The sequence below is a fragment of the Dictyobacter arantiisoli genome, from assembly GCF_008326305.1.
GTDB lineage: Bacteria > Chloroflexota > Ktedonobacteria > Ktedonobacterales > Ktedonobacteraceae > Dictyobacter > Dictyobacter arantiisoli.
Genome location: NZ_BIXY01000031.1, coordinates 1 through 57671, shown reverse-complemented (window position 1 = coordinate 57671; position 57671 = coordinate 1). Strand labels below are relative to the sequence as shown.

Here is a 57671-nt window from a genome sequence, read left to right as displayed (position 1 = left end):
TACCAGAGGGTTTGTGCGAGCGATGCCACGCATACGCAAGAAACTAGCATCAAAAGGGATGCTATGTCCGACAATCGGAAAATCGCCCAGGAAATGCTGGAGTTTACGGGCCACTGCTGAAAAAGGAGGAGCGCCAATGACATGTTCAGGCTTGATCCCGGTCAAACGTTGCACGCGAAAAGGAATGGAACGGCCAGGGGATACGAATGTTTCAAACGTATCGATGATTTCAGACCCCTGAAACTTCACCGCGGCAATCTCAAGAATGGCATCTTGTTCAGGATGGAGGCCAGTGGTTTCTAGATCAAGGGCAACACGAATGGCAGATCTCTTCGCCATAGATTTATTTGTTCCTCACGTCTCTCTCGACTACTTTAAAAATTCAAAATCCCCACAACCACTCGGGAGACACAGGGGGTCAAGGCCAGTTTTCGAGCAAGGCACGAGCTTTCACAGCAGCCCGGCCACGATGACTGATTTGATTTTTTTGCTCGGGTGAAATTTCAGCGGTTGTCATGCCTAATTCAGGAACAAAGAAGATCGGGTCATAGCCAAACCCATTGTCGCCACGAGGAACATCCGCAATCAGACCTTCAATCGACCCTTCAACACTCTGATGATAGCCGGAAGGCTCAGCGATGGTAATTACGCACAGAAAACGGGCGGTCCGCTGTACGGGTGGAACATCACGCAATTGATCATAGAGAATGCGAAAGCGCTCAGGATAGGGAGTATCCACGCCAGCGAAACGAGCTGAATACACACCGGGAGCACCCCCGAGCGCATCGATTGCGATACCAGAGTCATCAGCGAGAGAGAGTACACCCGCAGCACGCGCGTATGCCAGGGCTTTAAGTTCTGCGTTTTCCTGAAAGGTCGTGCCGGTTTCCTCAACATCGAAATCCAGATGAAGATCAGTAAGCGAGCATAATTGATAGGGTAAATCCTTGAAGATTGCTCGATATTCTTCCAACTTATGCTGATTTGTTGTTGCAACCAATAGGACGCGCATACAAGACTCCAGACTAGGTGAGATCAAAACATTGCCATTAATACTATCATACAGCAGGAGAATTGTCGAGATGAAGATTCTCCTAAAATATTTGTAGAAAAATGCTTGACACGGTCCCGGTTTATAGGTATAATCCTCAGTGTTAAGAGAAGCGCACCCTGCCAGTCAGTGTACGAGACTCAAGATAATACCCGCCGATGTAGCTCAGGGGTAGAGCAACGCTTTCGTAAAGCGTCGGTCGTCGGTTCAATTCCGACCATCGGCTTTTTTGTTGCCCAAAACCTCTTTTTACCGCCTTTTTATACCTGTACCTGCCTGCCCGACCGGGCTTAAAGAGCAGCTTCTTCACGGAATTGTGTGACCAGTTCATCTACTTTTATGATGGGTCGATGCATAGGTGCCGGGGTCGATAGATTCAGAGTTAAGATCCTTTTATTAATACGGCGCAGGACATCATCATATTCTACGGCGGCCAGATCAAGGGCCGTCAGATAAGCTCTCTTCTGATGATCGATCAAGACAAAGCGTCTGTTCAACAGGCGTTGTCGCCAGGCCAGGATACGCTGAAGCTTCTCCTGGGCCTCAGCTAGCTCACGGTCGATCTGGCGCTGCAACTCAATTTCCGCCGGAACATAGCCACTACCCTTCAGCAAGTGATGCGCCATACTAAACTCATCCCACTCCTGATACTGCTCCAGATTCAAGGGCTTTCCCGCGCCCGCCAGATGATCAAATTCGCCGCGCTCCTGAGCCGCGCGAATCAATTCCTCAACATAATCACCCATGCGCCGACCACGAAAGGCCGCCGCCTGCCGCTTCTCCTCCGCCTGCAATGATGGCTTATCTGTTCGCTTACGCCAATCCACAAAATCCAAAGTGCCACTCCTTCCTAGCATTGAAAAACTCTCTCTGCACTGAAAAACACTCTTTATCCGTGAAAACAAAAAAAGGCAAATCCTTTTTCTCAGTCATCCCATCCTTCAGGGGCTATTCACCTGAATTCTCGAAGCGTATTACTCTCTATTATAAACCATGCGGATGGCGGCGCGGGCAGCCTCATAGACATCTGCAAGGGGCAGCGCATGAGCTTTAGCGATCCGCTGGCATTCTTCATATTCAGGGGCCACACTGACCACCTGCTCACCGAGGCGCTTGACCTTGACCAGCATGGCTCCCAGGGGAGTCTCAATTGAGATCTGCTCGCGTTGCGCCTTCAGACGCTGGATCTGTTGGATGCGTACACCGAGTGTGGTGGTTTCACGTAAGAGGAGCAGCGACAATTGCTCACCCAGTTTCAGAGGACAGATCACCGTTAGTAGAGTGGCGGGACGATTCTTCTTCATCTGGATCGGTGTATAGGTCACATCGAGTGCGCCAGCCGTCAGCAGGCGCTCCATCAGGCCGCCCAGCAGCTCACCTGTCATAGTATCGAGATGGGATTCGATGACGGTGACCCAATCGATATCCGCTCCAGTAGCAGGAATAACCGTCTGGCTCTCGCCAAAGCAGATTCGTAGCGGCGCGCATCCCTCGGGTAGGGATGCATCTATACCATAGACGACGCGCTCCATGACAAAGGCAGGCACATCAAAGCGGGCAAAGGTAGCCAGTAAAGCAGCTGCCAGCGGCGTAATCAGCTCACCCGTCAACGAACTATTCATCCACAGTGCTCTGGTGCGGCGCAAGATCTCCAACGTGATCGGAGCAGGGATGGATTGAATACCATCCGCTGTCTGCACACTGCCGCTGGTCAAGGGCAGGGCAGAAGCAGAGAACTGCGCGATATGCGCGACATTGAGAACAGCCGCAATCCCTACCAGGGCCGCCATATCGCGCACAGTAAGAGAAAGAGTGGAAGGTTGACTACCAGAAACCTCCGTCACCAGGGAAGGTGTGCCGGGGGAAAGAGACTTCTGGGCCTCAGACAAACAGGTCAGGCAGGACAATACGGCAACCTTAACCGATTCTTTTAGCCCGGCTGACTCAATTACCTTACGCCACACATCCACCGCGTGCGCCGCTGAAATCGTAGGACCATTGAAGGCCAGGCGCTTACTCAATATCCCTCGGAAAGTTACCTCCTCGATGTGTATATCAACAGGAAGAAGCTTGACCGCTGCCAGGGCTTGATCCACTGGCAACAACACAGAATCAAGATGCAACAGGGCCGCTAATAGCCCTGGAACCGTGACGCCAGCAGAACAATCCACATATGCAATCATAAAAAACACCACCTACTTTATCAGGTCCCACCTATACGAATACGAAAGAACCCGACAACCCATGTAGCAGCCATCCTTCACGGGTGGAGTGAAACCGATCCTGCTCCTTCCGTGCGACAACGTAATCCCGGTATTCAGAGCCTACATCCTGCTCTGGCACGTCTTTGGGGCGAGATTGCAATGCCCCTCCGCCCGTGAAGGACAATACCACTTCAATTTCCCGTTCACCGTACGATTCCCAAGCCCCCCAAGCCCTGTATCCTACTGGTTCTCGGGAATATATGTATATGATATGGTATAGCACTGTCAATCAGCAATACTACAAAGTACACACCTTCAAGGCTATAAGAAATAGCCGTGAGGCGTTATGATTTTCCCGAGATGCATTCGTCGTTAAAGTCCGGGTCGCTACTGACGATTTGGAAAAGCAGATGCATGGCGGCCTGCAAACGGTTATGCACGGTGCGTGTGGCAACACCTAATACTTCCGCGATTTCTTGCTCGGTCTTGTCTCCCCAAAAGGTGAGCGCAACGACAGTACGCAGACGCTCCGGCAAGCATTGGACCTTTTCGGCGAGAAAACAGGTATCGATAAAGCGCGTCAGATCATGGGCACTCTCATCCTCAATCTCAAAGGGATTGTACAGGCTTTCTTGCTCATTTACCATGCGATCCAGACTGGTCAGTAAGTGTCGCGGGATGCGCTGGCCCCGGGCAACACGCGCCACAGTCATGTGCCCTTCACGCATCAGAAAAGAATGGCGCACATGGAGACGTTCATATTTGAGACTACTGACAAAATGTTCTTCCCAGGAAGGACGCTGCGCATTGTAGATTGCTTTTAAAATCGCTTCATTGAGATCTGCACATAAATCGCGACGCAAATTGCTGCACTCTTCCCGGCCCAGCACAGTATAATTTGGGAATACACCTGCCGCCCAACGTTCATTACGGGGCTGCAAACGCGTGAGAATTAGAGTGGACAGCCGCTGGCAAATGTATTCGCTCTGTGCTGCCTGCGCGTCCTGCTCCGCTCGCATGGAACGAAGGATACGTACTAAAACTTCATTGGGGAAGTTTACATGTTCAACGGTCTGCCAGAACTCAATGGAACCATACTCAGGAAGATTGTTAAATAGCTGTGTATACATATGACGCTGCTGTATTATATCTTTCATAACACCGCTCCCTCATCCTAAAATCACATACCATGGCTATAATAAAGAAAAACATAGCATGGAAGCATCTTCCCTTGAATACTGAAACAACGCCTCCAATACTCTATATTTATATATGATTATAATTTGCAAGTTCAGGCACGTCAATGGGCATAAACGGTAATTTTAAAAGGTGAAAGAGAAGAGCCATGGGCTGGAAAAGGACATTTTTCCAGCTCATGGCTCTGTTTTTTATGATGCACTCAGCTTATAGGTCTGGGCGTTTTACTTTCCGGTATGATGATATGCCAGTGAGTTGCGATAGACTTCGACGTAGCGCAAGGCCGAGGAATGCCAGGAGTGATCAGCCTCCATGCCTCGTAACTGCAATGAACGCCAGATGTCTTTGAAAGGATAAAGCGCCAGGGCACGTACGATGGCTGCGAAGAATTCCCAGGGATCGTAGTTGTTGAAGACAAAACCATTGCCTTCACTACTGTGCGGATTATATTCCTGTACTGTGTCCGCCAATCCTCCGACGTGACGTACGATGGGGACACAACCATAGTGCATAGCATACATTTGATTGGTGCCGCATGGCTCAAAGCGCGACGGCATTAATAACATATCAGCGCCCGCATAGATGCGCTGCGCCAGTTCGGTATTAAAGGTCAGGAAGATAGCGACCTGCTCGGGATAACGCGCGGCCAGATTCTGGAACATTTCATGATAATGTTGGTCGCCGACGCCCAGCAGGACAAACTGTACCCCCTGCGCCAGCAAAGGGTGAATGATTTGCGCTAACAGATCGAAACCTTTTTGATCCGCCAGACGGGAAATCATCGCCAGCATTGGTACCTCAGACCTCACTGGCAGATGCGCCTGCTCCTGTAAGGCCGCCTTATTCTCCGCACGCTTGTCCAGACTCTCAGCCCCATAGGGCGTCTGAATAAAGCTATTTTCGGTCGGATTATTGGTAACATAATCCACACCATTGAGAATACCAAACAAACGATCCCGGCGCGAACGCAACATATGATCCAGCTTCTCGCCAAACGTCGGCGTCAGGATCTCTTGCGCGTAGCGCTCGCTTACCGTCGTCACCGCATCCGCAAACAGGATACCGCGACCCATAATATCCACCACATTCGCCAATTCCGCGATCTGAGGATAGACGAAGCCATTCGCCGCCACGCCTGCCACCTCAAGCAGTCGATACCCAAAGATCCCTTGATAAGCCAGATTATGGATAGTATAAACCGACGCCGTATTGGAATAGAACGCATCATCGCGATAGATAGTATGCAACCAATTGGGCACAATACCGGTGTGCCAATCATTACAATGCACAATATCAGGTGACCAATCCAATGCCCGCATAGCTTCTAAGGCAGCTCGGCAGAACAAGATAAACCGTTCACCATCATCTGTATAGCCATAAATATTTTCGCGATCAAAGAACCGTGGAGCATCAATCATATAGACGGGAATATGATTACCGATTTCTGCCTGTCGTACGCAAGCCGAAACCTGAAAATTGCCCATCGGAACCGAAATCGTATCAAGGGTCGTTGTCAACTGAAAATGGTTCGTATCAACCTGCCGATAACGAGGCATCACCAGGCGAACGTCATGGCCCAGAGCCTGTAAGGCCTTAGGAAGCGCGCCAACGATCTCAGCCAGGCCACCGACTTTCACGAACGGCTCAATTTCAGCCGCAAGGATCAGCACCTTGAGAGGTTGTTCAGACTGCATACAAGTTCCCTCCCACTCACGAAATGTACCCCATTATAGCATGTGTAACTGGTAAGACGGAAGACAACCCGATTACATAAACTCATAAAACACAAATTTATGATACTTTCTAGCATCTATCCCTGATAGAATTTAGCTCTAGTGCGTGCTGGATTACATCCAATTTTTCTGATGGTGCTCTATTATAGATGTACCTTTTGAGGTTAGTATGGTAATATATAGAAAGTAGTAACAATACAGAAAACATTGAATCCCAGAGTTTATTTTGACCTTGTTTTGCTCATGGCACCTTGCTTTCAGTTGAATAACGCTGCGAGTGAGGCGGGTATTCTTCATGCCGCCACCTTTGATTCCAGGATGAAGGTAGAGGCCGGATACAGCAGGAGTTCATCTCTATGGGACTATTTCAGTGGCTATGGAAGGGCCACACACATCCACCTACAGAACAATCCGAGCAGCTTGTGACGCAGGGAAACCGCGCTTATATTAAGGCTGCACCGTATCTCCTTCCAAAAGATGATCAAGAGATTGATCGCCTGGATTTACAACATTATATTTTTCGCTATATGCTCCACGAAAACTATGTTGCCCCCCTGCAATCCCCTAATCGTATTCTAGATGTCGGCTGCGGCACTGGCCGTTGGGCACTAGAGATGGCCGAGACGTTCCCTGACTCTGATATTGTCGGTCTGGACATTATTAAACCATCCCAGGATATGGCTCAGCGGCCCCGCAATGTATTATTTCTGCAACGCGATATCCTGAAAGGGCTACCATTTACGGATCAAATTTTCGACTATATCCATATGCGCTTCTTACTTGGAGCGTTGCCGATGGCAGATTTTCAGCGGGTCGTCAATGAACTGCGTCGCGTAATGAAGCCAGGCGCCTGGATCGAACTGGCTGAACCGGGACCTGTGGCCAATGCTGGTGTGGGACTGGAGACGCTGTGGACATGGCTGATGGAGTTAGGCAGTCGAAAAGGTATCGATATGAAGGCCGGTAAGCGGCTGGATAGATTCCTCAGGGAGGCCGGTCTGAGCAATGTCACACGCAAAGAGATCAACTTCCCGGTCGGCGTCTACGCGGGACAGGCGGGCGAATTAACCGCACGCAACCTCCTATCCCTCCTCGAAGCGGTGCGCGAGCCCATTATTGCCCTGAAGATCGCCTCCGCCCAGGATTACGATATGATGTACGCGAAAGCAAAGACAGAACTCGCCAATCCCCAGGACAGTCGCAACTGCTTTGCGCCTATGTATATCGCCATCGCCCAACAATCCTAATAATACCGATATACACAATAACGCAGGCACAACACGGAGCGAGGTGCCAGAACTCTATCGCACTGGTGGTCGCAACGAAGAATATCGCTTTAGCCGCGAGGAGGCTGCACAGCATCTTGGTCTGACCAGTGAACTCCCCGAAGAAGAGTAGTCAAACACGACTTATTCATCTTCATCGTCAGGATCCCCAGGGATTAGAGCCTGAGCGGAAGAGTATGCCGCCGTTGTCGAGATTGGTTAAGGTTGCGTTTTTATATTCAAAATCCTGTATCACTTCCGTCAGGGATTGAGCCAGGACCTCGCGGCCTGCGTTGTTCTGCAAGACCTGCGGACCATAGTATTGTAGCCAGCAATCCATAAATTGATAACCTAATTGGGCAAAATCCTGGCTCCTGAGCGCAGGCAGAAAGGTTGTATCACGTGTCTCTTCTTCTGCAACAGAGAAAAAGGCCATCTACAACCGCCTCCATCGGGCCGTCCCCTGGATGCAGACCCTCTTCCAGCAGGTGAGTAGGCGCTTGCGGGTCCGGTTGGAACCCTGGCAAGATCGCAACCTGGCTCCTTTTGCCACCCAGGGCGGCACGCACCTACATTTCTCCATCATGCTTCTCGTTGTTTAAGCGGTATTGACCTGGCTGTAGATGCTTTGGCCGGGGCCATAGTAAGAATCGTAGATGTGCTGGTAGATGATGTCGCATTCTTGATAGTAGATGCTATCGCTGTAACTGGTGGGCAGGGTTTCAAGGACCCTTCGGACGGTCTGTTGCACGGAGGCACGCGTCTGTTGCTTTTTGCGCCAGTCGAGGACGATCTTTTCTTTTTTGAGCGTGTGCAGCAGTTGGCGCGTGATTTTTTTAATCTGCTCTTTTTCTTCATCGTTGAGCTCAATATCGGGGCGAATGAGCAGGTCAAAGACGGCAAGTTCTTCTTCGCTGAGCTGTTCGGCAAGATGGCGCTGGTCTTCAGGATTGATTTCGTCACTGACAAAGCTGAGCAGTTGCTGGAAGAGGATGTCGACGTTGGAGCTGCCAGTATTGTATTCGTCGATGAGGCGCTGGAATTTCTCTTGATAGTTGGTGCGGCTCTTGTTGAGCTTGACCATGCTGCTGAGCTTGCGTGTGATTGAACTGCGCAGTTTCTCGACTTCGATGTGTTTATGGGCCTGCTCGAACTGGGCACGCAGGGCGTCGAAGTCGATCTGGCTGAGGTCTAGATAGCGGCTCTCTTCGCTGCGGGCTTCGTGGATGATGTATTCGCGGGTGGCGATAGAATTGCCGACCAGTTCTTCGATCTCGGTCATGACGGCGCTGATATCACTGCTGCCGCTGTCAAGCTTGATACGGGCGAGCAGGACTCCCAGGATTTCGATGAGGGTGGCGTATTGGTTGGCGGCGGTGTGCGGTAAGGTAGCTTTGTAGAGTTTGATGGCCTGCCGACTCTGGGCGATGAATTTGCGCTGAATCTCGTCGTTGCTGACCAGGATGTCCTGGGCGTCTTTGAGGAGCTTGAGGCGCTGGTAGCCTTGCGTGCCGACGATGGCCTGTGGATCATGTGGCAGAAGGCCAGAAGCTCGGCGAGGGCTTGCGTGAGCTCTTCGACCAGCTCGTCGATATCCTGGACAGGGGTGTCGCCTTCCTGTATGCCGCCGCCGCTGCCAGAGCCGTAGATGGCGAGGGCTTTTTGCAGATTGCGGAAGACACCGACATAATCGACGATCAGGCCGCTGACTTTGTCATGGAAGACGCGGTTGGCACGCGCAATGGTCTGCATCAGGGTGTGGTTGCGCATCGGCTTGTCAAGATAGATGGTGGAGAGGCTGGGAACGTCGAAGCCGGTCATCCACATGGCACAGACGAAGACGATACGCAGGGGATTCTCGGCATCCTTGAATTTCTGCTCAAGGCCGCCTTTGACCATGCGCTGGCGGTGCGGCAGGATGTTGAGTCCCTTCTTTCTGAAGTCTTCGATCTCGTTCTGGCCCTGGGAGACGACGACGGCCATATCGGTCTCGTCCATAGAGGCGATCTGCTCGGCGAGCGCCTGACGCTGGATCTCATCCGTGCAACGGGAGAATTGTTGCTGGAGATCATCCCGATAACGCCACCAGTGCGTCTGGACCTTGTCATACATGCGCACAGCGGTCATCTTGTCGATGGAGACGACCATGGCTTTGCCCGCCTGCGCCCGGCCCATAAAGTGCTGCACGATATCCTCGGCGATCTTTTCCAGGCGGTCGTCGTTGGTGAAGAGATGATATTCACGGGCGAATTCCCGCTCCAAACGCTTCTCCTGCTGCTCATCCAATCCGGCGTCTTCGATGACCTGCTCGATGTCTTCATTGAAGGTGGCGTTGACCAGTTCGAGTTCGGGAATGCGGTTCTCGTAGTAGAGGGGGACGGTCACGCCGTCTTCTATCGACTGACGGAAGTTGTAGATGCTCACATAGTCACCAAAGACACTGCGCGTCTCCTCCTCACCATCCATCATCAGGGGCGTGCCTGTGAAGCCCAGGAAGGCCGCTTTGGGGAGGGCGGTGCGCATATTGCGGGCCAGCGTGTCATACTGGCTGCGGTGCGCCTCATCGGTGATGACGATGATATCCTCGCGCTGCGAGAGTTCGGGATACTCCTGGCCCTTCTCGGCATAGAACTTCTGGATCAGGGTAAAGATGGTGCGGTGATCGGCGCGCAGCAATTGCTTGAGATGCTCACCACTCTCGGCACGCACCTGCTCCTCAGCCTCGGTGATCACGCCCACGCTGGCAAAGGTCTTATAGATCTGATTATCCAGATCCTCGCGGTCCGTTATGATCACAAAGGTCCAGTTACCGTTAATCCTGCGCCGCACCTTCTCGGAGAAGAAGACCATCGAGAGGCTCTTACCGCTGCCCTGCGTGTGCCAGAAGACACCGAGCCGTCCCTGATTCTGCTTGATATCCTTGACCGCCTCCAGGGCGTTGTTGACCCCCAGATATTGATGGTTCTTGGCAATGATCTTCTTGACACGCCCACTGGCATCGCTGAAGAGGGTAAAGTTCTCCAGGATATCGAGCAGACGGGCGGGATCGCAGGTGCCCCGGATCATCGTTTCTAGCGAAATCACCCCCTCCTCATCCTCGCTACTGATCTTCTTCCACTCAAAGAAATGTTCCCAGCTCGCGCTCACGCTGCCGATGCGGCTCTCGGTGCCATTGGAAAGGATGATGATGGCGTTATACCAGAAGAGTTGCGGGATCGTATCTTTATAGTCGCGCAGATTGCCATGATAGGCATCCTCAACGCGCCGATGCGAGGTCTTGAACTCACAGAAGACCAGGGGCAGCCCATTCACAAAGCCCACCAGATCGCTGCGCCGATGATAGAGCTGTCCCGAAATGCGCAACTGCGAAACCAGCAAAAAGTCATTACTCGAAGGGATGCGCCAATCGAACACCTGCACTAACTCCCGTACCTCCTCATCCTCATCATTGATCGTCGTCACCGGCACGCCCTGCTTGAACAACTGATAGATCTCCCGATTGGCCTGCACCGGGGTCAGATCGAAGCGTGCCCGCGTCAACTCCTCGATAGCCTGCTCCAGCGCGGCGGCAGAGAGACCCGGATTCAATCGCTGCAAGGCCGAACGCAAGCGCGGGATCAGCACCACCTCACTCGTCGTCTCGCGTCCCAGCGTCCCCGGCGATCCTTTTCGGCTCAACTTCTCCCCAAAAGCATTGATCGTCTGATAGCCCAACTCACCAAACAACGCTATCGACGGTCGCTCTACCAGCCGATCCTCCGAATTCTCATTCATACCGCATGAGTCCTTTCACACACCATCGAAGAAAATCAATAGAATGATGCTACATAGAAACCGCTGCCTCCAACGGCTCTTCCGCCACCTCAAGCCCCTCCTCAACCGAAGAAGGTACAGAGAGATGCTCAACATCCAACTCTCCTGCTATCAACTTCGGCAACAACAGGTCACGCGTCCGGCGAAGGTTAATATTCCTGAATATTAAATTTTCTATTTGTTGACATAATGGCTGAACGATAGAATTAAAATGCTGGCTTACTTTTTGCTCAGGAATAACTACAGGCAAACCTCTAAAGGTTGCTTTATTGATTTCTCTAAAAGTGGAACCTGAAGCCAGACTAATAATTTTCTCTTTGTTTTCAGCTAACCAGAAATACAATTGATAAGCAGACATATACTCATTTGGAAGACAGGTAATAAAACCCTGGTTAGTACAAGCAGGTTGAGTATTAATGGCAATAACTCCAATCGTCGCCCGACTTGTCATCATTACTGAGCCAGCAGGAAACAATCTGGCCGAGCTTTTTTGCAGTCCTTGGGCATTAATTTTCTTAGCAGAGTCACTAATGAACATACTAGATGCTGCTGTAAGATCAGTAGGTGAGAACCAGATAATATCACCATCAAGCCAATATTCAGGGTTTTTAGTAGAAGGGGTTCCACCGCCTAAAACTTCTACTACATCTCCAATTAACTGTAACTGCCACCCTTCAGGTATCAGGCCGAGTTCGGATTCTACCAGCTTATTCTTTTTGTGCCCAGGAAAGCGGTAATGCACAAACCATTCCTGGTACAAGGATTGCGCCATCTCCTCTAATATAGCTATACGGCGCGTGTTGTTCTCAATCAAATCATCGTACGCCGAAAGGATCGAGGCTATCTTGTGCTGGATTCGCAGAGGTGGAAGAGATAAAGGATAAGAAGTCAATATTTGTGCATTAGCCTGAGGTTGAGCAGAGCCACCAAGATTAGCTTGAATAAAACGTTTGTAATCTCCAGACTCTACAATTAAACCTATGTACTGGCTATCGTGTTCTTTCTTAATGCGCAATCTTACCAAGTAAGAAGCAAAAATAGCACTGGGATGACTTTTAATATGTTTTGCATAACCAGAGGTAGCTCCAGTACGAGCAATAACTATATCACCAGTTTCTAAAAGATATTTTTTTGCCTCCTGTTCACTTATAGAACAAAAAGGAACGTCATTCCAATTTATCAATTCAGGAACTATATCAGTTATTCGGAGAAATTTTGGGCCAATTGGCTTCATTGTTGAGCTTGCAGTAAAGCCATAATTAATTTTTTCACAAACATCCCGTAGTATAATTTTCTCCCAACTTTTAACCATACTAGTTATCACCTTCCAACAACTTTGCAATATTTTCACTAATGGATATTTCGAGACCATGAGCTTCGACATTGAGGATCTCTAACTCTTCATTAAGAGAGCCGAGTTTTTCTTTGAAGTCATAGTCTTCGATGGCGCGGTCGGCGACGCCGACGTAGCGACCAGGATTGAGGCTCCAGCCCTGGGCTTCGATTTCGGCGAGGGTGGCGACTTTGCAGAGGCCGGGGATGTCTCTGTAACTACCATCAGGAAAGAGTTCCTGCATCTGAGATTGGCTGCCGTGGCTGCTGGCGATCTCTTCTCTGCGATAGAGGCGCACGATGTTGCCGAGGCGTTCGATCTGCTCAGGGGTGAATTCGCGGTGGGCACGGTCGATCTGCTGGTAGATGGCGCGGGCGTCGATGAAGAGGACTTTGTCGCGGCGCTCGCTGTCGCGCTTGCGCTTGTCAAAGAACCAGAGGGTGCAGGGCAGAGTCACGGTATAGAAGAAGTTCGATCCAATCGCGATCATGACATCGACGGCCTGGCTTTGCAGCAGTTGGGCGCGGATCTCTTGCTCGGAACCCCGGGCATCGCTGGCGGAGTTTGCCATCACAAAGCCCGCACGGCCACGCTCATTGAGGGCCGTATAGAACTCTTGAATCCACAGATAGTTGGCATTGTCGACGCGTGGAATCCCAAAGGTATAGCGCTTATCATCCTTGACCTTCTCTTTATCCACGCCATTGACATTGAAGGGAGGATTCGCCATCACAAAGTCAAAGCGGCCCGTGCAATTGTGGGCATTCTCATAATAGGTATTCGTCTGCTTGATATCGCCTGAGAGTCCATGGACCGCCAGATTCATCCGGCACAGGCGCACCGTCTCGGAGGTCTTCTCCTGCCCATAGATCGAAATATCGGTGCTGGGATTCAAGCGATGCTCGGCCACAAAGTGGGCGCTCTGCACAAACATGCCGCCGGACCCGCAGGCAGGATCGAGAATCAGGCCATAAAAGGGTTCGATCACCTCTACAATCAGTTTTACCAGTGAAGTAGGAGTAAAGAACTCCCCGCCGCGTTGACCTTCCGTCATCGCAAACTTACTCAAGAAATACTCATACACCTTCCCAAAGAAATCCCCCTCCACATCCATCGGGATGCCCGAAAAGGTCTTCAGCAAGGCAATCAAGAGATCCTTTTCCAGGCGCGTATAGGTTTTAGGCAGCACGCCAGCAAGCTCATCATTTTCAGCCTCAATCGCCTTCATCGCCTCATTGAGAGCCTTGCCGATATCCTCGCTCTCAGGCAGCGCCAGCAGGGTCGAGAAACGCGCTTTATCAGGCAGAGGCAGCACGCCTATCGCCTGATAGTCCAGATTTTCAATCGCACGTCGACGTGGTGACGCAGCTTGTTCCTGCACAAGCTGCTGTTGTGCCAGAGTGAACTTATGATCAGCGAAACGCAGAAAGATTAATCCCAAAACAGGTATTGAATATTCAGAGGAGCGTAGCTTGGAGTTCGCACGCAAACTATCAGCGGAAGACCAGAGCTTCTTTTCTAACTCAGTATGATTTGCAGGCATAAAACAACGAGAATCATGATGGAGAAGTGTAGGTGCGTGCCGAGGTCGCAACCGAGGTGCGTGCCGAGGTCGCAACCGAGGTGCGCTTGCCCGTTCCTCGTACGATTCCCCCCCAAGCCCTGTATCCCTTTCCCTGGCATCGAGAGATAATGGAAGATGCGCCGATTCCTCATCATTCTCCATATTTTGGTCGAGATGGCCGTGCAGCATTTGACGGGATGTGCTTTACTGATGGATGAAATAGCTATTTTTTTCGCAAGGAGTATATCTATGTCATCCATCCATCATGAGGAGTCCGCTATCGATGAGACAGCAGACAGCGGTGCCGCGCAGGTGCCGTTTGCCGCGATCTGGCAGGCGAGGCAGTATCTTGAGCCGTTGATCGATCATACGCCGCTGGTGCATTCACGGGCGTTGAGTGAGCAGACGGGGGCGCAAATCTATTTGAAGTTTGAGCAGATGCAGCGCGGTGGCTCGTTCAAGGTCCGGGGCGCGACCTATAAAATGTCCCGCCTGACTGAGGAGCAGCGCCGCGCAGGAGTGATTACGGCCTCGGCAGGCAATCATGCGCAGGGCGTCGCGATAGCCGCTGCCTCCTATGGTATTCCCTGTACGATTGTGGTGCCCGAGAATGCCCCGCTGACCAAGGTAACTGCCACACAGAGCTATGGTGCCCGCGTGATCTTTTCCGGAGCTTCCTACGACGATGCGGTTAACCATTGCAGTCAGTTGCAAAAGGAACTTGGCGCGACCTATATTCCGGCCTTCGATGATCTGGATGTGGTGATCGGTCAGGGTACATTGGGATTAGAGATGCTTACCGAGCTACCCGAAGCCGAGGTGATTGTAGTTCCAATCGGCGGTGGCGGCTTAATCGCGGGTATTGCCAGCGTCGCTCGTGCGCTAAAACCTTCGATCAAGGTTATCGGGGTAGAGGCCAAAGGTGCGGCCAGCATGCATGCTTCGCTCAAAGCAGGCAAGATTCAAAAACTGCCTGCTATGGCGACTATCGCCGATGGAATCGCGATCAAGCAACCAGGCAAAGTGACCTTTCCACTGATCCAAAAACTTGTTGATGATGTGGTGGTTGTGGATGATGAAGAAATTATCAATGCCGTTCTCCTGCTGATGGAGCGCCATAAAATCCTGGTTGAAGGTTCGGGTGCGGCAGGTGTGGCGGCCCTCCTCAATGGTTCGATACAGATCCAGGGTAAAAAAGTCCTCGCCCCGCTGACCGGCGGCAATCTGGATATCCATCTGCTCGGTCGCATTACCGAGCATGCCTTGATTGGAGCCAACCGCTATTTGAGTATCCGCGTCAGCCTGATGGATCGTCCCGGCGAATTGGCCCAGATACTCAATCTGGTCGCTGGCATGCGTGTCAATATCCTGGACGTGCGCTACCAACAGATCACCAAGCAGCGCCAATTTATGCAGCACGAAGCGATCATCACGCTCGAAACACGCCACCGTGCCCAATGCGATGACATCATGAGCAACCTCCGCGCCGCAGGCTTCGTCGTCGAAGAAGTCCAGGCCCTCCAAAAATGAAAAAGATCCGATAGGAACGAAAAAGCCAGGCAAGTGTATGTAGCTACATACACTTGAAATCAATATCGCCCCATCATGATGCTCGTTCTCTGGATCTATGAGCGAGATGGTCGGTACGAAGAAGAGCGTAGGTGCGGCACGAACGCATGTGAGTCCCGCTTCCTGTTGATCGTACTTATTAGGAGGTTTCCCAAATCCCGATGGAGAAGTGTAGATGCGTGCCGAGGTCGCAACCGATGTGCGCCTTCCTCGTCTCGTACCGTAATTCTTCCCTAGTGCTCGTTGATGTAACCAAATGCGAATCCTGGGGTACGGATGAACCTATGGGCGGGCATATCGTACGATGAACGGGAAAGCGGACCTCCGTTGCGACGTCGGGCCGCACCTACGTTTCCGTTTATTTGATTTGAAACCGGTGTATTTTTTGCTATCAAGCATGAAGGAGGCTCCGCATCATCCCGGGATGGTGCGGAGCCTCCTTCTTTTGGTTTGGGTGCTTGCTTAGACACGATAGCGATTGCGCGCCAGGAAGAAGAATTGAATAATTCCTAGCACGGCAAACAAGGCAAACATCACGAATGAGTCCGTCGCACCTGCTGTGTTGACAGGATTGGGGATGTTTGGTGGTGTCTCTTCTGTCGCAAAGTTGGCGATCGAGAAGAAGGCAAAAGCCGAAAGATAGACAAACAGGCAGGTCCCCACAACCAGCCATTGTCCCAGACAGCCCAGATTGTTTTCACCCACGACCGCGAACTCCCGACGGGCGGTGATCGTCCAGATGGTCGTGACAATCAGGATACCGGCACACATCATCATAGCAGTCGGCAGCATGGCAGGGGTATCGTGCATCAGCAGCGCGGTTAAAGCCAGCACAGCACCGATAGCAACCGAACCAACCACAACCAGGTTACGCTGCGATTTCCAGGCCCAGACAGCGGCCAGCATGGCACCAAAGAAACTTGAGGTGATAATGGCGTCCACGATATAGCCAGCGTCCTGGGAGAAAGAGCAGCTTCCAGGCACAACTGTCTGCCGTGTGCAGTTGACCAGGAATGATCCCAGCACAGGCAATGGATGTAAGAAGGCCAGTAAAGGATAAGCCACGATCGCAAATACGATCAGTAGTGCACCCGTCTGGGCTAATCCGAGCGCACCCACGGCATAGAGAGCCGACATGGTGCGCTTGCGTGCCGGACGCATCAGATAGTGCAGACGCAGCGCGAAAGCACCCAGCGCCAGGAAGGTGGCGATACCAATCAACACGTTCTGAACCACGCCAGAGATAGCGTTGTAGTGATATCCATACAGGAACACGATCAGCAGTAAGCTTGAGATGATCAGCATAATGCGAATCGCAGGCGTAGTGCCCAGATCGCGGCGGTCGGGATTGCGCTGCTCGCCGATTGCCAGCACACTATAAAAGATGGCTGCGAGACCGACGAAGAGAATAATCAGGCCCAGCGCGACCAGATCCAGCGCACCGGCCTGGAACCAGAGGACCTTGCCACCCAGCAAGGGAGCAAAATCGCTTTTCGCGGTCGGGTAAAACTGATTCCCGCTCGTGGCAGCCCAGTATGTGACGCCCAGACCCACCAGCGCGAGAATTACACCCAGCACCGTCAAGATGATGGGCGGAAAGACTGGCTTGGGATCAAAGAGCATGACAATGAACATGATCACGATAAAGCTAGCCAGACAGGTCAGTCCGAGAGTGAACGCGCCACTCTCAAACGTTTGCAGGCTGGATGAGGTCATCGCGTTATAGATGTAGCCGGGAATTTGCCCAACCAGCAGCGCCGCAAGCAGGAAAAACCCAATGGCAAAGACCATCGCGCGCGCCCACGACATCCGCTCTGGCAATTCTCGTTGTTGTGATACTTGTTGCATAAATCGCAATCCTTACTTCTCAACGATGATTTGCGCCACCATATCGGGGTGGATCGAGCAATAATACAACACTCCATGCGTGTCAGTATTGAAATTGTATGCCGCATCCGTCACGGTATACGAGAAGGTGCCATCGGTCGGGATCTGTACCTTCGAGTCAAAAATCTGGCTGGCTGGCTTGGGCGAAGAGATATCTGTTCCCTGTACCGCGACAATCGTATGTGCCAGTTTTGATTTGTTGGTCCAGGTAATCCTGGTGCCAACCTTCACTTTGATATTGATCGGTGTAAAACAACCGCTCTGGCTCTGGCAGGTGACCCCGTTGGTGCCTGGATCAACAATCGAGAGCGCGACCTCGTTCTGAGCAGTAAGGTCCTGCGGCGCGCCAAACTGACCCTCTTTGCCAAAGGTTACCGCGTTCGCATAGAGCGTGGCATCATTGGCTTGCAGGTAGGCAGGCAGATCGTTAAGACCATTGTGCTCATGCAACGCAGGATCGGTAGAGCGAATGAAAGCGATCAAATAATCAATATCATTGCTTGATAAAGCACCGCCATACTGATCCGAGTGCGGGATCGCACCCTGGTTGATTGGTTGGATCAGAGCTTTGGGATTATAGATTCCGGCGCTTACATACTGGCGCAGAAAGTCATCGGTCTGCCCCCAGTAGAATTTCATGGGATAGCCATTGTATGTCGCATCGACAACCTTATTATTGACGATCGCAAAACAGCTATTTGTGCATTGCTCGCCATATGTTTGCATACCACGTTGAATGGCGAGAGTACTCTGCTGCGCCGTCGCGCTGGCCTGGTTTCCACCCTCAACAATCCAGAACACGGGAATCATGAGCGCCACCAGCGCCAGCATGATGATTGAACCAAAGCCCGTCTTCTCTACCGCATTGGTTTTCGAGTAGAATATCCATAGCAAGCCACCCACGACTATCAGCAGCAGGATGATACCCACAGCAGCTTGTCCTAAATTCACCATAATACACACCTTTTGATATGCATCCTCGCGTTCACGCACCAGTGCGCGATCCCGAGGTGTTCTCACCTTAAATTCAATTGTTGGCAATTGTGGCAGAAACAAACTGCCTCCGTGGAACAGCTACAAAGCGACCGCCAGAGACAGTTGTTTCAGTTGTCCAGGTTTCCCATGCATATCTGACATTGTCAGAACATCGCCTCACGCGTTAAACCGTACAATCAACTGTTGGAGCGTGGATCAGGCGCGTCGTTTCATCTGGATGGGCGACCGTCGAGTTAATTGCACCTGTGTTGACCTTCACATCATCTCCCTCGATAGAAATCTGGAAGCGGTCAAGGCTCCGGGGAGCAGGACCATCCAAAAATTCGCCCGAGACGTTATAGTGTGAGCCATGGCAGGGGCACTTAAAGCTGGAACAATTATCGCGGAATGGGACGGTACAACCCAGATGCACGCACTTCTGATACAGCGCGATCCAGTACGAGCCATCCGATGCCTTGACCACATTCTCCGAGGACAACTGCGCATCCAGATCTTGCCCCTTGAGCAAGAACTCGGTGCTGGGGTCCAGGTGAATGACATAGGTACGGGCAACTGGCCGATGATAAACACCTGCCGCTTCCAACTTGAAATCCGCTGGCTTGGCTGCTTTGAATTCAGCGACTTTTCCCACCGTCAGGACCGAGCCGAAGCCGCCTGAAAGCTGGGGATACATATAAAACAAAGCGCCCGCAACTGCGGAGACAGTTGAAACACCCCAGACAGCTAGCATCGACCGGCGAAGAAAGCGTCGGCGTGAGATACGCTGCTGAGCTATTTCTGCAGCTTCCGCACCACCTCCATGCAGTACTTCATACTGCTGGGGTGAAATGGGAGGTGTATCAATACTCATAGTTTGAAATCCTCTTTCTTCAGCCTACAAATCAAAGTAAATGTGCTGCCAGGGCCAGACCCAGAGCCAGCCTGGTCCTCGGAAAAAGCTACCGGCCAGTGTAATCACAGCCCAGAACACCACAAACATGGTGAACGTCACAATAGCAACTTTCCGATCAGCATACGCACGGCTCGGGTTCCGATCGATATACGGCAATGCGGCCAACGCGACCAGCGTAAAGCCAGGAACCAGCACACCGGCACTGGTTGGTGGGAAGTAGTGCAGCAGTTCCTGCAACCCCAGGAAGTACCATGGCGCTTTGGCAGGGTTTGGCGTCGAACTTGGACTGGCCGGTGCCTGCAAAGGCGCATCAATTACCAATGAAAGCAAGGTAATCATCACGGTCAAAGCGGTTGCGGCAAAAAACTCGCGCACAAGCAGATGGGGCCACACGAAGACGGAATCTTCGAGTGGCTTCTCTACACGCGTAATTGCCTCTTGCTTCACAACCGCCAGGGTACGATAGCGCCGCTGCGTCGCCGCAGTTTGGGGCTGCTGTACCTGTGGTTCTTTCTGTTCAATTGACATAGAGGTATCCTCTCATGGCACCGTAGCACACACTACGGGGCTCCTCGTCACTAGCGTGAGCCAGCAGCTATTGAGCGCTCACTCTCAGATCGAGTCTCATATTCACGGCGCGAGGGAGGAGGAGGACCAGCCTCACCACCATCTTTACGAATGCGCCAGAAATGCACAGCCATCAGAATCGCGCCCGCCAATGGAAGCAAGATGACATGCCCCACGTAGAACCGTATCAGCGTCGCCTGACTGACCGCACCTCCTCCTACCAGTACCTTGTAGACAGGATTACCAACCAGCGGTGCATAGGGAGCCAGGTTTGTGCCAACGGTGATAGCCCACAATGCAATCTGGTCCCAGGGCAGCAGGTAGCCGGTAAAGCTTAAGAACAGGGTGACAAAGAATAGCAGGACGCCAACCACCCAGTTAAATTCTCGTGGTGGCTTGTACGCACCATGATAGAAGACGCGAATCATATGCAGCGTCACCGACACCACCATTAAGTGGGCCGACCAGCGGTGCATGTTACGGACCAGATGACCAAATGAAACTGCACTACTCAACTGATTGATATTTTGATAAGCAACATTTGTATCAGGAACATAATAGAACATAAGGAAAACGCCGGTAATGGTTAGCAGCAAGAACAGGAAAAATGAAATGCCGCCCATACACCAGGTGTAGGTGATCTTCATCGCTTTGCGGCTTACCTTCACAGGATGAAGATGCAGAAATACGTTACTCATCATGACCAGCGACTGGTTCAAGGGAGTATCTGGATAGCCGTGACGGAAGATAGAACGCCAAAGCTGGCTCTCGACGATCTTCTGCGTTGCCACGTCGAGTAAGCTTTTATTAGTAGAGCTCACTGTGCCTCCTCAAAGGGATCAAGCCTGTAAAGAGAAGAAAGACCTGATCGGATTGGAAAGATATCATTGCAAAAGTTCTTCTTGTAATGTGACGCTGATTATAGCATACGTCTACCAACACTGGTACCTCTCTCGCTGGCCTGTGTGCCTGCCTTCCTGATATTGCTCAATCTTTTTTTCTCATGCTCCGCAATCCAGAAGATAAAAGAAGTCGGAACTTTTGCTCTCTTTACGACAGATTATAATGGATTGTCCAGAGGAAGTGGAAGAGAAGCGGATTATTCTTCCAAACGTCTCTCTCCTTCAATTAGACAGTTAAACCTAAGATACCCCGCCATACCGAGGCAGTCATCAGGTGCATACCTGATTTTTCTGTAGCGCCTACCTGATTTCCAGATCCATCCGGGCTTTGAGCATTTTGCTTGATCAGGAAGGATCTGAAAATCTTTGTCGAGAAATATAGGTCTATCTATATTCAAGCAAAAAATCACGACCTCGTGCAAACTGTAGCATTCTTTTCTCCCCCTACCCCCCAAACCATGCCGTTGTTTGGCATTTATTATGATTGTTTGTGCTGATGAGCGGAGAGGTTAGATGCGTTTGACGTTCATGGGAATAACCGATACAATTACCATAGGAACGATCTGTCATTTTAAAAATGAAGTGTGGGTAAAGAGAAGTTGGCGATGTCTGATTCCGAGATGAAAGAAACGAAGGCTCAGAAGAGTTATAAGCTGCTGGAGCCGTTTTCCAATATACCGGTCTTCTATCGCGTGTTGGTAGCGAATAGCGTGATTATCTTCGCGGGCGCGACTGGCGGGACCTGGCTGGCGACCAGATTGAATACGTTTTCGTATGTGCCTCTGCTAATTTTTGTGACGCTGGGCTGGCTGGTGAGTGTGGCACTCAATTTTGTGCTGCTCCAGATCGCATTTCATCCCCTGATCGAGTTGGAAAAGGTGATGAAGCGCATCCAATCTGGTGAGCGTACACTGCGAGCACCGACTACCGGGGCAGATCCCCTGGCAGATCAACTGGCTACAACGCTGAATACGATGTTGGAAGCCATCGATGAGGCCAATCGCCAGCGCGCCGCGCAAATCATTAATGCCCAGGAGGAGGAGCGTAAGCGCGTGGCACGCGAGTTACATGATGAGACATCCCAGGTCCTGACATCCCTCTTGATCAGTCTCGCCATTTTAGAAGAGTCGGTTACCTCGCCGGAGGCGCGGGAACGCATTGGTGAGACACGACAACTTGCCCATCAGACGTTGCGGGCTATTCGGAGCCTGAGCATCGATCTGCGCCCCAGCGCCCTGGATGATCTGGGCCTGATGCCCGCCTTGCGCTGGTATATTAAAGAATATCAACAAAAATATGCGATTGAGGTAGATTTTCAAGGCAGCAATTTCAAAGAACGCTTCACCTCTGAAATAGAAACCGCTTTATATCGTATCGTCCAGGAATCCTTGACCAATGTTGCCCGTCATACCACCGCCAATAAAGTAAGTGTTACGATGACAGAACAGGATAACGCGATCACAACCATCATTTCAGATAATGGCAAAGGCTTTGATGTCGATGCGATGCTGAAGAAACCCGGTATTGGTCAGGAACGCGGCTGGGGATTGGTTGGCATGCTTGAACGCGCCAAACTGCTGGATGGTAATCTGCGCATCGATTCAAAACCAGGGCAGGGTACCACCATTTACATCCATATCCCTGTCCGTCTGGCGTCCTGTGACAAAGCGGTCACATCATCTATCGCCGACTAAGCAAAGATTGCTATTGCACAGTTGCATATAACACGAAACATAGGATTTAAAGAAAAACATGAAAATACGCATTTTACTGGCGGACGATCACACCATTTTGCGTGCCGGTCTCCGCATGATGCTCAATGCCCAGCCCGATATGGAAGTAATCGGCGAGGCTCAGGATGGGCGTCAGGCGATTGAAGAGGCCCAGAAGCTACAGCCAGATGTTATTCTGATGGATATCACGATGCCTGATATCAATGGCATTGAGGCCACCAGACAGATCAAACGTATCCTGACCGATGTGAAAATCCTGGTTTTGACGATGCATGAGAATGATGAGTATGTCTTTCAGGCCCTGCGCGCCGGAGCTTCGGGCTATATGCTTAAAGAGGCGGCGGATACCGAACTGATTACCGCAATCCATGTGATCAAGATCGGTCAGTTCTATCTCTCGCCGACCGCACAATCGGTCGTCATTGGGGATTATCTGCAACGTGTCCGCACTGGAGAAGAGCGCGACAGCTATAGTAGCCTGACTGAGCGGGAACGCGAGATCCTCAAACTGGTTGCCGAAGGACATACCAACAATCAGATTGCCGAACGCCTCGTTATCAGTCCCAAAACCGTTGATACCCATCGCACCCATGTAATGGATAAGCTCAACCTGCATAGCCGCGCCGAACTGGTCAAATATGCTATGCGCCGTGGGCTGCTTGAAGATTAAGCAGCCCGTTCCGGGAATATCAGTGCATCAGCTTAAAGCTTAAATGAGATCATCATCGCCGTCCAGCTCAATGCCATCACTGTTCTCTTCGGCGAAATATTCATCGCTATAGAAACCGACATCCTTACCGACATACACACTCACCAAAAAATCATCGCGTGGCATATCGGCCGAGAGGACCAGATCTTCATCAATCTGCTCGATCAGTTTAGTCAAATCGGACTCTTCCAATTCACGCTCCAGGATCAGCGTGCCATGAACCGCGGTATTGGTAAAGTGGATATCAACCGTCCCCAGGCGATTATTGCTCTGCAAGTTATTTCCTTGCATAATATAATATCCTTCCGAGGAGGGAGTGCGGAAATGACGCTCGAAGTGAATATCATCCATCTTAAAAATTGCGTGCGTAGAGTAGCGCTACTGCTACGCGCTCCTTTCTCCAGCTATCAATCTTATCTATTCCACAGGCAAGCAGAACGGCCTATACCTATAGACAAACCGAACCATACACTGCCTGAAACAGCGCCAGGGTATCTTCTGTAACTGCCTACAAAGTGCCCATATTATATCATACAAGCTCGCCTTGCGCCCCATCTTCTCGGGTAAAGAAGACCTCATCCTTTACGGTGAGGTTCCGTGAATCGACGAGTTGCGTGTAGGGGATGATCGTATGAGAAGAAAGCCCGACCGCAAGGGATCGGGCCTTCATTGCCTGGGAGTGTTTTAGTTGAATTTAAGAGAGGAGCGGGCTGGTGCGAAGATCAGGCTTTCCTCATCGGCATAGGAGACTTTCGGGGCCATCTGGCTCCATGTGTAGAGATGATTGTTATGGATCGTGACGGCAATGGTCTCGACATAGTTCGCACCCAGCACCTGTACATTGCCCTGGATCTGCTGCCACGTACTGCCAGCAAACATCTGAGCCGCACCCACCTTTGCATTCGTCATCTGTACCTTCGTGGCTTGCTGCTGAAGATATTTCGCCAGATCGGTGGAGGTCGCATCAGACATAGTCAGCTTGATCTGTCCAGTATTGCTACTGTCGGCCAACGAAAGCGAGGTCGCCTCATGGTTGGAATGCCAGGAAGACGGATACGTCAGTTTCACACCCAACGTATTATTACTGACCGCCTGTAAGGGATCAGTAACCGACGAGACGGCAAACGGCTGAGCCAGCATCATCCAGGCACCGATAGCCAGCACACAAATGACCAGCACACCCACAATCGCAAACAGAAGCGGCGGTTTCTTGCTGCGCGGACGCGAAGTAGATACTGGCGTGGGCACTCCCTGCGCATGCGAATCCTGTCCAGAAGCGAGTGCTGCAGCATTCCCCGACCAACTTACTGGATTTGGCTGACTTGCCGGTTGGGCAACGTTTCCCGGCCAGCTCGCAGGATTCGGCTGGCGCATCGGTTGAGGCGTTTGGGCAACATTTCCCGGCCAGCTCGCAGGATTTGGGGTGGGAGATTTCTTTTCTACATCTGCAATCTGGAATTGGGCTGTTGGCAACTCATCAATATTGCTGACAGACTGTTCTACTGGCGATTGAGCTTTCTGCTGGCGTGGCTCATCCTTCACCTGCTGCCCTGATCCTATAGATGATAACGCGGAGGTTGGGAGACTATCTATCTCCTGCTCAGGCCAGTCGCTGGTGCGCACACCATTGCTGGAGAAAGCCTGCGTCGGCAATTCATCAATATCCTGTCTATCCTCATCCCATACCCTGGCATGCAGGTCACGGGCTGGCTGAGGGGTAGAGGGGAGATGCGGCGGAGTCATGGACGCCGGGCGATCTGTCGGCCAGGTTGCTTGAGCAGACTGCTCACGTTGTGTACGAACCTCAGCCTGCGGAAGCGGCGTCTGCGGTATAACATCATAGCCTTGAATGCCTAACCAGGGCGTCGCGTTCTGTCCTTCCAGACCCAGCCAGGGGGTAACATTACTGCTATCAGACTGGGCGGGACGGACGGCTGGCTGCTGAGCAACCTGCTCACGCATCCCGGCATTCTGGTGCCCCTGTGCATCATTATTCTTCGTAGTAGCACTATTGGTATTCGTCGGAGTATTGGCATTCTGCGTCGCCATGCGATTAGGGGGATTTAAAGGATAATCAGGAACGAGCGTTCCGCAATTCGTGCAAAACCGCGAATCCCCTCGCGGTAAATCTTTCCCACAATGAGAACAAACTGTCGCCACGGAGCATCTCCTACTATATAGCTCTTAATAGCTCTTACTGGATTTTACGGTAGTCGAAAAAATACTATCAGTCAAGCAATATGGTTATACATAGCACATATATACAATTGCCTCACCTTATTTGATACAAGACTTTCTAAATCTCTTTATTGCCGCCTTCGGCAAAGAGAGAAGAGAGAAAATGTGAGGACACCCCACTCTCCGGCAGGAGGGCTCTCGTCTCACTCCACCCCCTGCGACATTTATTGCATAAGAAAGAACACTATAAAAAAAGACGTAGAGAACATATTTCCTGCGCATGATTATCGATCTACATAATTGTAATCGCATTATACAGGATTTCTGTCTCTACGTATTTTTGGCTACTCTTTTTGCTACCAGAGAGTACTACCACATGGCACGATGTCGACTTACTTCAGGGTCAGAATGGCCTCGCGCTCAGCGGCTGTGGCAAATACCTGCTGATTCTTTACCAGCTCAACCAGCTTCTTGCGGCCCTTAGGACTCCCAATCATCAGCACGCCGACCAGTTTATTTTCCTGGAAGAAGAGACGGCGATAATTTTCATTGCCTTTCTCACCTGGCTCGCGCAATGCAATTGTCTCCATATCAGGATTGTTGGATTCCGCGCTCCCAACCACGGCGATATTGACATCAAAGAGCGGGCTAGTATAGGTTGGGACATCTACATAAGCCTGATGACCACCGGCCATGTTTATGCCAGCAATCTGCCCATGACCCTTGGCATTGTCCCAGGTGCCCATGGTATGATGAGTCTTCACGGTAGCATCATAGAAGTTCGCCACGTCACCGGCGGCATAGACGCCGGGCACATTGGTCTCCAGATATTCGTTGACGACCACGCCGCCATTGACCTCAATCGGCGAGCCTTCCAGGATCTGTGTATTGAGGGTAATACCCAGGCCCACTCCGATGATATCGGCCTGAATCTCACGGCCCTTTTTCGTCTTCACATAGCTTGGCACGCCATTCGACGGAATCACCGCATCAATCTCATCTCCATGGATAACCTCAACGCCAAACTTCTTCGCGATATTATCCACGACCTCGCCGCCATCGGTATCCAGCGAATTACGCAGCCAGTAGGGGCCACGCATCATCCACACGGTATCCAGTTTGCGGAGCGCGAAACCATCACAAAGCTCATAGGAGATAAAGCTACCGCCATAGGCCAGCGCTGTGCGAGACTCCAGCATGCGCTCAACGATGGTTCGCGTATCATCCAGGGTTACAAAGTTATAAATATGTTTGGTATCGCGTGCCCCCGGCACATCAAGGGGATTCGCCCAGCCGCCACTGGCGATCAGTAAGGCATCATAAGGGAACTCGCGTCCATCCTCAGTGTGAACTACACGGCCCTCGGTATCAACGCTACTCACCACTGTCTCAGTGATCAACTGGATCTCGCGCTGCTCATGCCAGGCAAAATCGCGAATCATCACCTTCTGCTCAACGATCACGCCCTGCAAAAAGCGTGGCAACGAAACACGGTTATACAGTGGATACCGCTCGTTGGTCAGCAAATGAATGCTACAATTAGGATCATTCTTACGCAACGTCTCGGCCGCGGTCGTCCCGGCAACACCATTGCCAATAATTACATATCTTTTCTCGTGAGTTGCCAAAAGAGTCACTCCTTATAATAAATATCACATATAAGATGGGCAAGAAGCCCCGCGCCTTCAGGCCGGGGAGGAATGCCCACTTCCTTTTGTATGACTATAGCCATCGCTGTGATGCACATGCGTAAAAAATCGGACGTTGAGTCCTGCTATGCGTCCTTGTTTGACCTTGAATAGGCTATGGAATTTTGCTTTATCTGTAGGAAAATCTTAGCACAGTCGCCACATAAAAACCATAGACGAGAATGCCATAGCGCACCTGAACTTGTATCCAAAAATCGCCACCCTCCTACCACACAGCTACACAATATACTTTAATACCGGCAATCGTGAAAAAAAAAACGCAGGTGCGGCACGAACGCAGGTGCGGCACTCTATCTCAATGCTATTGTCCTCGGAAGGTGGAGTAGAGGAGCCAGACGTTGAGTGCGATGATGATTAATGCGATAATTACATGTATGCTGGTCAGACGGCGCGTGTTAACAAAATCGCCGAGCAGATCGCGCCGGTTGGATAGGATCAGGAGGGCGACAATTGTGAAGGGCAATTGTAAGCTCAAGACGACCTGACTGACTACCAGTACCTGCACGGTCGGGATATTCAGGGCCGCGACCAACAAGGCGGGAATAAGCGTGATAACCCGCCAGATCCACATGGGCACGCGGCGTTGCAAGAAGCCTTCCAGTACTACCTGTCCCGCCAGGGTGCCGGTCATAGTAGAGGAGAGACCGGAAGCCAGCAGGCCAATACCAAAGGCGAATCCTGCCAGGGAGCCGAGAATGGGGATCAGTGTGATGTAGGCGGTCTGTAAATCCAGATTATTGGCTCTGACATGTCCATAAAAGACAGCGCCCGCGACGACGAGCATGGCGGCATTTACAAAGAAGGCCACGTTCAGGGCCGCAATTGTATCGATCTTCGCCAGGCGCAATACCTTGCGCCGCTCCTGCATAGGAGCATCGGGACTGCTCAGGCGGTGCGGGGAGAGATAGGAATGCAGGAAGATGTTATGAGGCATAACTGTTGCCCCGATGATACCAACTGCCACCAGGATACTGCCCGATGAGATCTGAGGGATGACGGTATGAAAGGCAATGCTTCCCCAACTGGCATGGATAAGCGCGGTCTCATAGACATAGGCCAGTCCGATAATCGAGACAAAGCCCATAATCACATATTCGATCTTCCGCAGTCCCCAATGGCTCAAACCCAACAAAACCATCACAATAATACCGGTAAGCAACGCAGCTGGAAAAAGAGGGATACCGAAAAGAATATTAAAGCCAAGCGCGCCACCAAGAATCTCAGCCAGATCGGTCGCCATAATTGCAATCACCGCCGTCGCCCCCAGAAAGCTGGCGACCGGACGTGAAAACTGCTCATGAATCAACTGCGCCAGGTTTTTGCCCGTTGCGATCCCCAGTTTCGCGGCTGCGATCTGAAGGAAGATAGCGACAATGTTACTTACTAAAATGACCCATAATAATTGATAACCAAAGCCCGCTCCGGCCGCTAGATTGGTTCCCCAGTTGCCGGGGTCCATATAGCCAACGCTCACCAGGAAACCGGGACCCAGGGCCTTGAGGACATCTCGTCCTCCAATGCCCCAGTGATTATCGCCACTCCATGCCTGCGTCCAACCTGAGAGAAAACGAATATGAAGTGGAGAGTCATACGCAACCTTACTCCGTGATTTTGATAACAATGCCATGCACGCGTCCCCCCGCTACGAGAAATGTATACGATACTCAATCTACTTACTTTTGTACTTCCAACGCGGTCGCCCGCGCCAGAAGCATGATGCTATGCGTCTTTCCTCTACGCCTGTATGCTTGCGCTATTAGTATCAGTACGTACAGCCTCCGTTGACGGAGACGTCACAATAATGTGATCAGCCAGCTCAATTCCCAGCATATGTTCACTCTGTGTAGGAACCTCGCCAACCCGAATTCCGAGTGGGCCGCCAAAGGGCGCACGCGAAATCAACTCAATCGAGCATCCCAGATAGAGACCAAGCTGCCCTAAATAACAGAGCTTCTCAGGATCTTGATCGCTGACGCGCAAGATCCGCCCGACCTGTCCAATCGCCAACTGTGACAACTGCACACCTGGCTGAACCACCATCACTCCATCTTTACTGGGAATAGGATCGCCATGAGGATCAACCGTAGGGTATCCCAACAATCGATCAACCCTCTCTTCAAATTCTTCGGAAATGACGTGCTCTAATCTATCCGCTTCTGCATGCACCTTATCCCAGCTATATCCCAATTCGCGTGCCAGATAGAGCTCCAGTAAACGATGATGGCGGATCACCTCCATCGCCCGCTGCGTACCCTCGGGGGTCAAACGCACCCCATGATACGGAACATGCTCAACCCAACCTACATTTGCCAGCTCTTTGAACAGCATCGTCGCAGTTGCATCACTGACCCTCAAATGCTCGCTCACAACAGAAGTCGAAACTTTTTGTCCCCGCTCCTGTAGCGAATAGATAAGCTTGAGGCAATCACTCATACGTGGTGCAAGTTCCTGAATAGGTTTTTGCACTTTTTTCACTCCTTAAAAATTATTTCAGCCCTCTAAAAAATAGAGTACCACAGAACCAAAACAAATTCAAGGGGAACTGCAAAAATACAGGGAATTCCCGTTCTCTTTATAGCCGAAGGCGGCAAAAAGAGATTGAGGAATATTTAGGGGAGTTTGAAGAAATGAGCATGTGCGACTCGACACATCTTTGTGCTCCGAGGAGAATCCAGCCGCACAACAAGCAAGCGGACCCATTAGCAAGCTAAACGAATGCCTGGAGACATCTCTACTCACATTATCAGTATAAAGAGGCGGTAGATGCTCCGTCAATGGAATTTTTGGTTACATTGCACAATATTTTTGCATTTTTTATATCATTACTATGAATAGCATTTAATCTATAGACAAATATATTTATAAATATTAACAATACTTTATTAGTATTTACATCTCAAGCTAAATTTGATCACTATTGCAAATATTGCTAAAAAAGTGGTAATGTGGGCATTTTTCTCATTGTGGCGATTATGCGACAAAGAGAAGGCCTGATCACAAGGGATCAGGCCTTCTCTACAGGGTGAGTTCGCAATTTGTTTTCCATATTAATCGCCATGTCCGGTACTCAATGGTGTGTGCTGGGTCGAAGGAACCCAATGGCGATTATTCATCCAATAGCCCTCAATCTGCTCCAGGGTTTTGCCTTTGGTTTCCGGTACCAGCGTAATGCAGAAGACAAGCGTGAGCACACCGATGATACCATAGAGCCAGAAGGTGCCCGCCGATCCCAGGCCATTAATCAAGGTTAAAAAGGTTACGCTGACAAGGAAGTTCGCAACCCAGTTGGAGAAGGAACAGGTGCTTGCGCCAGCGGCACGGACCTTGGTAGGAAAAATTTCCGCACTCATCAGCCAGAAAACGGGTCCCATGCTGATAGCGAAAGCGATGATATAGATCATCAAGGCAATCAGGGTCACAAGACTGGCATGAGTAGGGCCAATAGCAAACACTGCGCCCAGCAATCCCAGTCCAATAATCATGCCAATACAGCCAGCGATCAGGAGAATCCGACGTCCTGCTTTGTCAACCAGGAACAACGCCACAATGGTTGCCAGCACATTGACGATACCCACCACGCTGGTCGCCAGGATCGCGCTACTGGCTGACGACACACCAACGGATTGGAAGATCGTCGGGGCATAGTAAATGACGGTGTTGACGCCCACAAACTGCTGCAAAACGGCTAATCCAACACCGACGAGTAGTGCCCAGCGTAATCCAGGTCCGAAGAGATCCGCGAGGCGACCCTTTTGTTGATCGATGGAGAGAGAGGAATGAATTTCGTTCAGCTCAAAATCCGGGTCCGCCCCCTGGATACGCTCAAGCACCCCACGAGCATCATCCCAACGTCCCTTACTGGCATACCAGCGTGGCGTCTCCAGGCTCATCAAGATGCCCACAGTCAGTAAAACACCTGGAATGGCAGCCGATGCAAACATGGGAGGCCAACCCATACCGAGATGTGCGAAGTAAAGATCTACCCCATAGGAGAGCGCAATACCAATGGTTACCGCCAACTGATAGAAAGTTACCAGTTTACCACGAATCTGGAATGGAGACATCTCAGAGATGTAGGTCGGCACCACGCTGGAAGCGGAACCAATTCCAATACCGACAATCAGGCGAAACAAGAGAAAGAGTACAAAGTTAGGCGCGATAGCTGTCAGAATCGCGCCTATTGTAAACAAAATGCCCAATCCTAACAAGGTTTTCTTACGCCCAATAGCGTCATTTATCTTCCCTGTGATCACAGCACCAATGATCGCGCCAACCAGTACACAACTTACGGCCAATTCCTGCTGCTGCGAATTGAGCGAAAAGGTCTGAACCAGGAAAAGCTGTGCGCCAGAAATCACGCCAGTATCATAGCCAAATAGCAGGCCACCCAGAGCGGCAACACAGGTAATAAAGTAAACAGACAACTGCTTCTGTGGCCGGGGATTTGCTTGTTCCATAATATACCTCCACCATCATGGTAAAAGAACCGGCCAATCCAACAGCCTTGTTTTGGTGATACATGCTTTATATCCCAAAGGTGCCCCCTTCACCATTGAAGGGATACCGGAAGAGGAACAACATAGTCAGTATACAAAGTCTATTTATGCATTGTAATCAACCCAAAGGTGGAAATAGTTGGTGGAATTTCACCCTTGCTCCCTCTCCACGCTACACCTGTAACAAGTATACCTGATGCTCAATTTTTGCGATTCTCGCTTAGCTCGACTTTGTACATTTTTAGGCTTTTAAGCCTGCGAAAAAGGGTGCGTGCGACGCATTTTCGAGCTCACATTTTCAAAGTTGTACAAAGTCGAGCTTACAAAGTGTTTGATTCCTTCTACCAGCAGGATCTTGCTGCTGACCTGCTGGCAGGCGCCAGGATGGCGAAGACCATCGGGATTTTGTGGCTCACCCACAGGTGAGCGCTGACGCGCTCACGCCTTTTTTAGTGTGTGATGCAGAATATGTGCTATGCACATATTCTGCATCACACACTAAAACCCTTTTGAGCAGCGTAGGTGCGAAAACTCATGCACAGAGACCTTGGAGACCACGGGAGGCTGACACTTCCTTATGAATCTTCGCGCCAATGCCGTTCAAGAGTTTTTTAGGCGAAATAGAAGTCTGGCGCATTTATCGAGTACGAGGATCGGGAATTTGTCCGAAGATGGAGATGTATTCGTATTGGGTATGAAGACGCTCCCATTCTTCTGTCAAACCATTGAAGGTGTAATCAAATTGGCTGGGAGCAATACCGAGCTGCTCGATGAAGGTCCCCCTGAGATTTTTCCAGCCCGCCGTGATATTCGTCAATAATAAGGAGCCAGCACGTCCACCCCATTCGCCAATCGGGACATGCAGAAGCCTTTTTCTCAGATTTTTGACGCCGATGCGCTGCATGATTTCAGGCAATTGGCTGATCAAGGATGCATCAATACCACGTTGTCGGCTTATCTGGTCCCACCAGGTGAGATATTGCTGGGTGCAAGGACCAATATTGACAAATGTGGTGCCCCCTTCGAGAAGCTCGATCCAGCCGCCAGGCCGTGTGACACGTACATATTCCAGAAGCAGGCTCGACCAGGCGGCCGCTGGAATACCTGCCACGAGCAGACGCGAATGCAGATAGTCGAAACAATCATTGGCAAAGGGAAGACCATCCAACGCGTTATGCTGCACAAACAAGATATTGGGTGGATCAGTGATCGCGGTCTCGACAAGATCCAATCCCGTGACGGTTGCCTGTGGAAAAGACTGCGCCATTTCAATGACCCAGCGACCAGTGCCCGATCCAACATCCAGAATAGCCTGTAGTGATGTCTTGTCAAGAGGAGCTTGATAATTAGTGTGAAGAACTCCTTTGAGAAAAAAATGCTGAAATTCTAATCGATTGTGTTCAGGTAAATCATGAGCCAGTAAGTAAGGGGCATCAATAACAGATGGAAAGGGATCATCAGTCACCATATCCGATTCTCTATTGACCGGATTGTTAGCATACGGTATTGTCTGATTATCATGCGCGATTTTAGCTTGCAGGCGCTTAAATAAGTGCATAAAATTTCCTTCCCAATAGGGTGAATATTCCTCAGAACAACGTAGTGTTGTTGTATCATTATATGCTAGCCTGATACCATTTGAAAATGAAAAACACCTGCTCTTCTCTTTTGACAGAAGAGCCTCAATTTGAAAGCGAGGGAAAGAAAAAGGAGAGTCTTCTGAAGAGGTGACAAATCGTATATAATTCTATGCAACACTATCAGTATAGTTTCTCGGTGTAAAGGATGCGTTTGGTGAAGGAAGAATTATTAGGCAAACAACTTGCCAGCTATTTACTCATTCAAGTATTAGGGCAAGGGGCATTTGGGAGTGTCTATCTTGGCAAACACTTCCTGCTGGCACAAAAACCTCCCGTTGCGATCAAGATATTAAATACGGCTTTAAATTCACAGGAGGAAATTGATCGCTTCTTTCAGGAAGCTGTCATCCTGGATGCCCTGTCGCATCCTCATATTTTGTCAATTAGCGACGCCAATCTCTACGAAGGGTATCCATTCTTTGTGGCGGAATACGCGCCGGGAGGATCGTTGCGCGATCACCTGGATCGCTTGAATGGGGCCCCGATGCCTTTAGAGGATGGTGTCCGGGTCCTGCAACAGGTTGGGGATGGTCTGCAACATGCCCACGATCTGGATATCGTACACAGGGATCTTAAACCAGCCAATATTCTCTTTGATGCCAATGGCGACGCCCTGCTGGCAGATTTTGGCATCGCGCTACAGATCCAGAAAACACGGCGCGTCGATGAGATTGGGACACCTGCGTATATGTCGCCCGAACAATTTAAAGGAAAAATTAGTAAAAAGAGTGATCAGTATGCACTGGGCTGTATCGCTTATGAAATCTTTACCGGTCAACAACTCTTCATCGCGGACGATCCCTATACCATCGGGTATAAACATATTTATGAGCAGCCCATCGCACCACGCGATCTCAATCCCGCTATTTCACTCGAACTGGCAACGGTAATCCTCAAAGCGCTGGCAAAAGAGCGCGATGATCGCTATGAAAATGTCTCGGACTTTATCCAGGCACTTCAGGATGCCGCAACGCAGGTGCGTCCAGCGCAGGGACGCGCTTCTAGCGCCGTCACCTCGCGTACCGGCAAACATCCTGCTACAAAAACCAACCAGGGAAGTGCGCCCGAAAATGATATGTCGCTGCACAATAAACGCGGCACCACGCCAGCGAATCCTCATGTCAACCTGCCGCCTTTCCTGCAGAAGCAGAAGCAGAAGCCACAGACGCAGTCAGTGCCATCGCGGACAGTGCGTCCGGCGCAAGCGCAGCATACATCTTCCACCAGACAGTCTGTCAGTCAGATCCGTCCACTCTGGGCCACCACTTCGGGGAGCGCGGGCATTTTTTACTCCGCCTCCAGCGTCACGAAGGGCATTATCTATGCCGGAACCTATAGTGATGGTACGCGCACGACCGCCAGTCCCCGCCATCTGCGCGCCCTGGATGCCGCAACCGGCGAGCATCTCTGGTCCTACAAGAATAATGCTGGCATCCATTCCGCGCCTGTGATTACGCAGGGGATCGTCTATTTCTGCTCCGGCAACGTCGAGACAGCGGGTAAGATCTGCGCCCTGGATGCCGATACCGGTGAAATCTACTGGAGTGTAGAAACCGATGAACTGTTGCAGGATGCCCCCATCGTCACCGATGATATCGTTTACGCCCATTCTCAGCATACCGTCTACGCCGTCAATGCCGCCACGGGACAGGAATACTGGAATGTGACGCTCAAAGCCGCGCTACAAGGCCACCCGATGATAGCCGATAACGCCGTCTATATCACCAGTGCACGTGGGCATTGCTATGTCGTTGATTCTGAGCATGGTCAAAAGCTCGCCACTTTCTCAAGCGTGGGACATCTACACGCAGCCTTTCCGCATGCGGAAAGCATTGTCTGCCTCTTCTCACTCGAAGATCAGTTATACGCTATTGACATGCAGACTGGTGAAACCTACTGGACCATTCGAATTGAGCAGCCTATCGTTCACGACATCGAGATTACAGCAGGAATTGCCTATATCAGTCTGCAGGGAACCTTCCCCAATAGCGCGGCCCACACCAGAATTCTCGCAATCGACGTCATCAGCGGTGACCAGATCTGGGTTGCCAACCTCAGGAGTGAGATTGATGCCACTCCACTGGCCGTGGATGGCATTGTCTATCTCGTCACCCAGAGCCAGGAACTCTATCTCCTGGATGCCCTGAACGGTAAACTCATCCTGGCCGAGAGAATGGGATTAGGAAAATTGAGCCGTCCCAGCGTTGCCAATAATACCCTCTTCATCACCGACAGCGAAATCAACGCCTACCAACTGGTCTAAGGATTTTAATACAGGAAGAGAGCAGTCACGCGCTCGCCTGCCCTCTCTTCCTGCCCCTTAGCTACGACCTCCTCTGCCGCACGACTGCAACAGTCACCCCATCCCATTCCGTATAGACAATACAGACCAGAAAATCAGCTATAACAATAGAAAGATGGGAATAGAAATGAAAACAGAATCGCGCACCAGCAGGCGCAAGGATGGTTTAGAATATGGCTATCCCTCCACCGATATCCTCGCCCTCTCAGCCAAAACCCTGGCGGTATCACGACGCCTGACAGAGGCCTATGGGGTATCGGCCTGGTCCGAGAAAGATCCTCTGAGCATGCTGGTAGATATCATCCTCTCGCATCGTACAAAAGACGAACAGACCGCCGCCGCCTATGCACAACTGTTAGAACGCTTTGGGAACTGGGAAACAGTGCGCGATGCGCCGACAAATGAGGTGCAGGATGCCATCGCTAACGTCAACTGGCCTGAAGTCAAAGCGCCACGTCTGCAAAATATTATGCGCCAGATCACCGCCGAGCGCGGCGAGCTCAATCTTGACTTTCTACGCACCATGCCGGTCGAAGAGGCCGCCGCGTGGCTCAATCGCTTTGAAGGGGTAGGACCCAAAACTGCCGCCTGCGTACTCCTCTTCTCCTGCCAATTCCCACTCTTACCAGTCGATGTGCATGTCCACCGCGTCTCGATCAGACTGGGCTTGATCGGCAAGAAAGTGACGCCCGAAGCCGCCCATCCTCTCTTACAGGCGCTCCTACCCCAGGATGCACGTAGTATCTATAATTTCCACAAGGCTTTACTGAGACATGGACAACGCGTCTGCGTCTATGAGCATCCACTCTGCAATAGATGTGCGATCACCGATCTCTGCGACTACTACAAAACGGTCGTGAAGCCCGAAGCATAGAAAAAACCGGCAGGCACCCTTCTGTTACGCTGAACGCAAGGACGCCTGCCGGGTAGAATTGGATATGCTTACTGGTTAGAGCGGACGACTAATAATCGGTTTCAGTGCGGGATAGAGGGCTTTGTAGACCTCGTATGTTTGCTCGTAAACGGGTGCCAGGGCGGTGTTGGGCTCTGTGCGCGAGACGATCTTGACGGTCTGAGCGCAGGCTTCCTGAACAGATGCATAGACGCCACCTGCGACTCCTGCCAACAGCGCCGCGCCAAAGGCAGGCCCCTCGCTGGCATTAGTAGTTACCAATTCAACTCCCAATACGTCAGCAATGATTTGCCGCCAGATAGGACTCTTGGCACCGCCACCAGTGGCACGTAACTGATTTAATTCCAGTCCTTGCTCACGAATGATCGAGTAGCAGTCCTTCAGGCTGAACGCGACCCCTTCCAGGACAGAGCGAATCAGATGGCGACGATCATGGCTAGCGGTAAGACCGATCCAACCGCCGCGTGCATAGGCATCCAGATGGGGTGTACGCTCACCCTGTAAATAGGGGAGGAAGACCAGACCATCACTACCAGCAGATACGCCTGCGGCTTCGCGCGCCAGGAGTTCATAGGAATCAATACCTGTCCAGCGCTCAAGGGCATGCTCAGGCAGGCCGATATTATCACGCAGCCAGTGGAAGGAGAGTCCAGCACCTTGCGTTACGCCCATCAGATACCAGGCGTTGGGAACCGCATGATTAAAGGTATGCACACGTGGCACCGGACCCGAAGCATCTACCTGCGGGGATTGGGCATGAGCCAGCACGATACCACTGGTACCAATTGAGACCAGGGCCAGACCGGGCTCAACCACACCATTGCCGACAGCACCACAGGCATTATCCGCGCCACCGCCAGCTACAGGTGTCCCCTGACGCAGACCAGTCAGATCAGCGACCTCGGCAGTAATCGTGCCGCTCGCCGTAGCAGCAGGCACCACTGGCGGCAACAACGAAGGGTTCAGTTCCAGGGCCGTTAAAACCTCTTGCGACCACTGACCATGCTTTACATCCAACAAGCAGGTACCAGCCGCATCAGAAATCTCCATTGCCAGCACGCCGGTCAAACGATAGCGGATATAATCTTTTGGCAACAGCATCGTCTGTGCACGTGCAAATATCTCAGGCTCATTATCACGAATCCAGAGCAACTTCGGCGCGGAAAAGCCCGTCAGGGCTGGATTGCTCACATAATCGATCAGCTTACTCGCGCCAACCTTCTCCGTGATCCATTTGCACTGCGCATCGCTACGCTGATCCGCCCAAATAATGCAGGGACGCAACACCTGCTGATTGCTATCCAATAGCACGACACCATGCATCTGGCCCGACAAACCCAGGCCACGCACATCTTCAGCGGAAACGCCAAGGCGTGCTCCCTCTATAAGACAGCTACGAATCGCTGAAATAGTTGCCTGCCACCACTCAGCAGGCTGCTGCTCCGCCCATCCAGGATGTGGATGATATAATTCGTAATCTACAAATGCATCAGCGATGACGTGCCCATCCTCAGCAGCAAAAAGGGCGGCCTTGACTCCTGTTGTCCCCAGGTCGATACCAAGCAGAGATTGCATTGAACGCTCCTTTACTATACTCAGCCATCTTTGGCTCATAATACGATCCACAGATCCATCGATCCATCGGTTTCTCTTGATTGTACGCCAAAATCGACCATTTGCACAGATCAGAGCACCCACTCCTCACGGACAACGCCGTTCGAACAAGGAGAATATGGGGAAAACCCTATTCTCCTTCAAAGTGTTTGATTCCTACTCCCCTCGGGATCTTACTGCTCACCTGCTAGCAGGTGCAAGCGCCTGTGCCCTTCTTAGTGTGCCTCAACTGTTTTTAGTATGTGGTGCAGGAAAGGTGCTGTACACCTTTCCTGCACCACATACTAAACATTGGTTTGAGCACCGCAGGTGCGAAAACTCATGCACAGAGATCGTGGAGAGCATGGGAATCAAACACATTCCTTGTTCGAATGATACTATATAACCGATACTATATAACCGAACGAATCGTGCCGCCATCGACGCGGATCGTTGCGCCGCTCACATAATCAGCGCTCGGGCTGGCCAGATATGCTACGGCTGCGGCGATCTCCTCTGGCCGACCAAGACGACCGACATCGTTTGGAGCGATGGCCTGGGTAGCGTTGCGTTCCATTTCCTCCCACGTCTCGCCCCAGCCATGAGCCTGTGCCATGTGGATTAACGTTGCCCGAGCTGCCTCGCTCGCAAGGATCGCGCCGGGAGACACGACGTTGGATGTCACGCCGGTGCCCTTCAGTTCACGCGCGAGGGAGACCGCAAGGTTGTGGCGAGCAGCCAACGACGCGTTGTAGTGCGGCCCACTAGCCTGAGGCTGCTGCGACAGGCCACCACCAATCTGGATCACCCGACCCCAGCGTCGCTCGCGCATCTGCGGTACCAGGCGCTGGATCATCCGCACGCCAGAAATCACGTTGCTGTTGTATGTCTGGGCCCAGATTTCAGCCGTTGCCTCCGCCCATGAATGAAATGGAATGACTCCGGCATTGTTGACCAGAATATCAATCGGTCCGCCAGCGAGCGCCGCGGCGGCAACCGCGTCAGCGCCAGTGTCGGTGGCGAGATCACCAAGAGCAACCTCGGCTTTCCCTCCTTCAGCGCGGATCGTTTCGGCTACAGCGTTGGCCCGGCTTTCGTCGCGACCATGCACGACGACAGCAACACCCTCCGCAGCGAGCAGCTTCACAATCGCCTCACCTATCCCGGAACTCGATCCAGTCACCAGTGCCCTCTTCCCTGCCAGTCTTAAATCCATATGAATACCTCATGTTTCACTCATTTGATCGCAGGCACTTCACCTGCATCTCTGTGATGGTATACTGAAAGAAATCACAGGACAAGATGAGCATTAATCATAGGATTAAGACTCCTATGGTTCGCGAGTAAACATTCCAGATGTAAGGATAACAGAGGATGGTAAGTCAGCAACAAGAACATCGCTTGCAGGAACTCGGAGATTTTTTGCGTACCCGGAGGGCAAGGCTAACCCCTGAGGAGGTGGACCTGCCACGAGGAAGCAGGCGCAAAACACCTGGGCTCAGGCGGGCAGAAGTGGCCCAACTGGTTGGTGTCAGCGTCGATTGGTATACCTGGCTGGAGCAGGGACGCCCTATTACTCCTTCGACACAGGTCCTGGAACGTCTGGTACAGGCCTTACGTCTGGATGCGAATGAACGCAACCATCTCTTCCTCTTAGCACATCAGCAACCACCGCCAGCACTTGTGCTAGAACCTGAGGTCGTAAGTCCAGCGTTACAGCATTTCCTTGACCAGTTTGGCTCTCGTCCAGCCTTTGTGTCAGGAAGACGATGGGATACACTGGCCTGGAACGATGCCGGATGCGCTATCTTTGGCGATTTCCACTTGAGAACCGGCCGCGAACGCAATACCATCTGGACCATCTTCACCAATCCCTTGTCTCGGCAATTCATCGTCGATTGGGAAGAAGATGCGCGACTGCTCTTAGCACAATTCCGTAGCAGCTGTGGCCGTCATCCTGAAGACCCCCAATTGACCGAGTTGATCCATGACCTCATGCTCTCCAGCCCCGAATTTCGCGCCTGGTGGCCTGATCATGAAGTCCTCAGTGGACAAGAAGGGCGGAAAACGCTCAACCATCCACAGGTGGGATATCTCATGTTTGAACGTCTCACCTTTCAGGTCTTTGACACACCAGATCTCAAAGTCACTGTGTATACACCATTGGAGGAAGCAGACACACCTCGCAAACTGGAGCAGCTCCTGAAGCAGTGGTATCAACACAAAGATCAGGAGTCTCATATACATGATGGAAAGATTTGACACTCCCTGGCATAAATGCACAGGGATTCTTCCTTCATCCATGAGACTTGCCCATCAGTCTCACAACTGAAAGGTAGCGGTCCACATGTCCAGAAGCGTTGCGCAAACCGAGGTTTGCAGGTTTCCGAGTGCCCCTCGGTACCAACCACTTGTTCTTGTGGTGCATGAAGCCCAACCAACCGTGAGGTGGGTATCGTGCCTCATCGTCTTCAGACGAATCTTTTTGCAATGGCTTCATTTCATACAGGAGAGTATACAAAATGTTTTAATGGTTGTCAATCAGGAAGAGCCATTCATCCCTGCTATGAATGGACAGGGCTTTCTGGCTCGTTTCCTGTAAGTGCGTGCCGTGGGCGGTTTAATAGAGCTGCTCTTCATCTCGGAGTGCCTGTGTACTGGCATGTACACCCAACAATTCATCCTGGTCCTGGACACCGATGGATTGGCGTGCTCGGACACGTTGTACGATTTTGTAGCCCCAGAATTGACCAGTCAGGGCGGCGAGCACACCTCCCAACAGGCTACCTGCGAGATACAACAGCGCCAGCCAGATCTTCTGGTTGGCGAAGAGGTTGACATCCCCTAGTGCCAGACTACTAAAAGTTGTATAGGCTCCTAAAAAGCCAACATTGAGAAATAAACGGCGCTCAGGTGTCACATAGACCGTGGCATCCGCCAGCGTTGAGAGGAACGCCAGCACAAATGCGCCAGTAATATTGATCAAGAGAATATCATACGGCCAGCCAGTCCCCAGTATCCCCTGAATGGTATGACTGAGCAGATAGCGCACCAGCGTACCCAGAAAGCCGCCACAGAAGACGATTAGCAGGCGCTTCAGTTGTAAATGTTCTTTATGCACTACACTCACCATCCTAACGCGATACCTGCGCTCGCCGCCAGCAGTCCCAATACCACATTCTCGCCTAGATAGAGCACGCTAGCACGCAGACTTCCGGCACGCGCTAACTGTACTCCTTCCCACGACATACTGCTAAAGGTGGTATAGCCACCCAGAAAGCCGGTCGCCAGGATCAATTGTCCGGTCGTACTCAGGAGATGGCGCGCCGTTAACGCAAAAAGCACACCAATGACAAAAGAGCCACTGACATTGATGATTAACGTTCCAAAGGGAAATGTAGAACCAACACGGCTGGCAACAAGATGACCCAGCACGTAGCGTGCCACCGCACCAAAAGCACCCGCGCTACCTATCAGCACTAACTGTAACAAATACGACATCTGCATAAAATCTTTTTCACCTGCGCATGAACACTAAAGCATAATATACTGTAACATCTATACAAAAGGACAGCCTGCAACAGTGCACGCAAAAAGCCCCGACAACGCGCAAGTTCTCATACGTTGTCAGGGGCTATCAGCTTCTCTGCGGTTCGATAAAAGATACTTCTTTCATCTGGCGAGCTCCATCGCCACTGAGTACTTTTTCTATTTCCAGTATAGCATATTTTATGCCTCAGAGCTTAAACGCCAGCGAATCTGGTCGGCGTTACGGGTCAGGCGTTTGAATATATTATGGCGTAAACGATAGACTTCCTGCACATCATGAAACTCATCGGGACAAAATTGGACAATCTCACGTGCCTTCAGGCCACAGTGAAAATAGAGATACGCCAGGCGTTTTTCGCGCTCACCGCTCAAGAGAGAACACACAATCTGCCAGAGTTCATCACCATCCTCATGCTCTTCAGCGGCCAATTCTCTAACAAATACGCTATCGTTGGCATCTGGCAGGGGAATCTCGTTCAGATGTGTATAGACACGCAAGGTATCCATAATCGCCCCATTCAGACTCGCACGTAAATAATTTAAAGCTGACGCCAGAGAAAAAAAATGTAATTCAGCATTATTTATGCTGGCCTGCCAGAAGCGTGTAAAGGCCTGTGCCACATAATTTTCTTCACTGTCCAGGGAACAGGCACGCTCACGCCTGCTATGGCGACGCATCCAGGTAAAAACCAGGCCAGAAAAACACTGCTGCAACGCATCCCAGGCCAGAGGATCGTGCAACTTCATAGCTCGTCGGAAAATCTCCAGGGCATAACACTCATCATCCGCCTCACCACGACAATAACGCTGCATTTCCACCTGACAATTTTTTACTAGTTCGGTCAAACTCATACGTTGAACACGTGGCGGAGAAACAGCTACAGGTAGGGGCGGTGCGAGATCAGTCGTCACTGCTGCATATTGTACTGACACACATACACCTCATTTATCACGAGATCACTTACTTAACAAACAATCAATTAACTTTCCTTCTATCATGAACAGAACATTGATATATTTCTGTTTGTTTATTGTACAGTTTCACCGTTACGAGACCGTTACGAAACGTGCCAAAAAGCACTAAATCCAGCCTGAAAAGGCCCCATTCGATCTATTCAGGATCGAATGGGGCCTTTTCAGGTGAATGCCTCTACCATTAAATGATGCGCTCATTATAAGCGTGGAGGGAGGAAAAATCAGGATGCACCTCTGAAATCTGGGCGGGAGATTGCATCTCCTGCACTTCTACTTCCAGAAAAGTTGCTTCTAAAATATCCAAAAATTGACTCTTTGTATGCCTATCTTTTTGGGTGGATTACCTCTATGATGTGTTATGGGTTGACATTGGCGGTACCGCGATGCTCACCACGGTCGACGCCGATGCGCTGCAGAGTGAGACGGTCGGGATGCGTTTGCTGACTAATCGGGAAGGCGATTACCAGTACACCATTGCCATAGCTGACATTGGCATGCACTGCATCAACGATTGAGGGAAGGGTAATATCACGATAGTAACCACCAACACTCCACTCATCGACCAGCAATTCTTTCATCTCTTTGAGGATGCCGCGCAGTTCGCCTTGCAGGATGAGATGATTGTCCGTTGTGACTTCAGCCGTTATATCATCTGGCTGCAAGCCGGGCATGGGGGCAGCGACCATCAGGTGATCGGCGGTACGGTATACTTTTACCGGAATATGTTGGATTTTTGTTTTCTCTTGCATGATGTGTACCTTTCCATTGTAGTAATGACACTACCGACTCTATGTGCGCTTATTGGGCGGGATTTTTCTTATCGAATGTGTCGCGTACACTACCATTCTGTTCCTGCGAAGACCAGGCGGTTCCTTCGTCACGCCCCGGCGTCTCGGTTGGCTTACCAGGTTGGTTCTTGGCGCTACGCACGCCGCTATGGGCGGGATCATAGCCTTCAAGCTCGTCACGCTGAGGTGTCGCATAGTTCTCGCCCTCCGTCACCGCATAACCATCAACCAATGGGCGACCATGCCGGGTACCGGGAACGACTTGCTGCTCGCCTGAGGATTGCCGCTGCTGAATCCGTTCAGGGGTCGTGCCCTCGGCGTTAGCGCGATCATTCAAAGCTTTCTGCTCAGCGGTCTGCGTATCCACTTGCTTCTGATGAGCTTCCATTCTTCATCCTCCATTCTATATAAACAAACTCATCCTCGGTGTTGCATTGCTTACAATCGCAGGATCAAAGGAATATACTAGCAAAACAGTCCTGTCATACAAGTAAATGCTACTCCTCTCACGTATGAGATAGGGGAAGAAGTTTCAAAGAACGCATCAACTTCCCTTCACATCTCACTGCGCAGGTCCTATCTTTTCCACTTTTATAGGATGGCGAAGGAATAGATAAGTAGAATACAAAAAGACGTTAGGGGGCTTCAGGATTGAATATACATGTCACAGTCGATCAGGTCGCAAAAATGGCTCCTGATGTCAGTGTTGCGAATGCTGGTAGAAAGCTTTCCCTGCCCAAAAACTGGAAAACTGTCGGACAAAACGCTCAGGCATTGTGGGGCGAATGTCAGGGCAGCGCACTCTATCAGGTTCGCATTGAACTCTCTACACTGACCACACAATGCAGTTGTCCCAGCCGCAAAATACCCTGCAAACATAGCCTGGGCCTGCTCTATTTATGCGCGAATACGCCTACCGCCATCGCGACAGGCGAACCACCGGACTGGGTAATCAGCTGGCTGAACAAACGCTCCGCGATCCAGCAACAGAAAGCGACGCTGGCGACGCAGGGTCCAACAAAAAAGCCAGCCGCCAGTAGTACTCAGAAGAGTACTGCAAAGCGACAGGAGAAAATCCTGCAAGGTATTGCGCAACTCGATCTCTGGCTTGAGGATCTGATACGCAACGGTCTGGGCAGCCTGGACACGCATTCAACCACCATCTGGCACCAACAGGCTGCAAAAATGGTGGATGCGCAGGCACTCGGGCTGGCACAAGCACTCCGTACGATGTCAGCTATACCGCATGCATCGCCAGATTGGACCGAAAAGCTGCTCGGGAAGCTGGGAAAACTGGCGCTCCTCAGCGAGTCCTATCACCATCTCGAACGCTTTGCGCCACCACTGCAAGAGGATATCAAGTTGCTGGTTGGCTGGACACTGAAAGAGGCAGAGGTACATGAGCGTGGTGAACATGTCAGCGACGATTGGTTCATGCTGGGACAACAGACAAGTGAAGTCGAGCGCAATCGTGTCCAATCAACCTGGCTCTATGGAAAGGAAACCGGTCGCAGCGCCCAGATACTACAATTTGCCTATGCCAGCGCTCCTTTTGCAGAGAACTTTCCACTGGGAATGCAGCAACGGGCGGAGATCGTCTACTGGCCGGGAAACGATCCACAGCGAGCATTATTCGTGCGGCGGCCAGACATGCCTCAGGCCATCCAGGGATCATTCGGGGCTGAAACGCTCGATGCTTTTTTCGCCCAGGTCGCGACCCAATTAGCCAAACAGCCCTGGCGTGAAACCTTTCTCTGCCTGCTCCAATCCGCCATTCCCATCTACGATAGTAACCAGAATCGCTGGTATCTAAGTGATCAGGTGGGCCAGGCCGTTCCTCTCGTCGAGACAGCGAATGAACACTGGAAATTGCTGGCACTTTCAGGAGGACATCCTCTGGATTTTGCCGGTGAATGGAATGGTGAGGCATTATTGCCATTGGGTGTGCTGGTCGATCACACCACCTATCATCTACTCTAAGGAGCTAGTCTATCATGGATACCTTTGTTACGACGGCGATTGTGGGGACGGGACAGGCCAATGAGGCACTGCCAGAGACACATACAGCCATCGATACCCTGGCCGCGCAGCTACCAGTTGAGCAGAAAGAGCGCTCGTTCCTGTTAACCGCCGGAGCACTAGCTATCTATAAGCAGGCAAGTAGTCTGGTTAGCAGCGCGCAGACACTCCCTGAAGTTGCCGCGCCAGAAACTATGCCAGCCTGCTTATCCCGGAACGCCCAATTGTTGATCGGACTATTCCAACCGCCCTATACAATACTGTTACCTGAAGCCCTGGAGCGCTTACGCAGCAGTGGGCACAGAATACCAGATGAGGTCTTGCCACAATGTCTCGCCTATGGCACCACCAATTCAGAGCATCGCTCACAGCTGGCGCCACTGCTGGGTGAACGGGGACGCTGGCTCAGTCAGTTCAAACCAACCTGGAAATGGGCATCTCGCTATCTGGTGGATGAGCATGCCACCATACTCCCGGCAGAAGCAGAAACGCTCTGGCAAGAAGGAACGCTTGAGCAACGGCAAGAAATCCTGAGCCGTCTACGCACACAAGATCCCGCTCAGGCACGCACCTGGCTCGAGCAGGTCTGGAAGCAAGAGAAGGCTGATGTACGTGCCACACTGCTCACCTGCCTTGAAAGTGGCATCTCGGACGCCGATCAAGACTTTATCGAGCAGGCATTAAATGATCGCGGCGAGAGTGTACGTCTGGCCGCAGCCAGACTCCTGCTGCACATCCCAACCTCACCTTCTGTACAACGCCTGCTCGCACGTGCCGATAGTATGCTCGACTTCAAAAAATCCTCATTGCAGAATAAACTGCTCATCACGCTTCCCAAGCAGATTGATCTGGACTGGAAGAATGATATCGCTATCGCCAAACTGAAGCAGGATAAACTGAGTAGCGAATACTGGTTCCATAAAGCTATCGGGCGCATCTCACCACAACATTGGGAAAGCCGTTTCGACGTCGCGCCAGCTACATTTATTGACGCGCTTAACCCCAATGAGATGGGAAAAGCACTCATCGTAGATCTGATCAAAGCCGCGTATCGTCATCACACCAGCAACTGGTATCAACCACTACTCGGTTGGTATATCCAGCATGTCCTGTCCACGAGCCTGCAACCGATAGGAAAAGCTGCGCGTGAACTCTTCGCAGCATTAGCACCAGCAGATGCGGAGGAAATACTCACGCCATTATTAGAGGATCGTGAAAAAAGCCAGCATCCACTGCTACTATTGCCAGCACCATGGAGCGCGAGTTTCAGCGATAAGTATCTCACGATGTTCAAAACATATATCACAACCAATCCAAATGATCATTACAGCTTTTGGGACAGCACACTGTTGTTTCAGCTTGCTATCTGTTTAGATCCTTCAAAGCTGGATTTCGCCCTGGAAATAGCGAGCACTGAACTACCAGAGGATGACACGCACTGGTCTCGCCAGAGACGCCAAAATCAACTGCACAGCCTGGCCACGCTTATTCATATACGCAAGCGCATCTTAACAGAAATATAAATCGCTAGCACAAGGAGATTTAACGACCATGACGACAGCCAAAAACATTGAGCATACTGACACGACAAGCTTAGAGCAGGCCGTCCTGCGCCGCCACGCCGAACAACAATATGCGGAAGAGTTGGCAGAACTGGCAAAACATGATACCCGTCAGCGACCACCAAACTGGCAACTCTCTCCCTGGGCGGTACGCACCTATCTGATGGGTGGCACCCTCAAGAATGGCTTTGTTATCACGCCAAAATACGTCGGGAATGCGCGCCTGATCGAAATTGCCGTCGCCACGCTCGCTACTGATCGCGCCCTGCTCCTCTATGGTGTTCCAGGCACAGCTAAATCCTGGGTCAGTGAGCATCTAGCCGCCGCCATCATGGGCGACTCAACATTGCTTATTCAGGGAACAGCGGGCACTGACGAAAACGCCATCCGCTATGGTTGGAACTATGCTCGTTTGCTGGTTGAGGGGCCATCAGAAGCAGCCCTGGTCGTCAGTCCAATGATGAATGCAATGCAGGAAGGCAAAATTGCCCGCATCGAGGAATTGACACGTATTCCCAGCGAGGTTCAGGACACCCTGATCACGATTCTCTCTGAAAAGACGCTGCCAATACCGGAGCTGAATACCGAGGCCCAGGCACACAAAGGCTTTAATGTGATCGCGACCGCCAACAATCGTGATAAAGGGGTCAACGAACTGTCCAGCGCCCTGATGCGCCGCTTTAATACTGTCATCTTACCACTGCCCGACAGCATTGATGAAGAGATCCAGATTGTCGATCAGCGCGTCACCAGCCTGGGTCGTGCTCTGGAACTGCCAGCCGAAAAACCGGCACTCGAAGAGATTCGCCGTGTCGTGACCATCTTCCGCGAATTGCGCTCCGGCCTCACTATCGACGGCAAAACCAGGCTCAAATCTCCCAGCGGCACCCTCTCTACGGCTGAGGCCATCTCGGTCATCAATAGTGGATTGGCAATGGCGGGCTATTATGGGGATGGCATCCTCAATGCCAGCGATCTGGCGGCCAGCCTGACAGGAGCGATTCTTAAAGATCCTGTGCAGGATCGCGTCGTCTGGTTGGAATACCTGCAAACCGTGGTCAAAGATCGTGAAGGTTGGAAAGATTTGTACCGTTCGTTCAATGAGGTGCTTTAGTGACAATACATGTCTTTGGCATTCGCCACCATGGACCGGGGTGTGCGCGCAGCTTGCGCGCCGCCCTGCTCAAACTCGAGCCGGATATCCTGCTGATCGAAGGGCCACCCGATGCGCAAGACATGTTGCCCTTTATCCAAAATCCAGCTATGAAGCCGCCGGTTGCTTTACTGATCTATGCGCCCGATCAGCCTGCAAAGGCCGTCTATTATCCTTTTACCGACTATTCGCCCGAGTGGCAGGCGCTCAAGTATGCCCATAGCGCCAACGTGCCAGCACGCTTTATAGATCTACCACAGGCGATCCAACTGGCGCAGGTTACGCACGAGGAACAGGATAAAGAGGAACCGCTGGCAGGATCAGAGGGAGAAACAGAGAGCAATCCAACAAACAGTGATGTGCTGACTCTCCCTCAGTCGGGACAAAGTGAGGAGGAGCAACAAATCCAGCTGCACGATGATCCACTGTCTCTGCTGGCTCAGGCCGCTGGCTATACGGATCATGAACTGTGGTGGGAGCGCCAGATTGAACAACGTCAGGATATGGTGGGCTTCTTTGAGAGTATCCTTGAGGCGATGACTGAGTTGCGCATCAATAGACCGCCCAAAGATGAGCATGAGGCGCAACGCGAAGCCTCAATGCGTCAGAACATTCGCGTAGCCCAGCGCGAGGGCTTTCAGAGAATCGCGGTCGTCTGCGGAGCCTGGCACGCACCGGTCCTGGTTGATCCCGGCCCCGATAAAGCCGACGCGGAACTATTGCATGGCCTCAAACGCATCAAAGTTGCCAGCACCTGGATTCCCTGGACGAACTCACGTCTCGCCTATCGCAGCGGCTATGGCGCGGGTGTCGAAGCGCCCGGCTGGTATGCCCATCTCTGGTCCGTCAAAGATCGCAATGCTATCCGCTGGATTACGAAGGCCGCTCGCTTGCTGCGTAAAAATGATCTGGATGCTTCGTCGGCCAGCGTGATCGAAGCGGTTCGTCTCAGCGAAGCCCTGTCCGCGATGCGCGATCTCACCCAGCCCGGTCTGGCTGAACATAACGAAGCCATCCAGACCGTGCTCTGTCACGGCGATAGCGCACCTATGGATCTCATCCGCACCAAAATGGAGATTGGTGAGAAACTGGGACAGGTACCTCAGGATGTACCAGCCGTCCCATTACAACATGATCTGGAGCAGCTACAACGCCGTCTCCGCCTCAAACCGTCCGCCGAACACAAGCAATTGGAATTAGATCTGCGTGAGAAGAATGAGCGTGCCCGCAGCCAGTTGTTGCATCGTCTGCATCTCCTGGGCATTCCCTGGGGAGAAATAATGCCGGTGCGCAACAAAAAAGGGACCTTCTGGGAATACTGGCAACTTCAATGGAAGGTCGAGTTCTCACTGACAATCATTGAGGCAAATATCTGGGGCAATACCATTGAAACGGCCACCACGGCCTATCTCAATGACGCCGCCAGCAAACAGCCAGAACTGCCACAGCTCACCCATCTGCTCAAAGGGGCACTGCTCGCTGAATTACCCGTCGCCATCGCACAACTCCTGAAGGAGATACAGAAACGCGCCACCATCACCGCCGATGTACGCCATCTCATGGATGCCTTGCCGCCCCTGGCACAGATCGCCCGCTATAGCGATGTGCGTCAGACCAGGGCCGAGGATATCTTGCCGATCATTGATGGCCTCTTCGAGCGCAGCCTGATCGGTCTGCCGGGTGCCTGTGCCTCACTTGATGACGAGGCTGCTGCGGGTATGCTGACCAGCATTGATCATGTGATGGAGAGTATCCAATTGCTGGATCTGGCCGAGCAACGCACACACTGGAACCGGACATTACGGCGCATTGCGGAAAGCGAGAACATTCATGGGCTGGTCCGTGGACATTGTTGTCGGCTGCTGCTGGATCAGCAGGCATTGAATAATGATGAGATACAGAACCTTATCAATCTGGCTCTGGCTTCAGCCGTTCCTACCGCACAGGCGGCGGCCTGGATCGAGGGCATCTTACACGGCAACGGAGTGCGCATCCTGCATCAGGATAATCTCTGGCTGGCGCTGGATCGCTGGCAGAGCGAGCTTGCAGCCGATACCTTTACCGCGCTCTTGCCCATTCTACGGCGCGCCTTCGCCAATTTCCAACCTCCCGAACGGCGGCAGATGGGCGAAAAGGTCAAACGCCTGCATCAGCCCGCCAGCCAGAGGATAACCGGTGCATCCGGACAGGGGCCGATCCTGCATCCAGCACATGCTGATCTTGTTTTACCACTTCTCGCGCAAATCATGGGAGTATCTTATGGCAATTGATGAAACTGAACGCTTACGCCGCTGGCGCCTGGTCCTGGGCAAAGATGCCGCCAGCGAGCTCACCTCCAATACTGCTACTGGCTTCCTGGGTAACCTTGAGGGGGCTGATGGCGAGATGGATCGTGTTCTGGAGGCATTATATAATGCCGAGCGCACGGGTGGCCTGGGCGGTTCCGCGCCCAACGTCGCACGCTGGCTAGGGGATATCCGTAGCTACTTTCCCTCCTCAACGGTACGCGTGATGCAACAGGATGCTTTCCAGCGCCTCAATCTTAAGCAGATGTTGCTTCAGCCAGAGATACTGGAGCAGGTGGATGCCGATGTCCATCTGGTAGCGACACTTCTCTCACTCAGCCGCGTTATCCCTGAAAAGACCAAAGAGACCGCCAGGCAGGTGGTACGGAAAGTGGTAGAAGATCTGGAACGCAAGCTGGCAAATCCACTCTTACAGGCCGTACGTGGGAGCTTGAATCGTGCCACCAGAAGTTATCGCCCCCGGCAAAACGAGATCGACTGGGATCGCACCATTCGCCTGAATCTGAAAAATTATCTCCCGGAGCAGCGCTCAATTATTGTTGAACGGCTGGTGGGACATGGACATAAACGCTCATCATTGCGTGATATCGTCCTCTGCGTCGATCAAAGCGGCTCAATGGCCTCATCGGTCGTCTATTCGGGCATCTTTGGAGCGGTTCTCGCCACCCTCAAAGCTGTCAGCACACGCATGATCGTTTTTGATACAGCAGTTGTTGATCTGACTGACGACTTGCAAGATCCAGTAGATCTGCTGTTTGGCACCCAGCTGGGCGGAGGAACCGATATCAATCGAGCGCTTACCTATTGTCAACAGGTCATCACGCGTCCTGCGCAAACCATCCTGGTCCTCATCACCGACCTCTACGAAGGAGGAGATCGACAGGGCATGATGCGCCGGGCCGCTGAACTGGTCAGCAGCGGTGTACAGGTTGTCTGCTTACTGGCATTGAGCGACCAGGGGGCACCCGACTACGATCAAAATAATGCAAAAGCACTGGCTGCTATGGGCATTCCAGCCTTTGCCTGCACACCAGAGCTATTTCCAGATCTCATGGCCGCTGCCATCCAACAGCAAGATCTAAATCTGTGGGCCGCCAACAATGATATCGTCACCACACGTGGACAGGCTTAACAAAAGAGAAAGAGCGCTATAAAACAAAAAAAGGAGTACAGCAGGAGAAAAACTCCAAAACTGTACTCCTTACCGCTACTATTTCAATCCAGGATATGATCCAATGGGCTAGAAATTACCGCGGAATAAGGATGGACATGGAAACCCATCTGCTGTCGATGGCGCAAAACTACCTCCATAACCACTTGTGCAAGAAACCGAAGCGCCAGTAGAACAGTAGCCATAACTGCTCGGGCTCGATACCGTTACACTCCATGAAGCGGGTCCAGGTTGCACTGAAGGCCCAGGCTGTGCCGGGGAGGCGGGTACACAATTAACCGGGCAAGAATTGTCGACAGGAGCCGATCCATAGCTAGTTGGAGCCCCTGTTGGGACTGAGCCATAACCAGTTGGAGCCCCTGTTGGAACTGAGCCGTAACCAGTTGGGGCTCCCGTTGGAACCGGGCTGTAGCCAGTTGGGGCTGGACCAGGTTGCGCCGATGGAGCAGGTATACAAGCAACCGGACCCGGACAAACATCCCCGGTTGGGGCTGGACCAGGTTGCGCCGATGGGGCAGGTATAGCCGATGGAGCAGGTATACAAGTAACCGGACCCGGACAAACATCCCCGGTTGGGGCTGGACCAGGTTGCGCCGATGGAGCGGGCGGCTGTGAGTACGTCACATTTGATGAGGGCGCAGAGAACTGGACACTGGGTGTGGGTGCAGGTAAAACATTCACCGTTTGTGGCGGCTGGTTCACGACCACGGTTTGTGGTGGCGGTGCAATCACGAGCGGTGGCGGCGCAGGTAAATTTACCACCAGCGGTGGTTGCGCAGGTAAACTTACAACAACCGGGGCCGGAGGTGACTGGAATGTCGATGGATAACTACTTCCACAGTAGCTTGCTGGAGTCGGAACAATGCAAGCATGGTGGTGTAAAGCAACTGGAAGATTGTGACCATGGCGGGAATATGTTGCAGCATGTGCACTATGAGATGCCAAAATAGCCGCAAATCCAAAGGCAAGCGCAGTGGTACCAGCGAGCTGTGTGCCCTTCTTCAGGCTTTTTCGGGTTTGTTGCATATTGATTTCTATCCTCACACTATATTTTACATTGCAAGACCTTATTTATCTTGCATAACAGCCTGTGATGATATTTATTTCTCACAAGCCTCTATTAGCATTATACATGCGGTACCACAATCGAAAGATGCATATCAATCCATTACAAAAGGAGCATTTTATATTTTCTATGGCTTTTAATGCTTTTAGCGCTTTTTAACCACGGGCTGCGGTGGCCGGAAAGGGAGGGAAGTCTGGAGCATGTCTGTAAGCGCTTCGGTGAACGCTGTATTCTTAAGAATGTCAATCTGAGCCTCTCATCCACGACACGTATCCTGCTTACCGGTCCCAATGGGTCCGGTAAAACCACTCTCTTTAAACTGATTCAGGGCGAAGAAAGACCTGATCAGGGGACGATTAGGATTGTCGATGGGGCGCGTATTGGTTATCTGGCCCAGGAACCCACTGCGCTGGCACAGGATCAAACTGTGATCGAAACTTATCGCCATGGTCAGATCGGGTATGAAGGCGAGCTCATTGGACGTTTGCTTGGCTATGGTCTCTTCCGGCTTGAGGATATGGAGAAGCAGGTGCGTCAGTTGAGTATCGGGCAACGGCGCAAGTTGGAGTTGGCCTGTTTGCTGGCGGCCCGACCCAATGTGCTGCTCCTGGATGAGCCCACCAACTATATCAGCCTGGATCTCCTCGAGGCTTTTGAGGCCGCGATTCTACACTTTCCCGGTCCCGTTCTGGTGATTTCACATGATCGCTGGTTTAACCAGCGTTACGCGGGGGAATGCTGGGAAATCAATGCCGGAATGCTCATTCAGAAGTCATGAGGACTGTGAGGAGAGACTGATATCAGAATCTGAGCTTTTCGGCTCGACCAGCAGGGGTAACACAATAGAGAAGGTGCTTCCCCTGTTCAGCTTGCTCTCCACTTCGATGCGCCCTCCATGGTGCTCGACAATCTGACGGGAGATATAGAGACCCAGGCCAAAACCCACACTGGAACCTGTCTGAACCTCAATACCCGGCACGCGATAGAAACGATCAAAAATATGCTCCATCATCTCAGCCGGAATTCCCACACCAGTATCATTGACCAGGATACAATAATCATGCTCGCGATGAACCAGGGAGACGGTAATGATTGAGCCCGCCGGCGAATATTTGCGCGCATTCGAGAGCAGATTAAGTACAACCTGACCCATACGCTCGACATCAATATTGACGATAATAGGATCAGATGGGAGTTGGAGATGAATGATAGGACGGGGATTGGTACCAACCATATATTCTTCAACCAGGCTTCTGGTCAGTTCCACAAAATCGCACTGCTGGCAATACAAATCAAACATCCCTGTCTCAAGCGACGAGATATTCAGCAGGTCATTGACCAGCACCTCAATGCGCCGAATCGAATTCTCCATACTAACCAGGCTAGGCACTTCTGGTGAGTTGGCACGGATCAGACGGCGATGCAAAAGCTGCGTCATGCCCTTAAGGCTGGAGAGAGGTGTCTTTAGCTCATGCGAGGCCATCGCAATAAAATCATCCTTCGCCGCATTTGCCTCTACTAGCTCGCGTGTCCGCTCCTGGACCGTTCTTTCCAGGGATTTTGCATGCAGTTCCAGAGCTTGTTGCTGCTCAAGTACCTTGCGGCGCAACTGTCGATGCTGAGTCGCACGTCGCAGAGCCGCTACAAAGTACTCACGATCAATCGGCTTTTGAATAAAATCATAGGCGCCGCCACGCAACGCCTGGATTGCCAGGCTATGATCGCCATGACCGGTGATTAACAACGTAGGAGTATCCGGGCGGTATTTCTGAATGTGCTGCAACAACGCCAGTCCATCCATCCCAGGCATCTTAATATCACTGACAATTGCATCATAATCATGCGTTTGAATCATTTCCAACGCATTCAGCGCACTATCAGACGTATCAACCTTTGTACCAGGCAAGCGTAAATGCAAAGCCTGAGGTAGAGCCTGCAATAAAGCGGTATCATCATCGACAATGAGAATATATGCTTCGGTCATAATGACAAATCACTCACTTCACAACTCATCTGCGTTCAAAGGCAATTGGATCAAGAATGCGGCCCCCTCGCCTGGATGATTCTCAATCACGATTGCTCCCTGATGTTCTTTAATAATACCGTATGTAATCGATAATCCCAAACCCGTCCCGGCTCCGACATCCTTGGTCGTAAAGAATGGGTCAAAAATACGCTGCTCAAGCCCCTCGGGGATACCAGGACCATTGTCGCCAAATTTAATATCGACCATTGGCCCATGGATCTCACAGGTAATAGTAATCACCTTATGGACAACTTCACTCAACGCATCACGGGCATTTGTCAATAAGTTAATAAACACCTGTTCCAGCTGAATCTCATTCCCCATCACCACCACCTCCTGTACTGGAAGATGCAACTGCACTTCAATCTGCCGCAGGCGAAGCTGCTCCTGCATCAACGAAATGGAATTCTCAATCACCGAAGCCAGAATGACTGGCTCGCGACTGACCGAGGCCGCACGACCAAAGGTACGCAGATGAGAAATGATCTCCGTGGCCTTACGGACCTGACGCATCGCACTATCAAGTTCCTGCAAGATACGCTCAGGATCAGTATCGGCCATTCCCAGATCGATCAAATCAATAGCGTTGCCAACAAAGAGACCAATATTATTCAAAGGATTATTCAGTTCGTGAGCGACACCTGTCGTCAGTTCGCCCAACGTGGCTAGCTTACCCGCCTGAACTAATTGCTCCTGCTTCTCACGCAACTCCAACTCACGGCGCTGCACCTCGCCAGATGTCTCTTTCAGATCGCTCATAATGTGGATCATCGCCTTGCGGCTATTCTCCAGGCGCAGATTCGACTGATGGGCATCCTGAAGGATATGCATCAACGCACGGCGCGAATTATGCAGGCGCTCGGTCTGCGCCGCCAGACGGCTCCGATCATGCTCATAGTCAGCCAGAATATGGATCATCGCCTTCCGCTGATCGTGCAGCTTCCGATTGACCATATTCAGATCAGTTAGAATATGGATAAAAGCACGGCGGCGCTCCTCGCTCTTATGCAGACGCATCTCCAGCGAACTGTTTTGTAACAGAAGTTGTTGATAAGTCTCAAGCAATTGCTCATGGCTCATCGCTTGATAAGCAACAGTATCTGGCACAGACGACTGCACTATGTCCATTTATTTTGACCTCGCACCCTCCCCAATTCACGCTTCAGATTTTCAATTTCCTTTTCCAGAGCAATCATCTTCAACTCGCGGCCCACTACCACTTCTTCAAATTTCTCCAGATCAAGGATCTTTTCCTGCAATTCAGACTTCGACTCCTGTAAATCCTGCAACACCTTCTCATAAGCACGCATATCACGCAGGATACCAATCGCACCAATCGCCTTGCCATCCGTATCGCGCAACGCTGAAGCATTCAACGTTGTTGGAATCACCTCACTGGAGGCCGTACGGGGTGTCAGACGAGCATTGCGCGTGGTCCCGCGCTCAATTACTTCTTCCAGAGCCGCCAGGAACTCACGCGTCTCCTCCGCGCTAATAAAGCGTGAGAGCGACTGCTCTAATACTTCATCAGGTCGGAAGCCCAACAACTCATACACTGCGTCGTTAGCCTGCAAAATCTTGCCTTCCAGGTCAGACACAAAAATGGGGTCCGGCGCATTCTTAATCAAATTATCCGCAAAGGCGCGGGCCTTATCCAACTCACGCATATCGCGCAGGATACCAATCGCGCCAATCGCCTTGCCATCCGTATCACGTAACGCCGAAGCATTCAATGTCGTCGGTACCACCTCTCCAGAGGCCGTACGAGGATTTAAGCGCGCATTGCGTGTCGCACCGCGCTCAATCACCTCACGCAGTGCCGCCAGGAACTCACGCGTCTCCTCAGGACTGATAAAGCGTGAGAGCGATTGTTCCAACACCTCATCAGTGCGAAATCCCAGCAATTCATAGACTGCGTCATTGGCCGACAGAATCTTGCCTTCCAGATCGGAGATAAAGATCGGGTCCGGCGCATTCTTAATCAAGCTATCAGCATAGGCGCGGGCCTTATCCAACTCACGCATATCACGCAGGATACCAATCGCGCCAATCACCCTGCCATCCGTATCGCGTAATGCCGAAGCATTCAACGTCGTCGGGATCACCTCGCCCGAGGCACTTTGCGGATTCAAACGCGCATTACGCGTCACACCACGCTCGATCACCTCACGCAGCGCCGCCGTAAACTCACGCGTCTCCTCTGCACTGATAAAGCGCGAGAGCGACTGTTCCAGAACTTCATCATTGCGGAATCCCAGCAACTCATAGACTGCATCATTGGCCGACAAAATCTTGCCTTCTAGATCAGAAATGAAGATCGGATCAGGAGCATTCTTAATGATAATATCGGCATCCAGAGAACTAATCGATATACTCCCGGGCTGCTGAGCACTGGATGGTTGCGTAGTTGACACCAGTGGAGCGCTGTGCTCAAACATAGAACTACCTCCGCTCTCTCTATGAAGCTACAGAAGTCACGTCCACATCGATAACGCCCCTTCGCAGCGAGAAAAACCAATATTTCAACCGCTCACGCCTTTTTCCTGGCGTAAAGCGATATTGAAAAGTATAACAGAACCTTTTCCCAATGCGCAAGACCACACAACAACTTGTCAGGGCTTTCCAATTCTCCTAGAGGAGGTGAAAAAAAAGAGATTTCCTTGTAGAATACAAAAAACTTCAAAACCACAAAGGAAATCTCATATGGATTATACTACCTTGACGCTCAAGAGAGCATCCGTGACGAATGAAGAAAGCCTTTCGTTGCTCTCACTGTACGAAGCACTTCAGGCCCTCCCAGACCCACGACG

General features: G+C 51.5%; 49 protein-coding genes, 1 tRNA gene and 1 pseudogene (1 of these 51 running past the window's edge). 17 read left to right on the top strand and 34 right to left on the bottom strand.

Annotation, left to right across the window (positions count from 1 at the left end):
• Positions 1-339, bottom strand: partial view of an exonuclease domain-containing protein gene (locus F1593_RS12080; RefSeq protein ID WP_149401820.1) — the 5' end (the start) only. The gene continues 2721 nt to the left of window position 1, outside the view; the window shows 339 of its 3060 coding nt (coding positions 1-339); the start codon lies at positions 337-339; the stop codon falls past the left edge of the window.
• A gap of 79 nt (positions 340-418) precedes the next feature.
• Positions 419-1012: an RdgB/HAM1 family non-canonical purine NTP pyrophosphatase gene (gene rdgB / locus F1593_RS12075; protein WP_149401819.1), complete on the bottom strand. Its 594-nt coding sequence runs from the start codon at positions 1010-1012 to the stop codon at positions 419-421.
• Positions 1013-1205: 193 nt separating this feature from the next.
• On the opposite strand from rdgB, the gene F1593_RS12070 reads away from it, so the two are divergent.
• Positions 1206-1277: transfer RNA gene (locus F1593_RS12070), tRNA-Thr, on the top strand.
• A 64-nt stretch (positions 1278-1341) separates the two neighbouring features.
• Here the strand turns inward: F1593_RS12070 and F1593_RS12065 are convergent.
• The 4 genes from F1593_RS12065 to F1593_RS12050 all read right to left on the bottom strand — a co-directional run bounded on the left by F1593_RS12065 (position 1342) and on the right by F1593_RS12050 (position 6146).
• Positions 1342-1878, bottom strand: coding sequence for a DnaJ family domain-containing protein (locus tag F1593_RS12065; RefSeq protein ID WP_235932565.1), 537 nt, complete (start codon positions 1876-1878; stop codon positions 1342-1344).
• A 147-nt stretch (positions 1879-2025) separates the two neighbouring features.
• Positions 2026-3234, bottom strand: coding sequence for a nickel pincer cofactor biosynthesis protein LarC2 (larC2, locus tag F1593_RS12060; RefSeq protein WP_149401817.1), 1209 nt, complete (start codon positions 3232-3234; stop codon positions 2026-2028).
• A gap of 365 nt (positions 3235-3599) precedes the next feature.
• A complete protein-coding gene (locus F1593_RS12055) occupies positions 3600-4412 on the bottom strand; it encodes a sigma factor-like helix-turn-helix DNA-binding protein (protein WP_149401816.1) in 813 nt (270 codons plus the stop codon).
• Positions 4413-4676: 264 nt separating this feature from the next.
• The gene (locus F1593_RS12050) at positions 4677-6146 is read right to left on the bottom strand and encodes a glycogen synthase (protein WP_149401815.1); all 1470 of its coding nucleotides are present in this window, start codon (positions 6144-6146) and stop codon (positions 4677-4679) included.
• Between the two features lie 395 nt (positions 6147-6541).
• On the opposite strand from F1593_RS12050, the gene F1593_RS12045 reads away from it, so the two are divergent.
• Positions 6542-7432, top strand: a complete 891-nt coding sequence (locus tag F1593_RS12045) for a class I SAM-dependent methyltransferase (protein ID WP_149401814.1) — start codon at positions 6542-6544, stop codon at positions 7430-7432.
• A gap of 178 nt (positions 7433-7610) precedes the next feature.
• Here the strand turns inward: F1593_RS12045 and F1593_RS12040 are convergent, their stop codons facing one another.
• From F1593_RS12040 to F1593_RS12025, 5 genes and pseudogenes are all read right to left on the bottom strand, one after another.
• Positions 7611-7886, bottom strand: a complete 276-nt coding sequence (locus F1593_RS12040) for a hypothetical protein (RefSeq protein ID WP_149401813.1) — start codon at positions 7884-7886, stop codon at positions 7611-7613.
• A gap of 162 nt (positions 7887-8048) precedes the next feature.
• Positions 8049-8969, bottom strand: coding sequence for a type I restriction enzyme endonuclease domain-containing protein (locus tag F1593_RS28965; protein WP_235932564.1), 921 nt, complete (start codon positions 8967-8969; stop codon positions 8049-8051).
• Between the two features lie 179 nt (positions 8970-9148).
• A pseudogene (locus F1593_RS12035) lies at positions 9149-11224 on the bottom strand (type I restriction endonuclease subunit R); the annotation flags it as partial.
• Between the two features lie 49 nt (positions 11225-11273).
• Positions 11274-12575, bottom strand: coding sequence for a restriction endonuclease subunit S (locus F1593_RS12030; protein ID WP_172632071.1), 1302 nt, complete (start codon positions 12573-12575; stop codon positions 11274-11276).
• Position 12576: 1 nt separating this feature from the next.
• On the bottom strand, positions 12577-14139 hold the full coding sequence (locus F1593_RS12025) for a class I SAM-dependent DNA methyltransferase (protein WP_149401811.1): 1563 nt from the start codon (positions 14137-14139) through the stop codon (positions 12577-12579).
• A 32-nt stretch (positions 14140-14171) separates the two neighbouring features.
• Here F1593_RS12025 and F1593_RS12020 point away from each other — a divergent pair, with 32 nt between their 5' ends.
• Positions 14172-14378 (top strand): hypothetical protein, encoded by a 207-nt coding sequence (locus F1593_RS12020; RefSeq protein WP_149401810.1) that lies wholly within the window; start codon positions 14172-14174, stop codon positions 14376-14378.
• A gap of 31 nt (positions 14379-14409) precedes the next feature.
• Positions 14410-15690: a threonine ammonia-lyase gene (ilvA, locus tag F1593_RS12015; protein WP_235932563.1), complete on the top strand. Its 1281-nt coding sequence runs from the start codon at positions 14410-14412 to the stop codon at positions 15688-15690.
• 501 nt (positions 15691-16191) lie between these two features.
• Here ilvA and F1593_RS12010 read toward each other — a convergent pair.
• The 5 genes from F1593_RS12010 to extP all read right to left on the bottom strand — a co-directional run bounded on the left by F1593_RS12010 (position 16192) and on the right by extP (position 20892).
• A complete protein-coding gene (locus F1593_RS12010; protein ID WP_149401808.1) occupies positions 16192-17577 on the bottom strand; it encodes a hypothetical protein in 1386 nt (461 codons plus the stop codon).
• 12 nt (positions 17578-17589) lie between these two features.
• The gene (locus tag F1593_RS12005; protein WP_149401807.1) at positions 17590-18672 is read right to left on the bottom strand and encodes a cupredoxin domain-containing protein; all 1083 of its coding nucleotides are present in this window, start codon (positions 18670-18672) and stop codon (positions 17590-17592) included.
• Positions 18673-18775: 103 nt separating this feature from the next.
• Entirely contained in the window at positions 18776-19462 is a 687-nt protein-coding gene (locus F1593_RS12000) for a Rieske (2Fe-2S) protein (RefSeq protein WP_149401806.1), read from the bottom strand.
• 24 nt (positions 19463-19486) lie between these two features.
• On the bottom strand, positions 19487-20032 hold the full coding sequence (locus F1593_RS11995) for a cytochrome b family protein (protein WP_149401805.1): 546 nt from the start codon (positions 20030-20032) through the stop codon (positions 19487-19489).
• Positions 20033-20082: 50 nt separating this feature from the next.
• Positions 20083-20892, bottom strand: a complete 810-nt coding sequence (extP, locus tag F1593_RS11990; protein ID WP_149401804.1) for a selenite/tellurite reduction operon b-type cytochrome ExtP — start codon at positions 20890-20892, stop codon at positions 20083-20085.
• Positions 20893-21578: 686 nt separating this feature from the next.
• Between extP and F1593_RS11985 the strand changes: the two genes are divergently transcribed.
• Complete coding sequence (locus F1593_RS11985; protein WP_149401803.1) at positions 21579-22667, top strand: sensor histidine kinase; 1089 nt, start codon at positions 21579-21581, stop codon at positions 22665-22667.
• Positions 22668-22725: 58 nt separating this feature from the next.
• Positions 22726-23376, top strand: coding sequence for a response regulator (locus F1593_RS11980; protein WP_149401802.1), 651 nt, complete (start codon positions 22726-22728; stop codon positions 23374-23376).
• A 39-nt stretch (positions 23377-23415) separates the two neighbouring features.
• On the opposite strand, the gene F1593_RS11975 is transcribed toward F1593_RS11980, so the two are convergent.
• The 7 genes from F1593_RS11975 to F1593_RS11945 form a co-directional block, all read right to left on the bottom strand.
• A complete protein-coding gene (locus tag F1593_RS11975) occupies positions 23416-23706 on the bottom strand; it encodes a hypothetical protein (RefSeq protein WP_149401801.1) in 291 nt (96 codons plus the stop codon).
• 393 nt (positions 23707-24099) lie between these two features.
• Positions 24100-25575 carry a zinc ribbon domain-containing protein gene (locus F1593_RS11970; RefSeq protein WP_149401800.1) on the bottom strand — a complete coding sequence of 492 codons (1476 nt, stop codon included), beginning with the start codon at positions 25573-25575 and terminating at the stop codon, positions 24100-24102.
• A gap of 410 nt (positions 25576-25985) precedes the next feature.
• Entirely contained in the window at positions 25986-27230 is a 1245-nt protein-coding gene (locus tag F1593_RS11965) for an NAD(P)/FAD-dependent oxidoreductase (protein ID WP_235932562.1), read from the bottom strand.
• Positions 27231-27603: 373 nt separating this feature from the next.
• Positions 27604-28929, bottom strand: a complete 1326-nt coding sequence (locus F1593_RS11960) for an Nramp family divalent metal transporter (RefSeq protein WP_149401798.1) — start codon at positions 28927-28929, stop codon at positions 27604-27606.
• A gap of 107 nt (positions 28930-29036) precedes the next feature.
• Entirely contained in the window at positions 29037-29768 is a 732-nt protein-coding gene (locus F1593_RS11955; RefSeq protein ID WP_149401797.1) for a metal-dependent transcriptional regulator, read from the bottom strand.
• A 581-nt stretch (positions 29769-30349) separates the two neighbouring features.
• The gene (locus F1593_RS11950) at positions 30350-31759 is read right to left on the bottom strand and encodes a sugar porter family MFS transporter (protein WP_149401796.1); all 1410 of its coding nucleotides are present in this window, start codon (positions 31757-31759) and stop codon (positions 30350-30352) included.
• 676 nt (positions 31760-32435) lie between these two features.
• Entirely contained in the window at positions 32436-33356 is a 921-nt protein-coding gene (locus tag F1593_RS11945; RefSeq protein ID WP_149401795.1) for a class I SAM-dependent methyltransferase, read from the bottom strand.
• Between the two features lie 236 nt (positions 33357-33592).
• Between F1593_RS11945 and F1593_RS11940 the strand changes: the two genes are divergently transcribed.
• Together F1593_RS11940 and F1593_RS11935 are read left to right on the top strand one after the other, a co-directional pair.
• Entirely contained in the window at positions 33593-35701 is a 2109-nt protein-coding gene (locus tag F1593_RS11940) for a serine/threonine-protein kinase (protein ID WP_172632070.1), read from the top strand.
• A gap of 166 nt (positions 35702-35867) precedes the next feature.
• Positions 35868-36614, top strand: a complete 747-nt coding sequence (locus tag F1593_RS11935; RefSeq protein WP_149401793.1) for an endonuclease III domain-containing protein — start codon at positions 35868-35870, stop codon at positions 36612-36614.
• 75 nt (positions 36615-36689) lie between these two features.
• On the opposite strand, the gene xylB is transcribed toward F1593_RS11935, so the two are convergent.
• Positions 36690-38228 carry a xylulokinase gene (gene xylB, locus F1593_RS11930; RefSeq protein WP_149401792.1) on the bottom strand — a complete coding sequence of 513 codons (1539 nt, stop codon included), beginning with the start codon at positions 38226-38228 and terminating at the stop codon, positions 36690-36692.
• Between the two features lie 430 nt (positions 38229-38658).
• Positions 38659-39462: an SDR family NAD(P)-dependent oxidoreductase gene (locus tag F1593_RS11925; protein WP_149401791.1), complete on the bottom strand. Its 804-nt coding sequence runs from the start codon at positions 39460-39462 to the stop codon at positions 38659-38661.
• A 158-nt stretch (positions 39463-39620) separates the two neighbouring features.
• Here F1593_RS11925 and F1593_RS11920 point away from each other — a divergent pair, with 158 nt between their 5' ends.
• The gene (locus F1593_RS11920; protein ID WP_149401790.1) at positions 39621-40508 is read left to right on the top strand and encodes a helix-turn-helix transcriptional regulator; all 888 of its coding nucleotides are present in this window, start codon (positions 39621-39623) and stop codon (positions 40506-40508) included.
• A gap of 358 nt (positions 40509-40866) precedes the next feature.
• Here the strand turns inward: F1593_RS11920 and F1593_RS11915 are convergent, their stop codons facing one another.
• The 6 genes from F1593_RS11915 to F1593_RS11895 form a co-directional block, all read right to left on the bottom strand.
• A complete protein-coding gene (locus tag F1593_RS11915) occupies positions 40867-41367 on the bottom strand; it encodes a fluoride efflux transporter FluC (protein WP_172632069.1) in 501 nt (166 codons plus the stop codon).
• Positions 41368-41372: 5 nt separating this feature from the next.
• Positions 41373-41747, bottom strand: a complete 375-nt coding sequence (gene crcB, locus F1593_RS11910; protein ID WP_149401788.1) for a fluoride efflux transporter CrcB — start codon at positions 41745-41747, stop codon at positions 41373-41375.
• 228 nt (positions 41748-41975) lie between these two features.
• A complete protein-coding gene (locus F1593_RS11905) occupies positions 41976-42728 on the bottom strand; it encodes a sigma-70 RNA polymerase sigma factor region 4 domain-containing protein (protein ID WP_149401787.1) in 753 nt (250 codons plus the stop codon).
• Positions 42729-42951: 223 nt separating this feature from the next.
• Positions 42952-43074, bottom strand: a complete 123-nt coding sequence (locus tag F1593_RS29610) for a hypothetical protein (RefSeq protein WP_268907044.1) — start codon at positions 43072-43074, stop codon at positions 42952-42954.
• A gap of 52 nt (positions 43075-43126) precedes the next feature.
• A complete protein-coding gene (locus tag F1593_RS11900; protein WP_149401786.1) occupies positions 43127-43519 on the bottom strand; it encodes an Hsp20/alpha crystallin family protein in 393 nt (130 codons plus the stop codon).
• Positions 43520-43568: 49 nt separating this feature from the next.
• On the bottom strand, positions 43569-43946 hold the full coding sequence (locus F1593_RS11895) for a hypothetical protein (protein WP_149401785.1): 378 nt from the start codon (positions 43944-43946) through the stop codon (positions 43569-43571).
• Between the two features lie 263 nt (positions 43947-44209).
• On the opposite strand from F1593_RS11895, the gene F1593_RS11890 reads away from it, so the two are divergent.
• The 8 genes from F1593_RS11890 (at position 44210) to F1593_RS11860 (ending at position 53613) form a co-directional block, all read left to right on the top strand.
• Positions 44210-45538, top strand: a complete 1329-nt coding sequence (locus tag F1593_RS11890; RefSeq protein WP_149401784.1) for an SWIM zinc finger family protein — start codon at positions 44210-44212, stop codon at positions 45536-45538.
• Positions 45539-45552: 14 nt separating this feature from the next.
• Positions 45553-47100 carry a DUF5691 domain-containing protein gene (locus tag F1593_RS11885; protein ID WP_149401783.1) on the top strand — a complete coding sequence of 516 codons (1548 nt, stop codon included), beginning with the start codon at positions 45553-45555 and terminating at the stop codon, positions 47098-47100.
• 28 nt (positions 47101-47128) lie between these two features.
• Positions 47129-48253: an ATP-binding protein gene (locus F1593_RS11880; protein ID WP_149401782.1), complete on the top strand. Its 1125-nt coding sequence runs from the start codon at positions 47129-47131 to the stop codon at positions 48251-48253.
• Complete coding sequence (locus F1593_RS11875) at positions 48253-50562, top strand: DUF5682 family protein (RefSeq protein WP_149401781.1); 2310 nt, start codon at positions 48253-48255, stop codon at positions 50560-50562. The genes F1593_RS11880 and F1593_RS11875 overlap by 1 nt, the downstream gene beginning before the upstream one ends.
• Positions 50552-51730 carry a VWA domain-containing protein gene (locus F1593_RS11870; RefSeq protein ID WP_149401780.1) on the top strand — a complete coding sequence of 393 codons (1179 nt, stop codon included), beginning with the start codon at positions 50552-50554 and terminating at the stop codon, positions 51728-51730. Before F1593_RS11875 ends, F1593_RS11870 begins: the two co-directional genes overlap by 11 nt.
• Positions 51731-52098: 368 nt before the next feature.
• Complete coding sequence (locus tag F1593_RS11865) at positions 52099-52293, top strand: hypothetical protein (RefSeq protein ID WP_149401779.1); 195 nt, start codon at positions 52099-52101, stop codon at positions 52291-52293.
• A gap of 87 nt (positions 52294-52380) precedes the next feature.
• Positions 52381-52719, top strand: coding sequence for a hypothetical protein (locus F1593_RS28330; protein WP_172632068.1), 339 nt, complete (start codon positions 52381-52383; stop codon positions 52717-52719).
• Positions 52720-52974: 255 nt separating this feature from the next.
• Positions 52975-53613, top strand: coding sequence for an ATP-binding cassette domain-containing protein (locus tag F1593_RS11860; protein WP_149401778.1), 639 nt, complete (start codon positions 52975-52977; stop codon positions 53611-53613).
• Here the strand turns inward: F1593_RS11860 and F1593_RS11855 are convergent.
• Genes F1593_RS11855 through F1593_RS11845 form a run of 3 tightly spaced genes read right to left on the bottom strand, consistent with a single transcriptional unit; the run spans position 53608 to position 57299 of the window.
• Entirely contained in the window at positions 53608-54819 is a 1212-nt protein-coding gene (locus F1593_RS11855; protein WP_149401777.1) for an ATP-binding response regulator, read from the bottom strand. The genes F1593_RS11860 and F1593_RS11855 overlap by 6 nt on opposite strands.
• Before the next feature lie 18 nt (positions 54820-54837).
• The gene (locus F1593_RS11850) at positions 54838-55968 is read right to left on the bottom strand and encodes a sensor histidine kinase (protein ID WP_235932561.1); all 1131 of its coding nucleotides are present in this window, start codon (positions 55966-55968) and stop codon (positions 54838-54840) included.
• A gap of 11 nt (positions 55969-55979) precedes the next feature.
• Complete coding sequence (locus tag F1593_RS11845; protein WP_149401775.1) at positions 55980-57299, bottom strand: PAS domain-containing protein; 1320 nt, start codon at positions 57297-57299, stop codon at positions 55980-55982.
• Between the last annotated feature and the right edge of the window lie 372 nt (positions 57300-57671).

Coding starts and splice junctions, on each gene's coding strand:
- rdgB (WP_149401819.1), bottom strand. CDS start 1,012: ATGCGCGTCCTATTGGTTGCAACAACAAATCAGCATAAGTTGGAAGAA.
- larC2 (WP_149401817.1), bottom strand. CDS start 3,234: ATGATTGCATATGTGGATTGTTCTGCTGGCGTCACGGTTCCAGGGCTA.
- F1593_RS12055 (WP_149401816.1), bottom strand. CDS start 4,412: ATGAAAGATATAATACAGCAGCGTCATATGTATACACAGCTATTTAAC.
- F1593_RS12050 (WP_149401815.1), bottom strand. CDS start 6,146: ATGCAGTCTGAACAACCTCTCAAGGTGCTGATCCTTGCGGCTGAAATT.
- F1593_RS12045 (WP_149401814.1), top strand. CDS start 6,542: ATGGGACTATTTCAGTGGCTATGGAAGGGCCACACACATCCACCTACA.
- F1593_RS12040 (WP_149401813.1), bottom strand. CDS start 7,886: ATGGCCTTTTTCTCTGTTGCAGAAGAAGAGACACGTGATACAACCTTT.
- F1593_RS12030 (WP_172632071.1), bottom strand. CDS start 12,575: ATGGTTAAAAGTTGGGAGAAAATTATACTACGGGATGTTTGTGAAAAA.
- F1593_RS12025 (WP_149401811.1), bottom strand. CDS start 14,139: ATGCCTGCAAATCATACTGAGTTAGAAAAGAAGCTCTGGTCTTCCGCT.
- ilvA (WP_235932563.1), top strand. CDS start 14,410: ATGTCATCCATCCATCATGAGGAGTCCGCTATCGATGAGACAGCAGAC.
- F1593_RS12010 (WP_149401808.1), bottom strand. CDS start 17,577: ATGCAACAAGTATCACAACAACGAGAATTGCCAGAGCGGATGTCGTGG.
- F1593_RS12000 (WP_149401806.1), bottom strand. CDS start 19,462: ATGAGTATTGATACACCTCCCATTTCACCCCAGCAGTATGAAGTACTG.
- F1593_RS11995 (WP_149401805.1), bottom strand. CDS start 20,032: ATGTCAATTGAACAGAAAGAACCACAGGTACAGCAGCCCCAAACTGCG.
- F1593_RS11985 (WP_149401803.1), top strand. CDS start 21,579: ATGTCTGATTCCGAGATGAAAGAAACGAAGGCTCAGAAGAGTTATAAG.
- F1593_RS11980 (WP_149401802.1), top strand. CDS start 22,726: ATGAAAATACGCATTTTACTGGCGGACGATCACACCATTTTGCGTGCC.
- F1593_RS11975 (WP_149401801.1), bottom strand. CDS start 23,706: ATGCAAGGAAATAACTTGCAGAGCAATAATCGCCTGGGGACGGTTGAT.
- F1593_RS11960 (WP_149401798.1), bottom strand. CDS start 28,929: ATGGCATTGTTATCAAAATCACGGAGTAAGGTTGCGTATGACTCTCCA.
- F1593_RS11950 (WP_149401796.1), bottom strand. CDS start 31,759: ATGGAACAAGCAAATCCCCGGCCACAGAAGCAGTTGTCTGTTTACTTT.
- F1593_RS11945 (WP_149401795.1), bottom strand. CDS start 33,356: ATGCACTTATTTAAGCGCCTGCAAGCTAAAATCGCGCATGATAATCAG.
- F1593_RS11935 (WP_149401793.1), top strand. CDS start 35,868: ATGAAAACAGAATCGCGCACCAGCAGGCGCAAGGATGGTTTAGAATAT.
- xylB (WP_149401792.1), bottom strand. CDS start 38,228: ATGCAATCTCTGCTTGGTATCGACCTGGGGACAACAGGAGTCAAGGCC.
- F1593_RS11925 (WP_149401791.1), bottom strand. CDS start 39,462: ATGGATTTAAGACTGGCAGGGAAGAGGGCACTGGTGACTGGATCGAGT.
- F1593_RS11920 (WP_149401790.1), top strand. CDS start 39,621: ATGGTAAGTCAGCAACAAGAACATCGCTTGCAGGAACTCGGAGATTTT.
- crcB (WP_149401788.1), bottom strand. CDS start 41,747: ATGTCGTATTTGTTACAGTTAGTGCTGATAGGTAGCGCGGGTGCTTTT.
- F1593_RS11900 (WP_149401786.1), bottom strand. CDS start 43,519: ATGCAAGAGAAAACAAAAATCCAACATATTCCGGTAAAAGTATACCGT.
- F1593_RS11895 (WP_149401785.1), bottom strand. CDS start 43,946: ATGGAAGCTCATCAGAAGCAAGTGGATACGCAGACCGCTGAGCAGAAA.
- F1593_RS11885 (WP_149401783.1), top strand. CDS start 45,553: ATGGATACCTTTGTTACGACGGCGATTGTGGGGACGGGACAGGCCAAT.
- F1593_RS11880 (WP_149401782.1), top strand. CDS start 47,129: ATGACGACAGCCAAAAACATTGAGCATACTGACACGACAAGCTTAGAG.
- F1593_RS11870 (WP_149401780.1), top strand. CDS start 50,552: ATGGCAATTGATGAAACTGAACGCTTACGCCGCTGGCGCCTGGTCCTG.
- F1593_RS11860 (WP_149401778.1), top strand. CDS start 52,975: ATGCTTTTAGCGCTTTTTAACCACGGGCTGCGGTGGCCGGAAAGGGAG.
- F1593_RS11855 (WP_149401777.1), bottom strand. CDS start 54,819: ATGACCGAAGCATATATTCTCATTGTCGATGATGATACCGCTTTATTG.
- F1593_RS11845 (WP_149401775.1), bottom strand. CDS start 57,299: ATGTTTGAGCACAGCGCTCCACTGGTGTCAACTACGCAACCATCCAGT.